This window comes from Pseudomonas sp. PS01297 (genome assembly GCF_029959305.1).
Taxonomy (GTDB): Bacteria; Pseudomonadota; Gammaproteobacteria; order Pseudomonadales; family Pseudomonadaceae; genus Aquipseudomonas; species Aquipseudomonas helleri.
On record NZ_JASCPQ010000032.1, the window covers coordinates 1 to 53,234 of the forward strand.

The 53,234-nt window shown below is 57.6% G+C and carries 46 protein-coding genes and 1 pseudogene; 22 read left to right on the top strand and 25 right to left on the bottom strand.

Going from position 1 to position 53,234, the window contains the following annotated elements; all coding sequences use genetic code 11:
- The 5 genes from QMX84_RS11755 to QMX84_RS11775 form a co-directional block, all read right to left on the bottom strand.
- The coding region (locus QMX84_RS11755; RefSeq protein ID WP_282363855.1) for a DUF6531 domain-containing protein at nt 1–4,102 on the bottom strand (4,102 nt) is incomplete at its 3' end.
- On the bottom strand, nt 4,099–6,855 hold the full coding sequence (gene tssI / locus QMX84_RS11760) for a type VI secretion system Vgr family protein (RefSeq protein ID WP_282363856.1): 2,757 nt from the start codon (nt 6,853–6,855) through the stop codon (nt 4,099–4,101). The genes QMX84_RS11755 and tssI, both read right to left, overlap by 4 nt.
- Nucleotides 6,856–7,060: 205 nt before the next feature.
- Nucleotides 7,061–8,821, bottom strand: coding sequence for a type VI secretion system baseplate subunit TssF (tssF, locus tag QMX84_RS11765; protein ID WP_273218399.1), 1,761 nt, complete (start codon nt 8,819–8,821; stop codon nt 7,061–7,063).
- A 312-nt stretch (nt 8,822–9,133) separates the two neighbouring features.
- A complete protein-coding gene (locus tag QMX84_RS11770) occupies nt 9,134–13,237 on the bottom strand; it encodes a membrane-targeted effector domain-containing toxin (protein WP_282363857.1) in 4,104 nt (1,367 codons plus the stop codon).
- 132 nt (nt 13,238–13,369) lie between these two features.
- Nucleotides 13,370–14,176 (bottom strand): helix-turn-helix domain-containing protein, encoded by an 807-nt coding sequence (locus tag QMX84_RS11775; RefSeq protein ID WP_282363858.1) that lies wholly within the window; start codon nt 14,174–14,176, stop codon nt 13,370–13,372.
- 120 nt (nt 14,177–14,296) lie between these two features.
- On the opposite strand from QMX84_RS11775, the gene QMX84_RS11780 reads away from it, so the two are divergent.
- From QMX84_RS11780 to QMX84_RS11810, 7 genes are all read left to right on the top strand, one after another.
- Nucleotides 14,297–14,611 (top strand): DUF2834 domain-containing protein, encoded by a 315-nt coding sequence (locus tag QMX84_RS11780; RefSeq protein ID WP_282363859.1) that lies wholly within the window; start codon nt 14,297–14,299, stop codon nt 14,609–14,611.
- Nucleotides 14,608–15,048: an MAPEG family protein gene (locus QMX84_RS11785; RefSeq protein WP_282363860.1), complete on the top strand. Its 441-nt coding sequence runs from the start codon at nt 14,608–14,610 to the stop codon at nt 15,046–15,048. Before QMX84_RS11780 ends, QMX84_RS11785 begins: the two co-directional genes overlap by 4 nt.
- Nucleotides 15,049–15,139: 91 nt before the next feature.
- A complete protein-coding gene (locus QMX84_RS11790) occupies nt 15,140–15,745 on the top strand; it encodes a DJ-1/PfpI family protein (RefSeq protein WP_262124600.1) in 606 nt (201 codons plus the stop codon).
- A 53-nt stretch (nt 15,746–15,798) separates the two neighbouring features.
- Nucleotides 15,799–16,251: a GNAT family N-acetyltransferase gene (locus QMX84_RS11795; RefSeq protein ID WP_262124601.1), complete on the top strand. Its 453-nt coding sequence runs from the start codon at nt 15,799–15,801 to the stop codon at nt 16,249–16,251.
- A 287-nt stretch (nt 16,252–16,538) separates the two neighbouring features.
- Entirely contained in the window at nt 16,539–17,273 is a 735-nt protein-coding gene (locus QMX84_RS11800; RefSeq protein ID WP_262124603.1) for an SDR family oxidoreductase, read from the top strand.
- A gap of 65 nt (nt 17,274–17,338) precedes the next feature.
- Nucleotides 17,339–17,749: a RidA family protein gene (locus QMX84_RS11805; RefSeq protein ID WP_262124604.1), complete on the top strand. Its 411-nt coding sequence runs from the start codon at nt 17,339–17,341 to the stop codon at nt 17,747–17,749.
- Nucleotides 17,750–17,812: 63 nt separating this feature from the next.
- Entirely contained in the window at nt 17,813–18,355 is a 543-nt protein-coding gene (locus tag QMX84_RS11810; RefSeq protein WP_153335434.1) for a dihydrofolate reductase family protein, read from the top strand.
- Here QMX84_RS11810 and QMX84_RS11815 read toward each other — a convergent pair.
- The gene (locus QMX84_RS11815; protein ID WP_262124605.1) at nt 18,343–19,569 is read right to left on the bottom strand and encodes an MFS transporter; all 1,227 of its coding nucleotides are present in this window, start codon (nt 19,567–19,569) and stop codon (nt 18,343–18,345) included. The genes QMX84_RS11810 and QMX84_RS11815 overlap by 13 nt on opposite strands.
- 121 nt (nt 19,570–19,690) lie before the next feature.
- Here QMX84_RS11815 and QMX84_RS11820 point away from each other — a divergent pair, with 121 nt between their 5' ends.
- Nucleotides 19,691–20,140 (top strand): helix-turn-helix domain-containing protein, encoded by a 450-nt coding sequence (locus QMX84_RS11820; RefSeq protein WP_262124607.1) that lies wholly within the window; start codon nt 19,691–19,693, stop codon nt 20,138–20,140.
- A 7-nt stretch (nt 20,141–20,147) separates the two neighbouring features.
- On the opposite strand, the gene QMX84_RS11825 is transcribed toward QMX84_RS11820, so the two are convergent.
- Nucleotides 20,148–21,638, bottom strand: a complete 1,491-nt coding sequence (locus QMX84_RS11825) for a PLP-dependent aminotransferase family protein (protein WP_262124609.1) — start codon at nt 21,636–21,638, stop codon at nt 20,148–20,150.
- A 77-nt stretch (nt 21,639–21,715) separates the two neighbouring features.
- Between QMX84_RS11825 and QMX84_RS11830 the strand changes: the two genes are divergently transcribed.
- Nucleotides 21,716–23,392 carry an NAD(P)H dependent flavin oxidoreductase family protein gene (locus tag QMX84_RS11830; RefSeq protein WP_282363861.1) on the top strand — a complete coding sequence of 559 codons (1,677 nt, stop codon included), beginning with the start codon at nt 21,716–21,718 and terminating at the stop codon, nt 23,390–23,392.
- Here the strand turns inward: QMX84_RS11830 and QMX84_RS11835 are convergent.
- The 4 genes from QMX84_RS11835 to QMX84_RS11850 form a co-directional block, all read right to left on the bottom strand.
- Nucleotides 23,374–23,961 (bottom strand): hypothetical protein, encoded by a 588-nt coding sequence (locus tag QMX84_RS11835; RefSeq protein ID WP_282363862.1) that lies wholly within the window; start codon nt 23,959–23,961, stop codon nt 23,374–23,376. The two genes, QMX84_RS11830 and QMX84_RS11835, sit on opposite strands and share 19 nt — an antisense overlap.
- The gene (locus QMX84_RS11840; RefSeq protein ID WP_282363863.1) at nt 23,934–24,719 is read right to left on the bottom strand and encodes a hypothetical protein; all 786 of its coding nucleotides are present in this window, start codon (nt 24,717–24,719) and stop codon (nt 23,934–23,936) included. The genes QMX84_RS11835 and QMX84_RS11840 overlap by 28 nt, the downstream gene beginning before the upstream one ends.
- Nucleotides 24,720–24,866: 147 nt before the next feature.
- Nucleotides 24,867–25,007, bottom strand: a complete 141-nt coding sequence (locus QMX84_RS11845) for a DUF2256 domain-containing protein (protein WP_282363864.1) — start codon at nt 25,005–25,007, stop codon at nt 24,867–24,869.
- Nucleotides 25,004–26,569: a cryptochrome/photolyase family protein gene (locus tag QMX84_RS11850; protein ID WP_282363865.1), complete on the bottom strand. Its 1,566-nt coding sequence runs from the start codon at nt 26,567–26,569 to the stop codon at nt 25,004–25,006. Before QMX84_RS11850 ends, QMX84_RS11845 begins: the two co-directional genes overlap by 4 nt.
- A 256-nt stretch (nt 26,570–26,825) precedes the next feature.
- Between QMX84_RS11850 and QMX84_RS11855 the strand changes: the two genes are divergently transcribed.
- Both QMX84_RS11855 and yghU read left to right on the top strand, forming a co-directional pair.
- Complete coding sequence (locus QMX84_RS11855; RefSeq protein WP_282363866.1) at nt 26,826–27,713, top strand: serine hydrolase domain-containing protein; 888 nt, start codon at nt 26,826–26,828, stop codon at nt 27,711–27,713.
- A 163-nt stretch (nt 27,714–27,876) separates the two neighbouring features.
- Nucleotides 27,877–28,716: a glutathione-dependent disulfide-bond oxidoreductase gene (gene yghU / locus QMX84_RS11860; protein ID WP_282363867.1), complete on the top strand. Its 840-nt coding sequence runs from the start codon at nt 27,877–27,879 to the stop codon at nt 28,714–28,716.
- 3 nt (nt 28,717–28,719) lie between these two features.
- On the opposite strand, the gene QMX84_RS11865 is transcribed toward yghU, so the two are convergent.
- The 6 genes from QMX84_RS11865 to QMX84_RS11890 all read right to left on the bottom strand — a co-directional run bounded on the left by QMX84_RS11865 (nt 28,720) and on the right by QMX84_RS11890 (nt 33,741).
- Nucleotides 28,720–29,415, bottom strand: coding sequence for a tRNA (adenine(22)-N(1))-methyltransferase TrmK (locus QMX84_RS11865; protein ID WP_282363868.1), 696 nt, complete (start codon nt 29,413–29,415; stop codon nt 28,720–28,722).
- Nucleotides 29,416–29,526: 111 nt separating this feature from the next.
- Nucleotides 29,527–30,219 carry an arsenical resistance protein ArsH gene (gene arsH / locus QMX84_RS11870; RefSeq protein WP_153330229.1) on the bottom strand — a complete coding sequence of 231 codons (693 nt, stop codon included), beginning with the start codon at nt 30,217–30,219 and terminating at the stop codon, nt 29,527–29,529.
- 11 nt (nt 30,220–30,230) lie between these two features.
- On the bottom strand, nt 30,231–30,701 hold the full coding sequence (locus tag QMX84_RS11875; RefSeq protein WP_153330228.1) for an arsenate reductase ArsC: 471 nt from the start codon (nt 30,699–30,701) through the stop codon (nt 30,231–30,233).
- Nucleotides 30,702–30,728: 27 nt separating this feature from the next.
- On the bottom strand, nt 30,729–32,012 hold the full coding sequence (locus tag QMX84_RS11880) for an arsenic transporter (protein WP_282363869.1): 1,284 nt from the start codon (nt 32,010–32,012) through the stop codon (nt 30,729–30,731).
- An 18-nt stretch (nt 32,013–32,030) separates the two neighbouring features.
- Nucleotides 32,031–32,378: a metalloregulator ArsR/SmtB family transcription factor gene (locus tag QMX84_RS11885; RefSeq protein ID WP_282363870.1), complete on the bottom strand. Its 348-nt coding sequence runs from the start codon at nt 32,376–32,378 to the stop codon at nt 32,031–32,033.
- Between the two features lie 208 nt (nt 32,379–32,586).
- Nucleotides 32,587–33,741, bottom strand: a complete 1,155-nt coding sequence (locus tag QMX84_RS11890) for a citrate synthase (protein WP_282363871.1) — start codon at nt 33,739–33,741, stop codon at nt 32,587–32,589.
- 93 nt (nt 33,742–33,834) lie between these two features.
- On the opposite strand from QMX84_RS11890, the gene QMX84_RS11895 reads away from it, so the two are divergent.
- From QMX84_RS11895 to QMX84_RS11915, 5 genes are all read left to right on the top strand, one after another.
- The gene (locus tag QMX84_RS11895; RefSeq protein WP_282363872.1) at nt 33,835–35,202 is read left to right on the top strand and encodes a CoA transferase; all 1,368 of its coding nucleotides are present in this window, start codon (nt 33,835–33,837) and stop codon (nt 35,200–35,202) included.
- A gap of 49 nt (nt 35,203–35,251) precedes the next feature.
- On the top strand, nt 35,252–35,608 hold the full coding sequence (locus QMX84_RS11900) for a VOC family protein (protein WP_153389723.1): 357 nt from the start codon (nt 35,252–35,254) through the stop codon (nt 35,606–35,608).
- A 108-nt stretch (nt 35,609–35,716) separates the two neighbouring features.
- On the top strand, nt 35,717–35,878 hold the full coding sequence (locus QMX84_RS11905; protein WP_082148799.1) for a DUF2986 domain-containing protein: 162 nt from the start codon (nt 35,717–35,719) through the stop codon (nt 35,876–35,878).
- 277 nt (nt 35,879–36,155) lie between these two features.
- Nucleotides 36,156–36,503, top strand: coding sequence for a hypothetical protein (locus QMX84_RS11910; RefSeq protein ID WP_153335446.1), 348 nt, complete (start codon nt 36,156–36,158; stop codon nt 36,501–36,503).
- 76 nt (nt 36,504–36,579) lie between these two features.
- Complete coding sequence (locus tag QMX84_RS11915; protein WP_262124629.1) at nt 36,580–37,257, top strand: DUF421 domain-containing protein; 678 nt, start codon at nt 36,580–36,582, stop codon at nt 37,255–37,257.
- Nucleotides 37,258–37,313: 56 nt separating this feature from the next.
- Here QMX84_RS11915 and QMX84_RS11920 read toward each other — a convergent pair whose 3' ends face one another.
- A complete protein-coding gene (locus QMX84_RS11920) occupies nt 37,314–38,171 on the bottom strand; it encodes a LysR family transcriptional regulator (protein ID WP_153335448.1) in 858 nt (285 codons plus the stop codon).
- Between the two features lie 110 nt (nt 38,172–38,281).
- Between QMX84_RS11920 and QMX84_RS11925 the strand changes: the two genes are divergently transcribed.
- The 3 genes from QMX84_RS11925 to QMX84_RS11935 are packed head-to-tail and all read left to right on the top strand — an operon-like array spanning nt 38,282 to nt 40,625.
- Nucleotides 38,282–38,941 (top strand): ankyrin repeat domain-containing protein, encoded by a 660-nt coding sequence (locus tag QMX84_RS11925; protein WP_262124630.1) that lies wholly within the window; start codon nt 38,282–38,284, stop codon nt 38,939–38,941.
- A 21-nt stretch (nt 38,942–38,962) separates the two neighbouring features.
- Nucleotides 38,963–39,424, top strand: a complete 462-nt coding sequence (locus QMX84_RS11930) for a nucleoside deaminase (protein WP_262124631.1) — start codon at nt 38,963–38,965, stop codon at nt 39,422–39,424.
- A complete protein-coding gene (locus tag QMX84_RS11935; protein WP_153335451.1) occupies nt 39,411–40,625 on the top strand; it encodes a CynX/NimT family MFS transporter in 1,215 nt (404 codons plus the stop codon). Before QMX84_RS11930 ends, QMX84_RS11935 begins: the two co-directional genes overlap by 14 nt.
- Here the strand turns inward: QMX84_RS11935 and QMX84_RS11940 are convergent.
- A complete protein-coding gene (locus QMX84_RS11940; protein ID WP_282363873.1) occupies nt 40,555–41,526 on the bottom strand; it encodes a LysR family transcriptional regulator in 972 nt (323 codons plus the stop codon). The two genes, QMX84_RS11935 and QMX84_RS11940, sit on opposite strands and share 71 nt — an antisense overlap.
- A 120-nt stretch (nt 41,527–41,646) precedes the next feature.
- On the opposite strand from QMX84_RS11940, the gene QMX84_RS11945 reads away from it, so the two are divergent.
- Nucleotides 41,647–42,492, top strand: coding sequence for an SDR family oxidoreductase (locus tag QMX84_RS11945; protein ID WP_262124635.1), 846 nt, complete (start codon nt 41,647–41,649; stop codon nt 42,490–42,492).
- Nucleotides 42,493–42,597: 105 nt separating this feature from the next.
- Here QMX84_RS11945 and QMX84_RS11950 read toward each other — a convergent pair whose 3' ends face one another.
- Nucleotides 42,598–44,835: a TonB-dependent siderophore receptor gene (locus QMX84_RS11950; protein ID WP_282363874.1), complete on the bottom strand. Its 2,238-nt coding sequence runs from the start codon at nt 44,833–44,835 to the stop codon at nt 42,598–42,600.
- 228 nt (nt 44,836–45,063) lie between these two features.
- Here QMX84_RS11950 and QMX84_RS11955 point away from each other — a divergent pair, with 228 nt between their 5' ends.
- Nucleotides 45,064–46,275, top strand: coding sequence for a YeeE/YedE family protein (locus tag QMX84_RS11955; RefSeq protein ID WP_282363875.1), 1,212 nt, complete (start codon nt 45,064–45,066; stop codon nt 46,273–46,275).
- A gap of 419 nt (nt 46,276–46,694) precedes the next feature.
- Here the strand turns inward: QMX84_RS11955 and QMX84_RS11960 are convergent, their stop codons facing one another.
- Together QMX84_RS11960 and QMX84_RS11965 are read right to left on the bottom strand one after the other, a co-directional pair.
- Entirely contained in the window at nt 46,695–47,777 is a 1,083-nt protein-coding gene (locus QMX84_RS11960; protein ID WP_348775194.1) for an FAD-binding oxidoreductase, read from the bottom strand.
- A 17-nt stretch (nt 47,778–47,794) separates the two neighbouring features.
- Nucleotides 47,795–48,196 (bottom strand): GFA family protein, encoded by a 402-nt coding sequence (locus QMX84_RS11965; RefSeq protein ID WP_282363877.1) that lies wholly within the window; start codon nt 48,194–48,196, stop codon nt 47,795–47,797.
- Between the two features lie 133 nt (nt 48,197–48,329).
- Between QMX84_RS11965 and QMX84_RS11970 the strand changes: the two are divergent.
- Nucleotides 48,330–48,503: pseudogene (locus QMX84_RS11970) on the top strand (GrpB family protein); the annotation flags it as partial.
- A 54-nt stretch (nt 48,504–48,557) separates the two neighbouring features.
- Here QMX84_RS11970 and QMX84_RS11975 read toward each other — a convergent pair.
- From QMX84_RS11975 to QMX84_RS11985, 3 genes are all read right to left on the bottom strand, one after another.
- Complete coding sequence (locus QMX84_RS11975; RefSeq protein ID WP_348775195.1) at nt 48,558–48,848, bottom strand: hypothetical protein; 291 nt, start codon at nt 48,846–48,848, stop codon at nt 48,558–48,560.
- A 105-nt stretch (nt 48,849–48,953) separates the two neighbouring features.
- Nucleotides 48,954–51,353: a membrane-bound PQQ-dependent dehydrogenase, glucose/quinate/shikimate family gene (locus tag QMX84_RS11980; RefSeq protein ID WP_282363879.1), complete on the bottom strand. Its 2,400-nt coding sequence runs from the start codon at nt 51,351–51,353 to the stop codon at nt 48,954–48,956.
- A 549-nt stretch (nt 51,354–51,902) separates the two neighbouring features.
- Entirely contained in the window at nt 51,903–53,066 is a 1,164-nt protein-coding gene (locus tag QMX84_RS11985; RefSeq protein WP_262124645.1) for a GGDEF domain-containing protein, read from the bottom strand.
- Nucleotides 53,067–53,234 lie beyond the last annotated feature (168 nt).

Here is a 53,234-nt window from a genome sequence, read left to right on the forward strand (position 1 = left end):
CCTGCGGATCATAGTACCGATAGCGGTTGTAGTGCAGCCCGGTTTCGGTGTCGAAGTACTGCCCTTGAAAGCGCAGCGGGTTGCGGATGTTTTCGCGTATTGCGCTGTCGGTACGCTTTTCCTTGGCCAACCCCCACGCTTGATACGTCGCACTCCAGGCAATCTCGCCGCGTTGGTCGGTGAGTTCCATCGGCGTGCCGAGGTGGTCGCATTGGTACCAGGCCATGGCGTTGAACGGTTTTGCTACGGGTTGGTGTTGCCACAGCGGGTCGCGGTCGATGTGGTAGCCGTTTTCATGGGTTGGTTCGCGCACGAGCGACAGACTGAGGTTTTCGACGGTTTGGGCGACGGGGATGAAGCTGCCCGGTTCGTAGAAGTAGTGGATCAGACGTCGTTCGCCGGGGTTGTCGCTGTAGCGCGTTTCATAGGCGAGGGTGTCGCCGTCCCAGCCGTAGATGTTTCGGCCGCAGTCGTATTGGGCGTTGAGCGTGCGCTGTTGCTGCTCGATCCACGCCGGGCCTGCGCCAGGGCTGGGCGGGCAGTGGGCTTTGGAGTATTTGGCTACGCGTCGCCCCAGTGCGTCGTAGGCGAAGTCGGCGGTCAGGCGTTCGTCTTCGTAGCGGGTCAGGCGGTCGTAGAGGTCCCAGGTGAAACGGGCTTTTTTACCGTTGTCGAGGCGTTCAAGCAGGTTGCCGCGGGCGTCGTAGGTGTAGTGCTGGCCGACGTAGTCGCGCAGCAGGTTGTCGAGGAGCTTGGGCGGCGGGTGGTGGATGGGCCGGCGCGGGGCCTTGGGGTCGAGCAGGTTGCTGGCCGGGTCGAAGGCGAAGGTTTCTTCTTTGTACTGGCTGCTGGCTCCGAGTAGGCGACCGAGCGGGTCGTAACGGTAGTTGATGTCGCCACGGCGGTTGTCGTGCAGGTCGGTCAATTGACCGGCATCGTCATAGCGGTAGTTGCGTACCAGCAGGCGCGTGCTTGAGCCGGTAAGGGCTACGGTCTGTTCCTGTAACTGGCCGTTGGGCGTCCAGCTCTGGCGCTGTTGTAGGCCGTTGCCTTGGTGACGGACGATTTCACGATGCAGGTCGTCGCGCTGGTAGCTCAGCAGTTCGATGTCGTCGACTTTCATGGCCAACAAATGGCCGCTGCCGTAGGTCAGCCAACTGACCCGGTGGCCGTCGGGGCGGGTGGTGGCAATGCGTTGGTTGAGGGCGTCGTACTCGTGCTGCCAGATGGCAACGTGGCAGGGTTTGTAGAGGTGCAGGTGCTGATGTTCGCGGGTGTTGTTGCCCGCTGCATCGTAAAACCACTGCAGTTTGCAGGTCGGGTTGGTGGCCAGCAGCAGGTTGCCGTTGCCATCGTAGGCAAAGGTTTCGGTCTGCCATTGCTTGCCACCCTGGTAGGCGGCGTGGCGGGCGCTCAGGCGGCCGAGCGGATCGTAGTCGTATCGCCAGACCCGGTCGCCGTCGGATCGATGGGTCGGCTGTTGGCTGCCGTTCTCGTACTGGTAGTGAATGGTTTGCCGGTCGAAGCCGGTTTCGCTCAGCAACTTGCCTGCCGGGTCGTAGGCGAAGGTGGCTGTGCTGTTGTTCTCGTTACGCAGTTCCAGTAATTGGCCGAGCTTGTCCCAGCGGTAGGCGAGGGTGCTGCCGTCGGCCTGCTGGCGCTGCTGGATCAAGCCTGCTTCGTTGTAGTGCCACACGGTGCGCTGGCGCAGGGCATCGGTGTGGCTGAGCAGGCGGCCTTCGGCGTCGCGCTCGAAATGCTCTTCGGTGTTGTCTGGCAGGGTCAGGCGCACCAGTTGCCCGGCGCTGTAATGGTAGGCGGTGATGTTGCCCGTAGCGTCTGTAAAACGGCTGAGCTGGCCGAGGGCGTTGTATTGCCATTGGCTGGCTTTGCCCGAGCAGTCGGTGTAGCGGGTCAGTTGGCCGTCGGCGTTGTAGGCCAGGTGTTTGCTGCCGCCGAGGGCGTCGGTGATGAGCACCGGCAGGTTGTCGCTGTTGTAGGCGTAGCAGGCTGTGTTCTCCAGCGGGTCGAGGGTTTCGATGATGTTGCCGCGCGGGTCGTAGTCATATTTCCACAGGCCGCCTTCGGCATCGCGGGTCTTGAAGCGCTGGTCCTGGTCGTCGTAGGCGTGGTGAATGCTGCTGCCGTCGGCACGGGTGTGTTGCAGCAGGTTGCCGCGATCATCGTAGGCATATGAATCGGTGCTGCCATCGGTGTGGATATGGCGGATGACGTTTTTGGCGGCGTCGCGAAACAGCCACTCTTCGTTGCCGTCGGGGTAAATGATGCGGTAGGTGTAGCCGAGGATGTCGTAGTAGTGCCAGGTCTCTTGACCCAGGGCGTCGGTGACGTAGGTCAGGCGGATGTTGGCGTCCCATTCCAGGCGGGTGTCGTAGCTGCCGTCGTCGGCCCACTCGCGCACGGCTTTGGCGTCCGGACCGTCGCCTTGCCATTGCAGATTCATGCCGCGCCCGGTGCGGTCGGTGTAGCGGGTGATCAGGTGATGTTGGTATTGATACGCCCACTGCGCGGCGTGTTCGTCGCGGGCAGCGCGCAGATCGCCGTGTTCGTCATAGTCGTAGTCCGCCAGCTGGCGCAAGGGCGCGCCTTCGTGCATCAGCCACAGGGCGTTGATGCGGCCGTTGTCGTCGAGCTGGGTGTGGATGTGTTGATGCGGGGTGTCGCTCTGGTAGGTGATCAGGTCCGATAGCACCGCTTGGCCTGCGTGCTGGTGGTCATAGTGCAGGGTGACGCGGGCGCCGCCGCGCAGGGTGATTTCACTGAGGGCGTAGTGATCGCCCAACTGCTGGTAGTGTTCCTGGCTGTCGTGGCCGCGGGCGATGACCAAGGTGGTGGCTGAGTTGCGAACCAGCAGTACGCCTTCAACGGCGTCGTAGTGATGTTTGCCGAGCTTGGGGTTGGGATAGCGGTGGTTGCGCCCGTCGGCACCGAGGTAGATCAGGCCTGTGTCGTTGACCGCAATGCGGGTCGTAAAGGGGGTGATCCAGCGTGCGCCGAGGCTGCCGTGATCCAGGGCGTCGAGACTTGAACGGTAGGTGCGCACCCATTCAACCGGGAAGGGTCCGGGCAGGGAAAAGTCAGCGTGTGCGACGGTTTCGCTACCCGTGGCGAAGCTGATGCTGCAACCGGTGCTGGAGGCGGTTTTGTTTTTGCAGCCGGGATCTCTGTCGGTGTGACGTTGAGTGTTTTGAGTCACCATCCCCGCTTGGCCTGTTTGGGCCTGGGCGTGGCTGACGTGTTGTGGTGCGACGCTTGCTGGCTGGGTGCCGCGGCGCTTGCGGCGGGCGAGGACGCTGACCAGTTCGGCAATCAAATTGCCGATGCTGCCGACTTTTCCCGCATCGCCCAGCGACGTGACCTTTTGCGCGGCCAGCTTGCCGATATCGTCGGCACTCTTGGCCACGCTGAGCAGCTCTTGGCAGGTGCTTTTGGAGAGCACTCTGTCGTCGATTAAAAAATGCGCCCCAATGGCAAACAGCGGGCCTGCGAACAGAGACGCAGTTTTAGTCTTGTTTGCCAGCGTCTTCTGTCCGTCATCGCTGGCGATGCTCCTGAGCATCTGGGCGAAAGCGGCACAGGCTTTGCTGATTTCGGCGGCGATTTTCGCCAACAGCTCGCTGAGGCGGGTTTGAATGGCGGCGGCAAAGTCTTCGAGTGCGCCTCGGGTTTTGTCGTTGAGATTCTCTTCGAGGGCGGTAAGCATGGCTGCTGAGATGGCCGCCAGACCGTTCTTGCGCACCGTGGACAGCGTGGTGCGCACCGCCAGCCGGGCAGGACCGCCCCCGGGGAACGAGACCAACCCGACCACATTGATACCCAGGCTCACCCAGGTGAGAAAATCCTCGCGATCACCTTCGATCAGCGTGAGCAGATCGCCAATGGCATCAATGCCCGCAAAGACTGTACCGACCCCGGGAATAACCGAGCCAGCGGCGTGCACCATGTTCCAGCTGACCGTATCGTTGGTGAGCTTGCGCAGCCATTGGTCGAGCTTTTCCTTGCTTGCCTCGATATCGTCTTTGGTGACTGTATTGATTGGGCTGTTGGCCGATTGCCGTGGGCGAGTGGCAGGAGAATTCATGATGATTTCTCCGGGTTGCCGGGCTGCTGCCCGGAAGCATCGATGCTGCCCGCGAGGGTTTTGACCGACGAGGGCATTTTGCTCAGGGCCGCTGCCTTCAGCGCGTTTTTAGACGGTGGGGTGTTGAGTACTGTCTCAAGCACCGCTCTGGCCTGAACCGCCAGGTGAGTGCGGGTGGTCTCAGCGGTGGTGGTTTCGATTTGTTCATGGGGCCCGGGGAAACCCGGATCGGTCCAGACATCAACCGGGTCCTTGTTGAACTGGACGTTGGCCGGGCCGGGTGCCAACCCTGCCACGACTGCAAATCCATTGGCATCCAGCACGCCTTTGAACACCTGTCCCAGAGCATCTTCTACCTGGTATTGGCCCCCCTTGAACGCCAACCCATTGGCATACTGCTGAAGCAACTCCAGATTCCCGGTACCGCTTTTGATGTCTTGGGGAAACGCTGCGGCCTGGCTTTGCGCGTTTTTATAGGCAAAGTTACTGGCATGGGCGATGTATTGGCCGCTAGTGGTGTGGGTGATGCCACCGGCGTTATAGGTGGTAGTGCTGCCTGCGGCCTTGATCACCAGTTCTTCCTTGGCGCTGAGGGTGATGCGTTCGGCAGTGGCGGTGATGTTGAGCTTGGCCAGCAGGTTGATGTTGTCTTTGAGGGCGCGAATGTCGATGTCGCCAGAGGCCGCGACCAGTCGCCAGCCCAAGCTCTGGACGAAGGTGCGCACGCCGCGGCTGGCGCTGATCAGCAGGCGTTTACCGATGGCCAGGCTGGTGTGGCCGCCACTGGTCAGGGCCAGGTGCTCGCCGCTGGTTAAGTGGGTGGATTGCGGCGTGCTGCTGGCGATTCCGGCAGGGCTGTGCAGCACCAGATAGGGTTCGCTCAGCTCGGGGAACTGGTTGGCACTCGGGTTGCCGCCTGTGCCGCCTGTGCCGCGAATGGCCGCATGCTGGTCACTGAGTACCTGCGCGACGTCATCTTGATCGCCGCTTTCCTGGGCCAGATGGTCGCGGGCCAGTTGGGAAAAGGTAGCGTGATGTTGCTGCGCAATGCTGAGTTGCTCGGCGCATTCGGGCAGGTCGGTGTGATGGGCGACGGCGCGGGCGCGAAGCTGGGTTGTCAGCAACAAGCCGCCGCCCGCCCGCACCACACCGTGGGCGTCGGTACGCAGTTCAAAACCTTCGCCACGAGGCGCTCCGCCATCCGGGCGCGGATGGGTCAAGAAGCCCGTGTTCAGCGCTGTGTGCTGATGGTCGGTCATCAGCGTGGCGCTGATCTGGCCATGGGTGTCATCAAGGCGCAGTTCGTTGTGGCGTTGGCCGTGCAGCTCCTTGCTGCGGATCGGGCTAATGGCCTTGAATTCCGGGAGCTTGTAAGGCGTGCGGTTGATGGCGTGGTAACTGCGGCCAATCACCATCGGCTGGTCGGGGTCCCCATTCAGAAACGCCACCAGCACCTCTTGACCGATGCGTGGCAACGCCACATGGCCCCAACCCGCCCCGGCCCAGCTCTGGCACACCCGCACCCAGCAAGAGCTGCGGTCGTCGTTGCGGTCTTCGCGGTCCCAAGGGAACTGCAGACGCACCCGGGCATGCTCATCGCAATAGACTTCTTCATTGGCCGGGCCGACCACGGTGGCGATTTGCGGGCCCTCGATACACGGCTTGGGCAGCAGCGGGGCCTGCCATTGCAGGGTGTCAGGGATCAGGGTGGCGGTCAGGCTGTAGCGAGTGCCGACACGACTGTCGGCGGACTCCTCTTCCAGGGCTGTGTGCTGCTGCCCGCTGTGGTGGATGTGCACGGCGCGCCAACCGATATTCATGCCTTCGCGCGGGTGGCCGACCAGATCAAAGGCCAAACCCGGCACCAGCCGTGCATCATCACCCGTCACTTCAACCGTGCGCGCATCGCTGCGCAAGGCCAGCAGGCGGGTGCGGGTAAAGGGTTTACCGGCGTTGTCATGTTTGTAACGACCGGGGTAGTCGTAGCGTTCATAGCCGCTGGATTGATGGTCCAGATGCATCGCCTGTTCTTGTTGTTCCAGGTTGTAACGCGGGTGAGTGAAGGTGTAATCGCGCTGGGTCTGCTCGCTGCTCCGTACCTGTTCGCGGTAGGTAAAACTGTGCAGTGCCGGTTGCGCGGGATCGCCGCCGGGGTTGGGCGCGTACACCAATGGCTCATCCTGCAAAATGCCGAAGGTGGCGATGTGGTCAGCCAGGATCAAAGAATGCCCGGCCTCACTGTGTTGAAAGATCGACAGCAGGCCTTCTTCGGCGGCCAGGCGCTGATAAAACGCCAGGTCCAGCTCGCCGGCCTGAACGCAGAATTCACGTGTTTGATGGGGCTCGGTCAGGCGCTGGGTACACGCGCCCCAGTGGCGATCCTTGAACAATTGCTGGAGTATCTGCGGCACGCTGCGCTGCTGGAAAATCCGCCAGTCCGATTGCAGGTTGGCGCGGGCCAGCTCGGGCTCGATGCGGGCGCGATACCAGGTGCGACGAAAGCCGGTCTTGCCTTGCTCGAACTGGCTGATCAACCCGTGCACGTACCGTACGGGCTGGTCGCCCTGAAAGAGGGTCAGTGTGGCGGGTTTGTCCAGCAGGGTGGCGAAATCGGCAGTGGCGGATTCGCTGATCAATTCAACGTTTAAACAGAAAAGTTCAGAGATGCCTTCGCTCAGTTCAAATGACACCACATCAAAGGCAATGTCGGCTGTTGAACTGAAGGTGAATCGCACATCCTGTGAAGAGGGCATGATGGCTCCCGCATATTAAGTGCATGGGCAGGTTTGAATAATGGGTATTCGGGCATGTAAGTGCCCACGCTTAAATAAACGTGAAAGTGTTTATAAGTGCGCTTGTTTGGCGCGAATCACCTGTTTCCTATATGTGATAGGCAGGATGTTTTTTGTTTGTTTATGCAGCAGGTCTGTTTTTATAAATACACACCCGTTAACACGTTTAAATGTTGGCTTGTTGGCCAGTTTGAACAGGCCAGGTGAATTCGCTATCGCGTGCAATATTGACCATGTGTAAAAGGTGAAAAGACTGGTTGCTGGCATATAACGCCATAAAGTGCGACAGGACACTGCCGAACACCTGTAAATCGCCCTCGCCACTGAAGGCTGCCGGATCGACACAGAGCGTGGTTTGGCTGCCCCGCATCGGGATGCCCTTGAACACGTAGTCTGTGGGCTGGTTGCTGACCTTTTTGATGCCCTCCAAGCGGTGCTGGGTGGCCCGCTGATGTTGCAGGTCATGGGGGGCGATAAAGTCGTAGACCTGCAACACTGCCTTCAGCGCGGCGGGTGAGGTCAGGGACAGTCGGTTCAGCGACAAGTTGGAGATCAGCGCCCAATGCGCTTCACCGTCAAACACGGGCGGGTATTGACGTGTCGGCCGCGTCAGGTTGCGGTACGTGGCAAAGGGCGGTGTGGTCTGAGTCACCAGGCAGATATCACCGATTTCCAGTTGTTGGGGTAAATCATTGTTGGTGCAGGTCAAGGCAATATTGAGTTCTTCACGCTGGCCCAGGTAAGGACGCTGATTGCCGTGTATCAGGCTAAGAGTATGCCTGGCCTGCTGCGTGAGCAGCTCGGGTTCAATCGCCAGGTTGTAATAGGCCGCTTCCTGTTCGCTAGCGGTTTCGACGCGATGGACCAGCGACTGATACGGCTCGAAATGCCGCTCGGGCTGTATTGACTCGGGGTCACGCTGACGGGCGCTCACCCGATCAACGCTGAAAATACTGTAAGCCTGCGGGCGCCGGGTGCGCGGGCGTACGATTTGATTCAGTTCTGCACCGTCCAGCAAAATAGGCTCGGCCGCGTGCTCAAACAGGTTGATGGCAGGGGTGCAGTACAGGCAGAACGTCTCGGGGCTGACCTCTACGAAGGTGGGCATCGGCCTGGAAAAATGCAGTTCCAGGCGCACGGTTTCGCTGGTTTGTTCGGGCCAATGGCGCTTTAGCCCTTTGAGCGTGAACCCATGGAAACGCTCGGGAAAGCAGAAATACTCCTGCAGCAGGCGATAGCCGTTCTGATGAGGAGCAAAGCCAGGCAGCAGCGCGTCATCGGGGTCGAAGCCGGCAAAACTCAAGATGTTTGGAGGCAAGCTGAGTTGATGATCACCGATGCCCAGGCTGATTCTCTTGAGGTGCTGTGAGAGCCATTGGTATACCACCAGCGCGTTGGCGTTATTGACGCCGAGGTGGAAATCCAGCCGGTCGCAGTTGATCTGGTTCCAGGGCTGTTGCGACAGGGCTTGCAGCTCAAGGCTGATAACGGACTTTTGCACGCTGTGGGAAACACTGGCGCTGCTCACCACCATCGGGTGCAGGTGCACGTCCGTACAGGTGCGGAAGGTACAGTTCACACCATTGACCGGCCTGGCATGCAACAGTGTCCCCTTGGGGATGATCTGCGAGCCGCTGAGCGCATGTTGCACCGGTTCAAAGCGCATCAGCGTGGTGCTGGGCAATGGCCGCAAAGCATTCGGGGCGACCATTTGCAGCAGCGGGTGGGTGAGTTCGGGCAGATCATCTTCGATTTTCATCGCCAGTTTGGCGGTCAAAAAAGCGAACCCCTCCATCAATCGCGCCACGTCCGGATCGCTGGCGCCCGGCCCTAAAAACGGTGCCAGTTGCGGATTGTCCTCAGCAAATTCGCGCCCCAACTCCTGGAGGTCGCGAAGTTCTTTCGCAAAGCGATCTTTCAAGGACATGGCGATACCGTTTAATAAGGGGTTGAGTTGGGCGGTCAGTTGCAGGGAGCCTGCGTAAGAAACTTCCTGCAACTAATAGTTAATAAGTATTGATGATGCATTCTCTGTTGTTTTTTTTGTTAATAGGTGGTGTCAGATTGAATGTCGTTGATGTGGGTACTTATCCCTACATAAAGCGAGTCTAGGCAGGCGGCTATGCAGTCACAACCATCAAGCAAAAATCAGGAGCAGGCTTACTTGTGATAATGTTTTTGTCTGACGGCTAATTCCTACATAGGAACTGTTTAGTGAAGTTTTGTATTTTAAATAACCTCAGGCCTCGGTCATGTGCAGTTCATCCGTCAGTGCATCCACCAGTTCTTCCAGGCTGTTAAAACGGCGATTGCTCACCGAACCAAACAGGGAGTGGTCAACGTAGGGTTGGTTGCCATCCATCAGCAGAGGGACATCGAAACGTTGGTGATGAGCGTTCAGGTAATGCACAAAAACGTTGCCGGGAGGCCCGTAGGTGAGGGTGAACATATTGGGGCTGTGGATCCGCGTAGTCACAGAAAAGCTGTTACCTACGGAAGGGACATGCACTAACAGTTCGCAACGGGCGTTTAATTGGTGAGTGCGCCAGGGCGACGGAATGATGAGGCCTGAGTCACGGGTGGTTCTCATGGGCAGCGTTGCCAGTCTACCTACCACGCGGATGCTGGTCGCGTTGCTCAGGTTGGCCAAGCCCGGTATGCCTTGAAACGTATTGCAGTGGGCGAGTCCCACCAGGGCCAGCCAGCGGTTCGAGCCATACTTTCGTTGATCGAATGCTATTTTTTTATGGGCGAAAAAATTGAACATCGTGACTCGATCAAGTTGATCGGACAATGTCTGCGCTGCCCCTGGCGGGGAAAGATTGCCTATTTCGAGTTGTGAACAGGCTGCGCTATCAAGCGCCATCACGCTTATCCCTTGGGCATGTGCCGCTTCAACCAGTTGCGTGAAGTTATGAGGCGTGTTGGACAAGTTGAAATGAGCGTCCAGCCATTGCAGACGCTCTTTGAGCAGAAGTGGCATTGGCATTGCTGGCGATGCGTTGAACGTATCCAGAAGCTCTTGATGAACTTCCGTAATCAGAAACTCTATGTAAATACGCTCCAGCGACTGCCTCTTGAGTGCTGACATGTTCTCGATCAACAGTTTGCGCGTCAGGGCGATGTGGTGAGTTTCACCGATGACGACACTCTTACGCTGACTGAACAGATGATCAAACAGAGGTTCAGGCAACACATTTCGCGGCGGTATCACCAGCGCCCCGGCTTTCTCCTTGAACGTTGAGTAGAACAGCCTTGCGTGTCTGCGCAGTCGAGACTGAATGGCAAAGAGGTGCAGCATGCTTGCTGACATGCTCTGCGGCAGGGTCAGGGTTTGTGCGCCAATACTGAAAGCCCCGGGCAAACCCCTATTAATTGCCGGGAGTAGCGCACGATCAGTCATGGGCAGTTCGTAGTCCTGGTAGGTGGTTTGCGATGGGCCTTTTTCAATCGGGTCCATACCCCCCCGTAGCCTGGGCAGGGGCTCTGCCTGCCAGGTGTCCAGGTGCGTGTCCTCAAACAGTGGATAGCGCAGGGTTTGCAGGGCAGTGCTGGGCGGATAAATAAAACGTTGACCCTGAGCCACATCGCTCAAGTAATACTTGCCGTCGATCAACGCATAATGCTGTGCACCGGTTTTGCTCTGGTACAAGTTGCCTTTGATGTGATTCAGTTCTGAAGAGCTGACTTGCACGTGCATGCCGGATAGATCGGGAGGGGGACTGAGTGCGGCCAAGGCACGGAGTTTGGGCGCGCTCGGGGGCAAGTATCGTGCACCTGTGATAGACCACAGCGCCCTGGCTGCGGATTTTGAGGCGCCTGCCTGCTTGAGCAGCAAAAATACTTTAGTGACGCTGTGCAGGGTCTTCGAAGCGGTCGCGATGGGCAGCATCACCACCAAGTCCAATGCCAGGTCTATCCCGAAAGTCAGCTTGTTCCACAGTGATTGCTCTTCGACCTCGGCGTTGCTGGTTGAGTCGTGGTCCGCGTTGTGGCGCAAGGTTGAGACTCTTTGTTCATACAGCGCATTGTGAAGCGGCTCATTGATTGCAAAGGTATGCACGGTCTGGAACGGGTTGCCGACCCGGCTGCGGGCACTGAGCAGCAGCTCGCCGAGTTGCCGGGGCTGCTCGGTCATTGCGGCCTGCCCGGCTTTGGACAGGTGCTGGAGGATGTAGCGCCGCCATTCGAGCGATTCAGCCCATTGCTGCATCAGAAACTGCTGCATGGCCTCCAGGCTGGCAAACTCCTTGAAGGTCTGCTCGTTCGGCGCGCCTGGTGTGTACAGGATGACATTGGGGATAGGCTGGCGTTGCTCAAGGCTGATGATCAACACGTCATTGAGCGGATGACCATTGCGGGTGCTGGGCGAGTTGGCAATCAGCATCGAGCTGGCGATGATGCTGTGCCCCCCCACTTTCTTACGGCTTGCCAGGGTGTCGGCTTCGACGATGGCTTGCAGCCACTGGTGACTGCGCAGGGGGTTGGTTTGCAGCAAACTGCGGGTGTCCAGTTGCGCTGCCTGGGTTGCGCACGCCAGGCTGGCGCGGTGCGCATCGGCCCAGGCTTTGCGCAGGGCGGAGCCACCCGTGATCAATCGCGCTTGCAGCAGTTTGTCGTAACTTTCGCTCACATCCAGTCCCTGGACCAGAGACTTCAGATAACGCTCATCAAATTCGATGAGCTGGCCGGAGGATTCTTTATAAGTAGCGAATATTGAGGTTTTCTGACCCGTGAAGATTTTGTAAAAGCTGGCATCCCACGGGTCAATGTTGCGCAATGCCAGCGCCGTCAAGGTCAAGGTCAAGGTGTAACTTGGCCGGGTTGCCGGGTCCTCGGTAGAGGACACGTGGTCGGGTCCAACGCCGCCGCCCAGGCTGGCGGGATTAAAGGAGTGAGTGATGCTGACCTGCACACTATCAGGGTCGATTGTCTTGCCGGGGTAGTCGATTGCCAACTGTCGAATCAGCGCCGTGCGGGCAAACATCGCCAGGGGTGGGATATTAGCCTCGTAGAACAGCTTGGCGAAAGTTTGGTTGGACGCCAACTCGGCCACAACCAGCTTATCCAGCGCTTGCTGATCTTTGGCGCTGGCGGCCAGGTACCACGACGGCAGATTGGCGTCGATGTAGCGCCTGCCACGATCCACCAAGCGGTTGCGGATATCCAGAAGCGGGCCGATGTGCGCCAGGCGATTGAAAAGTTCATACACCTGTTCGGCGTTGGATTCGTGTCGGGGCAAGCAGCTCCAGCCGTGGGCAATGTCTTGTTTTTGCAGGGTCAAGAGTGAGCGCACAGAGTGCTCGAAGATATTTTCCGATACCTGTGCGTAAGCAAACGTTACATCAGTGGTTTGATAACTCTGGGCTCGGACTTGGTCTTGCCAACAGACAGTGTCCAGCAACCCATCGACAGATTCAGGCTTGATGAACCGCGAGCGCAGCGCTTGATCCAGTGCCTGCAGCGAGCTGAACAGATCCAGGCCTTTGTCTGGGGTGAACAGCAGCATGGCGCCCAGATCGGTACTGGCGTCGATAACCGCAGTGGGCGTTTGGCTCGAGACCACGAACACCCCGGCCAAAGGAATGTCGGCCTGCTGATTCTTGCCTTTGATACTCACAGAGAACGTCGCTGGCCGTTGTGCCACGGGCAGTTGCTCGCGCAGCTGGCTGTAAGGCTTGCTGATAAGTGTATCGATCAGCGCTTTGCCGGACGCTTCCAGGGTGTGGTCCGCAACCCGCAGCGTGGCCTCGGCCGCGACCGCTTTGCCCAGTTGCTCTACGAGCCATTGTTGGCGTGTGAGGGGTTTACCGGGGGCAAAGGCTGCGCGCCAGAAGTCATCCAGTTGGCGCTGGTAATAACGATCTGGATACCGGAGTAAATCATCAACAAACTGCTCGAAGGCAGGTGTGCCGGCCGTGGTCAGGTGAACGGTGCGTTTACGTGTCGGGGAAGACGGGTTTACTTCGTCACGGATGGTCTTTGTGAAGAACCGATAGACCCGATTGGTGGTCTCGAAATGTTTACCGCCCCAAGGGGTGTTGTTGAAGAAGTCAACCATCCGCTGGGTTGTGGCTGGTCGCGGCCAGTCAACCAGGGTTGAACCCGAATGCAGGGTGAGCAAGATGCTTTCTTCATAGTGCACCGCGTCCAGGGCAATCGGCAGGGGATGCTTGAGGAATGACTGCTGGGCCCGCGCGTGAAGCATATCCATCAGCGACTTGCCCGTCTCGGGTAGCGCATCCAGTAGCGTTTTCAACGCCTGCTGGTACTCAAATAAATGATTCAGGCTTTGTGCCTGTAGAGCCTCAGTGGAGGAGGGTGTTGCAAGGGAGGTGGGCATGTGTGCTCCTGGGGGTAATTTGCCAGGAGAAGACGCTACACAGGTTGAGCGAGACGCTTGATATAGGTAAATGCCGCCACGCCTCGATCACGCTGTGACAGGCAGAGATTGATAGCCAGGCTTAATGTTCGGCTAAGCGCACGACTGCTCGTATGCCGCTGTCATGATTTGCCAGGTGGGAGCATCCGCGGGAATCAAATGTTCGATACGCAGTGACGTGACGGTGATGTCTAGCGGCATGCCGAAGGTGGTGAAAGTAGACATAAAGCTCAGCTCGCCCTGCGGGCATTTAATCCGCGTCAACACCAGCGGGGGCAGTTCGCCGGGGCCTGTTTCAGGGGTGTCTGGTGCGGGCAGGCCCTCCAGTATTCTGGCCAGAGCGGGGTTGCCCAATGCTTCGCGGATTGCGCGCTGCCAGGCAACATGGCGGATTTCGTCGGCGTTGATCAAGTGATCGCCCAGCCCGCCGGGCTGTAGCAGCGTGACTAACAGATTCAACCCATGTGCCGAATCACTTGGCAGGCCGACGAGGTTGAACAGCACTTGAGTGCTGGCATTGGCGGCCAGCACTTCCCAGTGGCTGCCCAGCACAATGGCCGGGGCCGGGTTGTTGGCATGCAGGACATGGGTGATGGCCTCACGGACCGACTCCATGGCGGGCGAGGACAGCGGGGTTGCTTCATAGCGGGGCGCATAACCTGCCGCCCGGAAAATACTGTTGCACTGCTCAAGGGGTGCTTCGAGGGCCATCAATAAATGATGCAGCGTGGCGGGGCTCGGCTTGGCACGCCCGGTTTCGATGCAACTTAGATGACGCTGGGAAACACCGGTGATCAGAGACAGCTCCAACTGGCTCAAGCGGGCGTGGCGGCGAAGCTGACGCAACAGTGGGCCTGCGGTGGTCGGGGGCGTAGTGCGCTGAATCGGTGGGCTGCTCATGGGCGAACTCTGGCAGTGCAAACGGGATTAGTCCATGACCTGTGAGGTCATTGCTGAGCAGGTAAAAGTATCACTAACGTGGACCTCCCATCAGCCGTTGCAGTTTTTCTGGACGAAGACATGAAAAGACCGTATCTCGCCCTTGTCGCTTTACTGGGTTTCTCTGTGTACACGGCCTATACCCTGTGGCTGGCAGAGCAGCCACTGATTGAGTTTGGCCTTACCCTGATGTCCAGCCCGGACACCGCTCAAGTGGTGATTGACCTCTATTTGATGGCGGCCCTGGCGTGCGTATGGATGTACCGCGATGCGCAACGGCAGGGCCGCTCTAAGGTCTCGTTGTTGCCTTATTTCATGCTGACGGCTGTATTCGTATCCATCGGCCCGCTGCTGTACATCGTGGTCAATGGCTTTAAAAACAGGGCGCAGCCATGAGCAGCGTGTTGAGCGTCTACGCGCTCTGCGTGGTAGTGCTATGCGTGAAAATGTTTGCGCTTTCCTGCTATCAAGGCTTCTATCGCATCAAGTCCCTGGCCTTTACCAATCGTGAAGACGCGGGTTACTTCAACCGCCCGGTCAGCCCACAGGAATTGCCGCAAGTTACTCGCGCTGCTAAAGCTTGGGCTAACGACCTGGAGAACATCCCTTTGTTCTTTGTATTAGGTGGTTTGTGTTGTGCATTGGAGACCTCGAGTGGTGCCTCGATTTGGCTATTCTGCATGTTCTGCGTTGTGCGGGTGTTGCACTCCGTGTGCTATCTGGCAGGGTGGCAGCCTTGGCGAACCGTGACGTATGCCGTCGGCATTGTTTGTCTGTCGGGGCTGGGCTGTATGGTTGGACTTAAGGCGGTGGTTGCGCTGAATATGGCGTGAGCAACTGCGACTCACAGGTGATTAATCTGCTCGATGAGCCTTTCGCAGGTAGTCGACGTCTTGGAACAGGCCCTTTGAAAGGACGCAAGTGATGACAACTCCAGCCTTGGCGCGTGAAGTGTCTGTGGTGCTCTATCCCGGCTGCATTTTTTTCGAAATTGCGTTGGCCCTTGAGCAACTGTCAGGCCATTACGTTGTGCGTTTTTATACCCCTGAGGGCGAGTCCCATAAAAGCTCTCAAGGCTTTGAGCTGCAAGTCGATGGCGATTATGCGGCGCTCGCAAAAGCTGAAACAGTCGCGGTGCTGGTGCCTGGCGGTGATTCGCGGGGGGTATTAACCTCCGGTTCGCTTATTGTTGAGGCGTTACACAAGCAAATGCAGCGCTCTGTGCTGATGGCCGGGATTTGTGCGGGTAATTTGGTGCTGGCCTACGCCGGTGTATTGAAGGGACGTCGTGCTACCCACAACTACACGCAAGAACATGCTCATACGGACAAGGTTGAGGCATCTGCTCGGTACTGGAAGGGTAGTTTTTTCGAAAGGGCCAATATTGTGATTGATGACAATGTGATTACTGCGCAGCCCTGGGCCTATCGAGATTATGCGGCGGCGATTGCGGTGTATTTGGAACTGATGCCAGCAACGGTCGGCGAAGCGCTGGCTACGTACACAGAGCGACGTCGATACCTTGAATAAATACCTTGGGTAACAAGTAGCTTTCAATAGCTGAATTAAACGGAGTGCGCGTTATGGAAAAAACAATAAGAGTTGCTGATCAGGGCGATATCGACACCATTTTTGATATTCGAACCCGTGTTCAGGAAAACCATTTGTCACGTGAGCAATTGGCAGACATCGGCGTGACGCCAGACGCGATCCGTGAAGCTATTGCCCTGGCGCCCTGCATTTGGGTTGCCGAGGTCGATGGCATCCCTGTCGGGTTTTCCATGGCTGATCTGCAAGACGCGTGTGTGTTTGCCGCCTTCGTTCTGCCGGACTACGAGGGGCTTGGTCTGGGTCGCCTGTTGATGGCGAAAGCGGAGACTTTTCTGTTTGAACAGCACTCCACGATATGGCTGGAAACCGCTGAAGCCAGCCGCGCCAATGGCTTTTATCGAGCACTTGGCTGGCAGCCTGTGAAGAGCCTGCCCGAGGGTGATATCCGCTTTGAAAAGAGCATCCCAGCTCTTCGTAGCAGTTGACGAGCACCGCGAGGCTACGTCGCAGGTTCAACTGACGCACCGCAGAGCATGGTTTTACGACTGCTGCGCAGCCGGACGTAGCCTCGCAAAGCTCGTCAACTGCTACGGGTATGTCTTCATCGGTTTTAAGGCCGTGTTGTCAATTTGCCAAGTGGTTCAAGCAATCGTCGATTGCTCTGCATTCAGAGCGCCGAAAACTTTTTTTTGTGATCTTGGCCCTCTAAAATGGCGACCTTGAATCGCTGATAGACATCGGTCTTTTGGATACCTGAGGGGCAGCACCTGCTATGACTACTACTTCAAAACCTCTGATCGTTATCACGGGTGCGAGCTCCGGGATCGGTCTGGCAACCGCACGTCTGCTCTCGAGCGAAGGCCATCCATTGCTGCTGCTGGCCCGCCGGCTGGAACCCATGCTGTCGCTGCAATTGCCCAATACGCTGGTCTTGTCGGTAGACGTGACCGACCGCGAGGCGGTGGTTAACGCGGTGAAACAGGCCGAAGAACAATTCGGCCCGGTGGATGCCATCGTCAACAATGCGGGCGTGATGCTGCTGGGCAGCATGAGCCAACAGAACCCGTCTCAGTGGGACACGATGCTCGACGTCAACGTACGCGGCCTGCTCAACGGCGTACTGGCCGTGGCAAGCGGCATGGTTGCGCGCAAGCACGGCACCATCATCAACATCGGTTCGGTGGCCGGGCATAAAACCTTTCCGAATCATGCCGTCTACGTGGGCACCAAATTTGCGGTCCACGGCTTGTCCGAAAACCTGCGTGAAGAACTCTCTCCAAGCAACGTGCGGGTCGTGACCATCGCGCCAGGCGCAGTAGAAACCGAGCTGCTGGGCCACACCACAGACGAAAGCATCAAGGACGGCTATCAAGAGTGGAAGCAAGGCATGGGCGGTGTTGTTCTGTCGCCGGAAGATGTCGCCAGAGCCATCAGCTACGCCTATTCGCAGCCTCAAGGCGTGTGTATTCGCGAAATCGTCATTGCGCCAACCCGTCAGGAACCTTGAGTCCCTGTTAACGTTTGCCAGCAAGCTGCGCCCATCGCCGAAGCGGTGGGTTGGGAGTGACCACCATGAGTGATCGCCAGATCATCGTTCCAGACACCATGAAATTGCTGGCTGAGCGCGCCGGTTACGCGCCTGCGGTCAAAGTCGGCACAACCCTGTATTGCGCAGGTCAGGTCGGGCGTACAGCGGATTTACGGGTGATAGAAGACCCTGAACAACAGTTTCTGGCCGCCTGGGAAAACCTTCGTCAGGTGCTCGCAGCCGGTGGCTGTGGTTTCGAGGATGTGGTCGAAATGACCACCTATCACATCGACATGAGCCAGCACATGCCGTTGTTCAGGCAGGTGAAAGACAGCCTGTTCCCCCGCAACACCTGCGCATGGACCTGTATTGGCGTCAGTGAATTGGCCAAGCCCGGTTTACTGGTGGAGATCAAGTGCATCGCCGTGCAGCGATCAGCGTCTGCGAGGGACTAAGCGCAGCTTTCACGGTGCCGTTCATGCTATAAACAGCGCCCTAAAAAAAAGGAGCTGCAGGTTATGGATATCAAATGCTCGGTGTTTATCGCCGCCAGCGTAGACGGTTTTATCGCTCGGGAAGATGGCGATATTGAGTGGCTGCACTCGCCTGAGTATGACTGCCCTGCGTTGAATGGCCTCAGCTACGAAGACTTTATGAACAGCATCGATGCGCTGGTCATGGGGCGTAAAACCTTGGACAAGGTGCTGTCATTTCCTGAATGGCCTTATGCGAATAAAGCGGTCATCGTGCTGTCCCGTCAAGGCGTGAGCCTGCCTGAACCCTTGCAAGGCAAGGTTGAAGTATTGGCTGGCGAGCCGGCCGATATCGTGGCGCAATTGGCGGCTCGTGGTATGAAGCATCTGTACATCGACGGTGGGCAGACCGTTCAGGCTTTTCTTGCGGCGGGCCTGATCAATGAGCTCGTCATCACCCGCATTCCTGTGCTGCTGGGCCGGGGTATCCCCTTGTTTGGCCCGCTGGGCGCCGAACAGAAACTACGCCTGATCGACTCGTCGATGTCCGATAACGGCTTTGTGCAAAGTCGCTATCAAGTGCTTTGAGTGCCTTTTATTGTCAGCCCCCAGAACACCAGCGCTGCCAGACTGACGCTGGCGCCCAGTGCGCAAACGCCCGTCCACCCATACAGCGTGTAGAGGGTGGTCGAGGCGAGTGCGCCGAGGCCACTGCCCACGGCATAAAACAGCATGTAGCAGCCAACGACCCGGCTGTGCGCGCCCGTACTGGTACTAAAAATCATGCTCTGATTGGTGACATGAATGGCCTGGGCGCCGAGGTCCAGCGCCACCACGCCAAGCACCAGCCACAGGATGGACCAAGGCGTGAGCGCAAGCATCAGCCAGGCCAGTATCAGCAGCGCCAGTGATAAACCGGTGGTCCATTGACCCAGCCCTTTGTCAGCCAATACGCCTGCACGTGCCGCCGCTAAAGCACCGGCCACACCGACCAGACCAAAAGTGCCGATGGTGGTATGCGAAAAGGAGTAGAGAGGGCTCGTCAGCAGAAATACCAGCGCGCTCCAGAAGATGCTCAGCACCGCAAATATAAACAGCGCAAGCATGCCGCGGATTTGCAGGACGCGATCGTTTTTCAATAGCGTGAACATTGAAAACACTAGCTTCGGGTAGGGCATGGGGGGCGTAGAAGGACGCTGCGAAACCAGTGATCTGCAAAGCGTAACCGCCAGCGCCAGCATCACCAGCGCCGCGCCCAGATACACCCAGCGCCAACCGGCTATGTCAGCGACCAATCCGGCGGCCAGCCGTGACAGCAAAAGACCAATAACGACCCCGCCCTGAACTGTCCCTACCACGCGCCCGCGCTCCTGCGGCAAACAGGCCGTCGCGGCATAGGCAATCAGGCCTTGGGTCATGGCCGTGCCCATAAGACCGATGGCCAGCATGCTGACTAACATCACCATCGGGGAGTGCGTCATGCCTACACAGAACAGTGCGCCGATCAGGGCGACAATCTGCATCAACATCAAGGAACGGCGGTCCATTTGGTCGCCCAGCGGTACAATCAGCAGCAACGCGAGTACGCTGCCGACCTGAGTAGCAGTGATAACTCCGCCAACCGCAGCCTGGCTAATGGCAAAATCGGTGGCCACTTGATCCAGTAACGGTTGGGCATAATAGACGTTAGCGACGCTCAACCCGCTCGCGCAGGCAAATAGCCCCACCAGGCTGCGCGGCATGGGCGTATTCGCGGGTTCAGGCGTCAGGGGGCGGGTGGACAGGCATTGATCAATGGGCATAGTCGAACCTTTGGTTAATCAAGTCTCAAAAAAAGACTGATTTGATTCTAGGTCTGTCAGTCTTAAAATGAAACTGCTTTTTTGATTCGATCTGATGTCCGACACACACCAAGGAACCGGCATGAGCAAAACCCACAACCTTTCAGCGCAAACCTGCCCCGTGGCACGAACGGTCGACTTGATTGGAGATCGCTGGTCATTGTTGATCGTGCGGGACGCCTTCGATGGCGTGCGCCGATTTGGCGATTTTCAAAGTGGCCTGGGGGTGGCCCGCAGTGTTCTGACCCAGCGCCTCAAGGCGCTGGTTGAAGCGGATATTTTGCAGGTGCGTCCGGCGTCCGATGGCACGTCGTATCAGGAGTACGTGCTGACAGCCAAAGGCGAGAGCCTGTTCACCTTGGTGGTGGCGCTGCGCCAATGGGGGGAGCAGCACCTGTTCGAGCCGCACGAAGCCCATTCACGACTGCTGGATACCGTGACACAGCAACCGCTGCCGCTCATGCAGCCAGTGGCGGCAGATGGTCGGGTGATTGCTGCGGAGCACACCCGGGTCGATAAAGAGGTGTTGTAAATGCGTTTTACCGCTTGATCGCCTGCGCCGCCTGGGCCAGGCGCTGTGTAGCGCTGCGGATTTCCTCCTGGTTGAGCGAGGCGAAGCCCAGGCGCAGGGCGTTTTCAGGGTGACCAGCGGGTGAAAACTGGCGAGCGTTGCGTATGACCAGATCCAGCTCCAGGGCTTTTTCAACCAATAGGTTAACGTCGACTGAGTCAACGAACCTGACCCACAACGCCAGTCCTCCTTCCGGTTCCTGCACAGATATCTGCTCGGCAAAAGCCTCCTGTAGACAACTGAGTAGCGTGTCCCGGCGCTGGCGGTATTCTCTGGAGACCCGCCGCAGATGCTTCTTCAGTTCGCCGTCATTGATCAAGTCCGCCAGCATCCGCTGCATGACGGCATCGCCCTGGCCCAAGGTCACCGCAGCGGTGCGCTCAAGGGCCTGGATGAGGTTCGGCGGAGCAACGATGTAGCTGCAACGAAACGTGCTGCCCAGCGATTTGGACAGCGAGCCGATGTAGATCACATGACGCTGCGCGCTGTCGCTGGCCAGAGGTAAATAGGGGCGCCCGGCAAAGTGGTACTCATGGTCATAGTCTTCTTCGATGATGCAGAAATCATGCAGTCGGGCCAGTTCCAGGAGTTGCTGACGACGCCCGGCACGCAGGCTGACGGTGGTAGGGAACTGGTGGTGAGGGGTGAGATAGACCATCCGCACGCTGTGCAGCCGGCACAAGTCTGCGAGCTGATCGACTCGGCAACCTTCGTCATCCAGGTCCACGGTGACCAATCGCACGCCCAACTGGCGGAAAATTTCCCAGGCCGGTGGATAGCTCAGGCGTTCGACCACCACCACATCGCCGGGTTTTAGCATCACGCTGGCGGTCAGATACAGCGACATCTGTACGCCTTGGGTCAAGCAAATCTGCTGCGCGTCCACCGCCAGGCCGCGATTATGGCGCAGCATTTCGGCCAGGGCCTTGCGCAGGTACTGGCTGCTGCTCTGGCTGCCATGGCGCACGGTGTTGGTGATGAAGCTGTTGCGCAAAGCGTTGCGGTAGTAACGGTGCAGCACTGCTTGGGGCAGCAAGCGATGGTCAGAGGCGCCATTATCGAAAAACAGTGCCCCGGCCTGATGTTGCAGCGCGATGACTTGCTCGCCCGGGTCGAAATAGATCGCGGCCGGGGTTGGCTTGAGCGCCAGGGCAAATGACGCGGGGGCACTGGGGGCCGCAACTTTTCCTGGCGCCAGTTGCGTGCTGACGAACGTGCCGCGACGTTGAAGGCTGACCAACCAGCCTTTGGTCACTGCCTCTTCGTAGGCAAGGATCACTGTCTTGCGATTAACGTCCAGCAGGCGTGCCATTTCCCGCGTACCGGGCAGCAGCGTTCCGGGGCGCAGACGGCCTTCGACAATCGCGCTCACTAACCCTTCGATGATCTTTCTGTATGACGCTTGCGGCTGCGCGCCATCGAGTTTAAGCAGCGGGCGCCATTTGCGAAGCTGGACCATATGAATTATCCAAAACTGGAGGTTCTTGGGGGCCTAGTCTAACGCAACAATCGAACCTCAATTGCCCTGAGGTGTTTATGCAGAACCGCCATGTCGTAGAGCTGTTGCCCTCGGGCAAATCCTTTCAAGCCGCCGATCAAGTACTCCTCGACTGCATGCTCGCCAGCGGTCTCGCGGTGCCGTTTTCTTGCAGGCGCGGTGCATGCGGGTCGTGCAAGGTCAAGGTGGTTTCAGGTCACTACCGCGCAAAGCAGCTCGCGCCAGACGCGCCAGCCCCTTGCTACCCGCTGGCGGCGGACGAGATGTTGCTGTGCCAGAGCCATGCCTGTAGCGACATGCGCCTGGAAATACCCGGTTGGTCGTTGGACACGCCGGCGCGGGACGTCAGCGCACGGGTGATCAGCAAGCGGGCACTGAGTGTGGATATCGTCGAACTGGTTGTGCTGCCCGCTCAACCCCTTGAGGTACGCGCCGGCCAGTACCTCAGATTTCGCCTCGATGATGGCGATAGCCGCTGTTTTTCCGTGGCCAATCTGCCTGCACAGGACCAGGGTCAGTGTGTGTTTCATATTCGTCAGGTCAGGGGCGGCGTGTTTTCCGAGGGTATTCTGGCAGCCCTGCAAGTGGGCGATGTGCTCACCCTGGAAGGCCCTGTCGGCGCGTGCACCTGGCAGCATGAGGATGAGCGCCCGATTGTGTTGTTCGCCACCGGGACCGGGTATGCCGGCATCAAGCCGATGCTGCTAATGGCGTTGGACCGTGATGCCGAAGTTACCTTGTATTGGGGTAGTTCAGCGCCACAAGACTTCTACGATGCTGAGTTTCTGGATGAGGCCAGCCGCGCCCATCCACGTTTTAAGTGGCATCGGGTGCTGTCGGCAGATGCCCGCGTACAGAAGGTCGCGCAGGCGCAGCCGCACAACTGGGCCGATAGCCAGATCTATGCCTGTGGCAATAACGCGATGATCAATCAGGTGCGTGAAACCTGCCTGGCTTCGGGTGTGCAGGCCCATCGGTTTGTCGCTGAAGCCTTCGTTCCCAGCGGTGCATTACCGCCAGCTTCATCACCGAAGGCATTGGACCCGGTGCTGGAAAAAGTCGGCCCACGCTACTCACTGGATGGCATGCTCGCTGCCCGTGAGCAAACGGTACGGGCATTGGCTGCCATCGCCGAGCAATTGCAAGTCGGCATGACCACGGCACAAGCCCTCGACATGGCCAGCCAAACCCTGCAGAGCATGGGGGCGTCGCACACCTGGCACCCTACTTATATTCGCTTTGGCGATGACACCATCCGCACTCCGCGCCAAGGCATTGACCCACAGCGCACGCTGCGCGCCACCGACATCGCGGTCGTCGACCTTGGCCCGGTGTGGGACGGCTATGAAGGGGATTATGGCGACACGTTCGTCTTCGGTGAGCACCGGCTGTATGAGGACTGCGTCAAGGCGTTGCACCAAGTGTTCGACGAAACCCGCGACGCCTGGCACCGCGGGCTAACCGGGCGCGAACTCTATGACTTTGCAGAGCAAAGCGCCCACACCAAAGGCTGGCGCCTTGAACGCAACCTGGCCGGGCACCGCATTGCCGACTTCCCACATGCCTTGTTCGGGCAGGACAAGCTGGCAGAGATCGAGATCGTCCCGAGCGAAATGGTCTGGGTACTGGAAATACAGTTGTGTCACCCCACAGAACCGGTCGGGGCGTTTTTTGAAGACATCCTGATTGGATGTGATCATTTAAGCTGTAGATGACTTCTTATGGTCGTCTCTATTGCCCCGGCATTTTGGACGAACTCTGACAATGGAAATTCCAATCTGACAGCTTTGAGCTTTGGCGATACAACCTCCATTTGGCCTGCAGTGCCGACTGGATAAATGGCTGCCTCCCATTCAGTCTTGAGATCCTCTTTTGCTTCTTCTGTGGGCCAGTAAAGATAGACCAGCAGCAGGGGCTCCGAATTAACCATGACGACTGGATCAGGTTGGCCTTTCTTGCTGGCCTGGGTCAAGGCAGGATCGAGTTGTAATTGGAACTCCAATACCAAATCAGAGATTTGCATATGAGGTCCGTCTTGGCGCAAGAACACGAACAATGGCGCACTCATCGGAAGAAGGTCCCAGCTCCACTGTTTCCCCGGGTAAGTGTAGCGCCCAGCCGGGCGAGAGAAGAGGTTGCTCTGCCAGTACCAAAAACTCGTGTCTAACGACTGCGCTAGGCTCTCAAACGCTGGAAGCATGCGTTGATAAAAGCCCGCGGCCAAGCGGTGGGCCTTCTGTACTTGTGTGACCAACATTAACGATTCTTCGTGAGAAATATCCATGGCGTATCATCCTTTTCAAATTCAATGGCTAGCGAGATCAAGGGACTCCACTGTGTGCTCTTTGGTGGCTTCCTGAGCAGGTCAAGGGCAGCATCTGCTCCGCTATCCCTGCATAGAGGTAGTAGAGTTGCAAAAGGTTCGGGACGGTCTTTCAGGCCATACAGGCGGAATGCTTCCATCCAGTCAGCGACTATACGATTGTCACGTGCATCCCGGGACTGCGATACCTCGCTCAATCCATCTTTGAGCGCCTGCCACTCTTGAGTCACCACACGCAAATCAATGTTTGAAAGTGCGGACTCAAGCTCAGCAGCATCGGATTTCCAAGTGGGTACGTTACGCCCAAGGGCTAGAAATATGATTGCTTTACGCTCTTCGTTCTGGAGTTCTAGAGCCTGGATTTCTGCTCGCCACTGGCCTTTGTGCTGATCATTGCCAAAAGGCGGTTTTACCTCAACTAGCACAAGGTGTTTATCAAAATGCAGGACAACATCAGGTTCTACATAATGGCGGTCTTCTAAGCCTTTTAATCGGGGCCAGAACTGAATGTCCTGAAGCGCTCCCAAAGAGTCACTCAGTGGCCTGCCAACTAGCAGGGCCATGGCACAGGCTTGTGCAGGTTCACTGAGATAGTGAAGCCGACCAAAAAAAGCTGAAGTCAACAAGTCCTCACGCGCACGGAACAATTCCCGCCAACTGAGTACTTGCGCATCTATATCTACCCGACCGGCTTTCCCATGCAGAACTGCAGTTAGCATGCAATGCCTCCCAGATAAAGCGAACCGGACCTTCTATACGAAATCATCAGCATCACTCCTTGTGGTCCTCTTATGCATCATCGATTAACGTATGTGTGTTGCGTAACCACATCTACCGCGAAATTGCAGTCAGGTCTGTTTTATCCGTTAGCGTTGAATGTATTTACTCCGTCGACAACGCTCCGAGCAGTAGCGCACATCCTCCCAGCAGCGAGCCCATTTCTTGCGCCAGGTAAACAGAAGCCCGCAGGTGGCGCAGGTTTTGACGGGCAGCTCACTTTTTTTCACAACGAGTCACCGTTGTCCAGGGCAGTGAGCAACAACTGGCCGCGTTCCCACAGTGCCTGTTGTTTGGACTCAGGCATGCGGTCGAGGTTTTTGTAGATCATGCCCATACGCTGGTTGCTGCGCAGGCGGTCGCCGTGACGCATCAAGAAGTGCCAATACAGCGCGTTGAACGGGCAGGCGTCGTCTGTGGTGCTTTCGCTCACTTTGTAGGCGCAGCCACGGCAGTAGTCAGACATGCGCTTGATGTATTGGCCGCTCGCGCAATAGGGTTTGGAACCCAGATAGCCGCCATCGGCGTGCATGACCATACCCAGGGTGTTGGGCAGTTCCACCCAGTCGAAGGCGTCCATGTAGATGGCCAGATACCACTCGCAGATTGCGCTCGGGGCAATCCCGGCGAGCAGGGCGAAATTGCCGGTCACCATCAGCCGTTGGATGTGGTGAGCGTAGGCGTGCTCAAGGCTCTGGTTGATGGCCTGGCGCATGCAGTTCATCTGCGTGTTGCCTGTCCAGTAGAACTCTGGCAGCGGCCTCGTATTACCGAAAGCATTGCCGTGGGCATAGTCAGGCATCTTCAGCCAGTACACGCCCCGCACATACTCACGCCAGCCGATCAATTGCCGAATAAAACCTTCGGCAGCGTTGAGCGCAATATTGCCGGCCCAGTACGCCGACTCCACATCGCTGCACAGTTGGCGAAGATCCAGCAAGCCAATATTCAGCGCCGCGCTGATACGGGCGTGGAACAGAAAAGGCTCATCGCTGGCCATGGCGTCTTGATAGTCGCCAAAGGCTGCCAAACCCCAATCGAGGAAGTAATCCCAAAGCGCCTGAGCTTCTGCGTGAGTCACCGGATAGTCGAACGTGTCGAGAGCGCCATAGTGACCGGGGAAGTGCTTTGCGACTAACGCCAGCACCTCCTGGGTGATTGCATCCGGGGTAAAACGGACGGGCGAGGGAGGCCTGACTCCCTTGGGCAATGCCTTGCGGTTTTCGGCATCAAAGTTCCAGGCGCCGCCAACCGGGCTGCCGTCACCATTGAGCAACAACCGGCTCTTGCGGCGCATCTCGCGGTAAAAGAACTCCATGCGCAGCTGCTTTTTACCCTGAGCCCAGCGAGAGAACTCGGCACGTGAGCACAGAAAGCGATCATCGCCATGCCAATGTACAGCCAAGCCGCAGTCCTTGATGGATTGCTCCAGACGCCAGTCGCCGCACTCTGTCAGGTGGATTTCATGCGGTTGAAGCAGTGCCTGCCAACGGTGCAGTTCACTGGGTACTGAACCGGTATTGTCCGGATCATCCAGCTTTACGTACTGCACCTTGATGCCCCTCTGCTGCAAGGCTTCGGCAAAGTGGCGCATAGCGCTGAAAATCAGGGTGATTTTTTGCGGGTGATGGGGAACATGGCTGGCTTCCTCCATCACCTCGACCAGCAGCACTGTATCGCTTTCTTTATCCAGCCCCTGCAGAGAGGCCAGGTCGAAGGATAATTGGTCGCCCAGGACCAGGCATAACCGGCCAGGCTTGGCGTTACGGTCCGATGGCGGTGTGGCTCTCATCTGCAGAATGCACTCAAGGATAGTGAGTGCGAATTCTTGTACAAAACAAATAGTTTGTACAACTTTACTGTGAAAGCATCCCTCACTCAGCCGACCGTGGCGTGACGGCGTTGCCTTTAAGATCAAAAGATCGCGAGGCAAGCTCGCTCCTACGGATTGTATTGATCGTCGTAGCAGTTGCCGAGCTTGGCGAGGCTACGTCCAGGAAGAGTGAATGGGATATCGTGTCGATTCGCTCAACTCGCCAAGGACGCCCATGCTCAGTTCACTCATATCAAACGGTCAGCCTCAATCGCCAGACCAGTCAGATCTGATGGTCCCTTGGTGGAGCTTTACTAAAACAGTCCTGGCTGCGACGGCTCTGACGTTAGTACGTGACAGGCTGGTCAGCCTGGATGAGCCAATACTTGATCAGCCGTTCACATTACGCCAGCTACTGCGGCATGAGGCGGGCCTGGCTGATTATGGTGAACTTGTTGACTATCACACAGCCGTTAGCAACGGCGAACCAGCCTGGTCTGCTGATGAAATGATGCAACGCCTCGACGGTGCCCGACTTCGATACAGTCCCGGAACCGGTTGGCGGTATTCGAATGTGGGTTACTGGCTTATTGGCAGGCTAATTGAGCGCCTAACTGATCAGACACTTGAAGAAGCGGTGCTTCAACGGGTGCTTGCCCCTACGGATCTGTCAATCGTTCGCTTTGCCAAGACACACGCAGACCTGCAAGCATCCATTCTCGGAAGCGCCTCAACTTATGATCCCGCCTGGGTGTATCACGGTTTGTTAATCGGCCCTGTCTCGCATGCGGCGCTATTTCTGGACCGACTCTTCTGCACAGACTTGCTACCTACAGCCTTGCTTCAGGACATGCAGACAGCACGAATAGTCGGTGGCCCGATTCCAGGGCGACCCTGGATCACACCGGGCTATGGCCTGGGGGTGATGCAGGGAGCAATTGCGGGTGGATATACCCTCTGTGGGCACACAGGCAGCGGGCCTGGCAGTGTCATTGCTGTCTACCGTATAACCGATGGCGACACAGCGGCTTGTTGCGCTGCTTTTGAGCAAGGCGGGAGTGAGGGTGCTGTGGAAGCTGTTGTGGTTGAGCAACTGATGCAAGTTTTGCGGCAGGGGAGTTGAAGGCACGTGTTTCAGCAATCGCTGGACTCCGTAACCTGCACCCTCGATCCAGACACGCCGCTGTAGCATTCGCGCACCGACTATGGTGTGCTGTGCCCATTGAGCCCGGACATGATTTTTCGGGCTCATGCCTTCTCAGCACACAACCGATGAGGTCCGTCTCTTGAGCAATACACCGTACGTTCCGCCTAAAGTCTGGACAAACAACGCTCCGTCTGGCGGCCATTTTGCGAGTATCAATCGCCCGGTTGCCGGGCCCACGCATGATAAGGAACTGCCGGTCGGCAAGCATCCTTTGCAGTTGTATTCGCTGGCCACGCCAAATGGGGTGAAGGTAACGATTCTGCTGGAGGAGTTGCTGGCGGCGGGGTACTCCGGGGCTGAGTACGATGCCTGGTTGATCCGTATCGGCGAGGGTGATCAGTTCTCCAGCGGGTTTGTCGCGGTCAACCCGAACTCCAAGATTCCAGCTTTGTTGGACCGTAGCGTAGAGCCTGCTATTCGGGTGTTTGAGTCGGGTTCCATTTTGCTGTACCTGGCTGAAAAATTCGGCGCGTTTATCCCGACCGATCTTGCCGGGCGCACGGAAACCCTCAACTGGCTGTTTTGGCAGATGGGGGCGGCGCCTTATCTGGGCGGCGGCTTCGGGCATTTCTATGCCTATGCGCCAGAAAAGCTTGAGTACCCGATCAATCGCTTCACCATGGAGGTCAAGCGGCAACTGGATGTGCTGGACCGTCGTCTGGCTGAAAGCCCGTATCTGGCGGGCGACACCTATACCATCGCCGATATCGCGGTCTGGTCCTGGTACGGTCAACTGGTGCGCAACACGGTGTACTCGGCGGCTGAGTTCCTGTCGGCCCATGAATACACCCAGGTACAGCGCTGGGCTGAAGAAATTGCCAAGCGCCCGGCGGTGATTCGCGGCCTGCGGGTGAACCGGACGTGGGGCGATGAGGCCAGCCAGGTGCCTGAGCGGCATGAGGCGGCCGACCTGGATTAATCATCAGGCCAGCAGTTCAGTGATCCAGCGTATCTGTTGGGCGAGGTCTTGACGTTTTTGCTCGGGGATGGCGTGCCGTGCACGGGTGAGCTGGCTCAAGGTTTTTTGCCGCTCGCCCAGGATGCGCTGCCACTTGGCCAGGAACACCGGGCTACGGGCCTCTAAGTGCAATGGCCCGAAAAACAGTGCTTCGGCGCTGTAGGTCACGGGCCCGCTGCGTTCAGCGACGATGATTTCGTAGTAAAAGCGGTTTTCCTGCAGCACCTCTTCAGCGACGATGCGGTAGTGGTTGTCCATCAGCCATTGGCGCAGTGGTTGTTCGCCGCCATTGGGTTGCAGAATCAGGCGTTCCTCACCGCGCAGGTGCGCCTTGCCACTGTCGAGAATGTCGCGAATGGTCTCGCCACCCATGCCGCACAGGCTGACGGCGGTGATGCCGTCGGACGGTTCAATGGCTGCCAGGCCGTTGGCCAGGCGCACCGTAATCTGCTGTTCAAGCTGGTTCTCGCGCACGGTACGTTGTGCGGCATGGAAGGGTGTTAAGGCCACTTCACCTGCGACTGCCGCGCAGAGGGTGCCACGGTGTACGAGTGCCACCGGCAGATAACCATGATCCGAGCCAATATCTGCCAATCGCGCCCCTGTGGGCACGTGCGCCGCCACGCGCTCCAGGCGCATGGACAATGTGTGTTCGTTCAACTGCGGTTCCTTGTCAGCCCGAATGCGCGGCACTCATTTGAGTCCATCAAACGCTCGTTCTGGGCAAAAGGGCGATTTTGGCATATCGGGTCTGCGGTGTGGCGCTGACGACTAAATGGAACGTTGATTAACCCGTTGAGTGAGTGCTTCGGCTGATTCCTTGCGCTCCGAGTAGCGGTCCACCAGGTCAGGGCGTTCTCTGAGCAGAAGCGTGAACCTGACCAGTTCTTCCATCACGTCCACCACCCGGTCATACAGGGCAGAGGGTTGCATACGGTTGTGCTGATCAAACTCAAGGTAGGCCTTGGGGACTGACGACTGGTTCGGGATAGTGAACATCCGCATCCAGCGCCCCAGCACTCGCAGTTGGTTAACCACGTTGAATGATTGCGAGCCGCCACAGACCTGCATCACCGCCAGGGTTTTACCCTGGGTGGGGCGCACGGCTCCCAAGGCCAGAGGCACCCAGTCAATTTGCGCCTTGAACACCGCAGACATGGCGCCATGGCGTTCCGGTGAACACCAGACCTGGCCTTCAGACCACTGCATCAGTTCTAGCAGTTCCTGCACTTTTGGGTGATCGACGGGGGCGTCGTCCGGCAAAGGCAACCCGCTGGGGTTGAAAATCCGGGTTTCGGCGCCGAAGTGCTCCAGCAATCTGGCGGCTTCTTCAACCAGTAAGCGGCTGAACGAACGTTCGCGTGTTGAGCCGTATAACAGCAGGATTCGGGGTTTATGCACGTCGGCATCTACCAGCGTGCCGGTGGCCAATGAGGTGTCGAGATTAGGCAGTTGATCGGTCATGGGAGCTCCGGTTAGAGGGTGCTGATGCGGTCCAGGTGCTGCTTCAGGCTTGCACTGTCCAGCTGGGCAAAAGGCAGGGCCAGCAGGGCGCGGCAACGTTTTTCAATAAGCGCCAGGGTCGCGTCGAAAGCCGCTGAAATTGCTGCTTCATCGCCAACCACTTCTGATGGATCCTCAAGCCCCCAGTGGGCTTTGATCGCCGGGCCAAAGTACACAGGGCAGGCTTCGCCCGCTGCTTTGTCGCAGACGGTAATCACGATGTCGGGCGGGTTGCTTTCGAAGGCTTCATTGCCCTTGCTGCTCAAGCCCGCGATGCTGATACCGGCTTGTTGCAGTGTGCTCAAACTGCGCGGCAGAACCTGACCCTTGGGAAAGCTCCCGGCACTGAAGGCTTGAACGCCTCCAGGGGCGAGGTGGTTAAACATGGCCTCGGACAAAATGCTCCGACAGCTGTTGGCCGTGCACATAAACAGGATCCGCATAAAGTTGCTCACTGGTTGGGCAGAGGGTTAAAGGCTCAGGCGCAAGGCCAGGGCCGACAAGGTGATGAACAGAATCGGCAGGGTCAGAATCACGCCTGTCTTGAAGTAGTAACCCCAAGTGATGCGAATGCCTTTGCGCTGCAAAACGTGCAGCCACAACAGGGTTGCCAGGCTGCCGATAGGGGTTATTTTCGGGCCCAGATCGGCGCCGATGACGTTGGCATAGATCATGGCTTCACGCATGACACCGCTGGCCTCACTGGCGTGGATCGACAGGGCGCCAATCAATACGGCAGGCAAGTTGTTCATGACCGATGACAGAAACGCCGAGAGAAACCCCGTGCCCAGCGTGACCAGCCACAGATTGGAGTCGAGCAGATAATTAAGGGCCAGGGTCAGGTCGTGTGTCAGGCCAGCGTTTTTCAACCCGTAGACCACCAGGTACATACCCAGTGAGAAAAGAACGATTTGCCAAGGCGCTTCGCGGATCACGCGGCGGGTCGAAATGATATGACCGCGGGCAGCAACAGCCAGCAAAATAATGGCGCACACCGCAGCGATGGCGCTGATGGGAATGCCCATGGGTTCCAGCACAAACAGCCCCGCCAGCAACAGAGTCAGCACCCCCCAGCCTGCGCGAAAGGTCATGACGTCGCGCACGGCCAGCCGTGGTGCTTGCAAGTCGTCCTGTGAATAGCTGTGCGGGATGTCGCGGCGGTAAAACCCATAGAGCACCGCGAGGGTGGCGGCGACTGCCACCAGGTTGACCGGCACCATGATCGAGGCGTACGCGCTATAACTCAGCCCGAAGTAGTCCGCCGAAACGATATTCACCAGGTTTGAGACCACCAGAGGCAAGCTGGCGGTATCGGCAATAAACCCGGCGGCCATGACAAACGCCAGGGTAGAGGCGGGTGAAAAGCGTAAAGCGAGCAGTATCGATATCACGATGGGCGTGAGGATAAGGGCCGCACCGTCATTGGCAAACAGGGCCGACACGGCGGCACCCAACAGCACGGTAAAAGCAAAAAGGCGGCGGCCCTTGCCTTTGGCCAGGCGCGCTACATGCAGAGCCGCCCACTGAAAAAAGCCGGCTTCATCCAGTAGCAGGCTGATGATAATGACCGCGATAAAGGTGGCCGTGGCATTCCAGATAATGCCCCAGACCAGAGGGATATCATCCAGCTTCACAACCCCAGTGATCAGGGCCAGTGCTGCGCCCAACGTGGCACTCCAGCCGATGCCCAGACCTCTGGGTTGCCAGATGACCAAGACCAGCGTGAACAAAAAAATGGCGGAGGCGGTGAGCATAAGCGTCTCGTCCTTTGATCAGCAGCACGCTGTTGTGTTGAGCGGGCGGCCATCCATGGTGCTGAGGCGGCGAGTGTTTGACGCAAGCCACTCGGAATTGGCAGTCAGGGTGGTTTCCAGTACTTCACGCACCCAGGCGGGGAGTTGCGGGTTCAAGCGGTAATACACCCATTGACCCTGGCGACGATCAAGCAGCAAGCCGCAACTGCGCAATTGAGCGAGGTGCCGGGATATTTTCGGCTGGCTGTCGTCCAGAGCACAGACCAGCTCGCACACGCATAGCTCGCCTTCACGGGTGATCAGCAAGGTGGCTCTGGCCCGGGTTTCGTCGGCCAGGCATTTGAAAATGGCGGCTGGATTAAGCATGGGTTTGCCTCTGTATATATGTTTATCCGAATATACGTTTATCCATATGTATCGAGCAACCCTAAATTTAATAGACACCTGTAGTCGCTGTCGAGGTACGAGGCTGCGATGGGTTGCGAAGCGACTCCGGATGGCGGTCCTGTGGCCCTGCAGCCCGCAACGCAGCCTCGTACCTCGGCAGCGACTACAAGAAAACGGGTGTGAGGTCTCAGGCCTGCACCGCTTCACCGACATAGTTCGCGCGCGGCCGGATCAGTTGGCCTGTGGCTTTTTGTTCCAGCGCATGCGCTATCCAACCGACGGAGCGCGCCAGGGCAAAGAGGATGACGGGCGCATCAGGTGGCAAGGCATAGGTGTCGGCCAATGCCGATAACACAAAGTCGATATTGGGTTTTTCTCCCGAGATGTCTTCGCCGGCTTCGCTGATAGCCTGATACACCGGCGTCAACGTGAACTGCTGCATCAGGGCTGCTGCACGCGCATCGCCATGGGGGTAAAGCGGGTGGCCAAAGGCGGGCAGTGTGTCACCGCGCTGTAAATGATCGCGCACGCTTTCAACCACACCGTGTTGTTCGGCGCGGGTCTTTAATGCGCGCACGCCTTTGACGGCAGAGCCATGCAGCGGCCCGGTCAGTGCGCTTAAGCCCGCCACCAGGCTGGCGGGTATGGATGCACCGGTCGATATCGCAACGCGCACTGCAAATGCCGAAGCGTTGAGTTCATGGTCGGCAAGCAGTACCAAGGTGCGGCGCAGGATGTCTTCTGCGTCAGGCACGTCCCAAGCCAGAGCCAGGCGACGATGCAGCGGCATGTCTGCTGTGGCTGAGTCTTCCAGCATGGCAGCGGTGATGATGTTGATCAGGCCCATGGCTTCCTCCACCAGCACGGGTGCAGCACGTCCGCGCGAGGGCAGTGCGCTATCGATGCAGGGAACCAGCACTTGCATGGCGCGGGCCAAAGGGGAAGTCAGACGCGGGTAAGCGTCGGCCTGGTGTGCCGGTGCCGTAAAGCTCACCGCTGGCACTTGCCACAACAGGCACGCGATGTGTTCCAGCGACTGCGTGTGTGACAGGGCTACCGCCTCTTGGCCGCGATACCACAAGCGGTTGTTGTCCACGGTTGAAATCGACGATGACAACACCGGCTCGCCCCAGGCAATCGCCTGCGCGGCCACCGCCGCCACACTGCGCCGTCCGGTCTGCCGGGAAGCCATGCGTTTGACGTCTTCGGCCAGGTACAGGCTGCGCCGCGAATCAGTTGGATCAGGCTTGGCGCGGATCCGCCCGCGACTGACATTGGCGTACAGCGTTTGTGGCTGCACCTGCAATAAAGCCAGCGCTTGTTGTGCGGTCAACCATGCCATTGAGCACCTCATATTGATCATTTGCATCAAGATTGACGTCAATCTTAGCGCGCCTATAGTCGCTTGCATCAACGTCACGTGAGACCACAGTCCATGACCAAACCCGACATGTTGCATGCTGTATGGACCGCATTGGGCGGCGATCTCGATGATTGCAGCTGTGTCACGCTAACTACCGCAGGCGCTTTGCCCTCGGCTTACCCGGTGACCGAGCTGGCCAGTGCATCCATGGCCGCCGTGGCCTTGTCGATTGCCAGGCTGCGTGCGTTGGGCACTGGCAAGCCAGTTGAGCCGGTGCAGGTCGACCGGCGGCTGGCCTCGATCTGGTTTGGGACATCATTGCGTCCGTTGGGTTGGCAAACCCCAGCCATGTGGGACCCCGTTGCAGGTGACTACAAGGCCAAAGATGGCTGGATTCGTTTGCACACCAATGCCCCGCATCACAGTTTGGCTGCAGAGCGGGTGTTGGGTGCGCAAGTCGATAAAGCCTCCATGGGCAAGGCCGTAGCGCAATGGACCACCCAAGCGCTTGAAACGGCAATCGTGCAGGCTGGAGGCTGCGCGGCGCACATGAACGCGTCCGGACAATGGGCATTGCATCCGCAAGGTCGTGCGGTCGCGCAAGAGCCGTTGGTTCACCTGCAGCGCCGAGCCGCGCCAAGTACCCCGGTGCAACCCATTGATCCTTCACGCCCGCTTGCAGGTATCAAAGTGCTGGATTTGACCCGGGTTCTGGCTGGACCTATCGCCACACGGTGCCTGGCGGCTTATGGCGCACAAGTGTTGCGTATCGACTCGCCGGACTGGAATGAGCCCGGCATCGTGCCGGAGGTGACGCCGGGCAAACGCCTGGTACGGCTCGACTTGCGTGATACGGCTGCTTTGGCAACCGTCAAAACGTTGCTGGCGTCGGCCGATGTGATCGTTCACGGTTACCGCGCCGATGCCCTGGAAAACCTCGGGCTGGGCAGCGCGGTCAGGCAGCAGATCAACCCACGGCTGATCGACATCAGCCTCAATGCCTATGGCTGGACTGGGCCGTGGCGCAATCGGCGCGGTTTTGACAGTCTGGTACAAATGAGCAGCGGCATCGCCGATACCGGGATGCAACACGCGCAAGCCGATAAACCGGTGCCATTACCTGTTCAGGCACTGGATCATGCCACGGGCTACCTGATGGCTGCTGCCGCCATTATCGGGATTACCGAGCGGCTGCAATCGGGCACGGTACTACAAGCTCGGTTGTCCTTGGCGCGGACCGCGCAGTTGTTGCAAGAGCATCGTTCGCACATCACTGAGCCAGCCTTCGCAGAGGAAACCGATGCCGATAAAGACTCGGCCATCGAGCACACCGCCTGGGGCGAGGCGCAACGCATCCAATGGCCTGTTCAGATCGCAGGCTGCCCGGCCTGGTGGGCATTACCGGCCCATGAACTCGGCTCTGACACTGCGCAGTGGTAGCCAAATAACACTATGATGAACCTCTTTTCACGACAGGCGGGAGGTTCTCATGAGTGCTAACGGCAACGATCGGCAGATCGACAATATCGAATTCAATGTGGGTGATATCAGCCGCAGCAAAGCCTTCTATGGCAGTGCATTCGGCTGGACATTCGTCGATTACGGTCCTGCGTACACAGAGTTCACTGATGGCCGCTTGACGGGTGGTTTCACCACGGGTGAACCGGTGCGGCCTGGCGGCCCATTAGTGATTGTGTACGCTGACGATCTTGAGGCCACTCAGGCACGCATCAAAAGCTTGGGCGCCGTGATCAGCCGTGAGACCTTTTCTTTCCCTGGTGGGCGCCGCTTTCATTTTGTCGATCCTGACGGTTATGAACTGGCGGTTTGGACACGCCAGGAGTAAATTTCACTCTCGCGGTCTACTCGGCTAACTGGACAGTACGTGTTCGGGCGACCGGCCTGCTTCTTTTAACTGATATGATTCAAGCGCTTACAAACCGAGTGACCCAAGATGAATCGTCGTAAAAAGATCCAGCAGCTTTTAAAGGCACATGCCAAGAAGGCCAGTGCCAAATTGGCACCGAAGAAAAAGTCCACTTACGTTAGCAAGGCTGATCGATTGAAGTTGGCGACTGAATCGGCAGAGGCCTCAACCGTTGTATCTGAAAGCTGATTGATAGCGCTCAGTCACACCCCCGCTGTAGAGGGGCGGTTGTGTGGCACAGCCTTTGCTTTTTGATTGCATGGCCCGGCGCTAAATGCCGGGTCTTGCGACAAATACCTGCATACCAAGGTTCTGAATGAGCGTGGTTAAGGTCGGATGAAGGCAATAGTGTCATCTAAGTGCTCTAAATTGAGGCAGTAAGCGCAAGTTTTGGGGGTGTTTATACCCGGCGTGGCGGTTCAAACGGTACAAAAATGAAGATCAGTTCCCTTAAGGAATTCAGGGTATGACGGTGATCAAGCATTGTGCAGTGGGTGTTTTGTCAGTTTTAGTATTGGCCGGGTGTGAGGCTGATAAAGATAAAGTTGCACGGGAAAAAGTTGAGGCAATTAAACAAGTGATTGCCACGCGCACTCTGGAATACGCTGATATTTCAAGTTCGCAGCCTCTACGCTCTGATAATGTCAATCGCTGTATCGTGCAGATGTCTGAAAACAAAGCCAAGCTGGATGCCATACAAGTGGATTATGCCGAGACACAAACGGTGCAGTCCTCGGATACCCATACGTTGTACAGCCTGATCAATTACCAGCTCACGGCCTGTAAGGATGCCCGGCAGGCGCAAGGCTATTGATTTTGTCTCCTGGATTTCAAACCTGCTACGCTGGTGCGCATTGGACATTACGCAACGGGATTAATAAGGGAGTGGTATGGAGTATTACGCATGGGTACTGGCGAAATTCGTGGCGGGGTTTGCGATTATTGCAACTCACATGTATATGTCAGGCCGGACCCAACTGTCGCAAATGACCGCGATAGATCTGATTGGCAACTTTATTCTGGGCGGTATTATCGGGGGTGTTATTTATAGCGACACCATTCCTTTTAAACAGTATTTGCTGGTGCTGTTATTAGGTGTGTTGTTGATCTACATACTTAATGCCGCCACTAAACATATTCAGGTGCTGCGTGGTTTTGCGATTGGTAGCCCTATACCGATCATCAAGAATGGAAAGTTCATTATTGAGAATCTGGTCGATAATAAACACAAGATAGACATCTTGCGCGTGGCCTCGCAGTTACATGCCCAGGGGGCGTGTGCTTTCCAGCAGGTCTACTACGCGCAGATTGAGCCGGGTGGCGAGTTGACGGTCATTTGTGATGAGCGCGACATGCCGTCGGTGATCGTCATGTTTAACGGCGAGGCGCGACTCGATCAGTTGACCTCCATCGGCCATGATCCGCAATGGCTGGACAGCAAAATCAAAGCACTGGGGCTTGAAACCGAAGAAGTATTTCTCGCTGAGTTTTGGCGCGGGGAACTGTGCGTCACCGCTCGCGATGGCAGCGTGATAAGCCCCGTCCCCCAGCCCGCCTGTAGTCGCTGACGAGGCACGAGGCTGCGAGGCGAGCCGAAGGATTGCTTTACAGCCCGAGCGTGCTGTCACCCTGTCTGCCCCAAACCTGCGCACAGATTAAGCAACTGCTCCTGCAACACTTTGCCTGCGTAGCTCAGCCCGCCTTGGGCATAGAGCGCCAAATACACGCCCTGGATATCCGGCAGGCCGCTGCTGGCGTCGAGCACTTGATGGCCTGCGGTGATGACCCTGCGCGGGAGCAAGCTGACGCCCAAGCCAGCGGCCACTGCCGAGCAAACACTGGCCAGGCTGGCGCTTGAATAACTGATTCGCCAGTGCCAGCCGCCCGTTTCCAGGTGGTTCAGCATTTCATTGCGGTACAAGCCGCCAGCGGGGAACGTCACCAGCGGCAACGGATCGCGCCCCAGCGCAGGCTGGGAGCGGCTGTCGACCCAGCACAAAGGTTCTGGCCAACTCGCCAGGCAGTCATCGTTCTGGCCCATGTGCTTGACCAGCAATACCTCAAACTCACCCCGGCGAAACAGCCGCTGCAAGTCAGGGCCCAAGCCGCTGGTGACCTCCAGACGCACACCCGGATGCTCCAAACCGAAGCTCGACAGCAACGGCATCAGGCGGTCTGCGGCGAAATCCTCCGGCACCCCCAAACGCAATACGCCTTCGCTTTGTTGGTTAAACATGGCCTCTCGGGCTTCTTCATGGAGCGTCAGGATGCGCCGTGCATACGCCAGCAAGCGCTCGCCCTCAGTCGTGGCAATAACGTGGCGTTGATCGCGATCAAGCAGCGTGCAGCCAAGGTTGTCTTCAAGGCGACGAATCTGCTGGCTGACCGTGGACTGAGTCAAATGCAGCCGCTGCGCTGCCCGAGTGAAATTGGCGCACTCCACCACGGCAACAAAACTGCGCAACAACACGGGATCGAACATACACGTCACCATTCGAATTGCCACTGAAAGGCATGGTTATATTTAATTTCAGAATACCTGCCTGGCTGACCATACTCGTTCTTCATTGAATCTGCAGAGAGAAAGTGACCATGAGTCGCCTGACGTTTAAATCCGGCCTTCTAGCGGTCGGGCTATTAATGATGGGAGGAGTAATGGCTAACGACAAAAGTCTGTTGGATGCGGTGCGCGGTGGCGAGTTGGCCCACGTGCAGCAATTAATCACCGGCGGTGCGGATCTGAAGGCACAGACACCGGACGGCAGTAGCGCACTGTTGCTGGCGACTCAGCAAAACAACGTTGAGATCGCTCGTGCATTAATAGCGGCGGGTGCCGACGTCAATCAGAAAAACCTGATGCACGACAGCGCCTATTTGCTGGCGGGTGCCAGTGGTTACAACGACATCCTCAAGTTGACGCTGGCCCATGGCGCGGACCTGAAAAGCACCAACCGTTATGGCGGCACCGCGTTGATTCCCGCGTGTGAGCGCGGCCATGTTGAAACCGTGCGCTTGTTGATTGCCGCGGGGGTCGACGTCAACCATGTCAATCGACTGGGCTGGACCTGTTTGATGGAGGCCATTGTGCTGTCCGATGGTGGCCCGGCGCATCAGCAGATTGTTGCCCAACTGATCCAGGCGGGCGCAGACCTGAACCTGCCGGACAACGAAGGCCACAGCCCGTTGTATCAGGCAGAGCAGCGCGGTCAGAGCGCAACGGCCACGTTGCTGCGTGCCGCTGGCGCCCAGTGAATGACCTGCACGGGAGTGCCCATGAATAACGATCAAGATTATCTGCAACGCGCGGTGGAACTGGCGCGCATCAACGTTGCCGAGGGTGGCCGGCCTTTTGGCGCAGTACTGGTCAAGGACGGCCAAGTGATTGTCGAGGCGGTTAACGAAATTCATCTCAACCAAGACCCGACCGCCCATGCGGAACTGCTGACCATCCGCCGTGCCAGCCAGCATTTGGGCTCGCGTCTGGACGGGTGCGTGATTTACGCCAGTGGTCAGCCGTGCCCGATGTGCCTGGCAGCCATGTACCTGTGCGGCGTCAGCCGTGCCGTGTATGGCGCAGCAAACGAACTGGGTGAAGCGTTTGGTTTGTCTACGGCGGCGATCTACCAGCAACTGGCGTTGCCATTGAGCGAGCAGCAACTGGGTGTGCAACATCTGCCGCAGTCCGCAATGGTCGCGGTCTATCAAGACTGGCAGGCGCGCCATGCCGCTCACTAAAACCCGACTGCGCAGTCTGGCAAGTTGGGCCCTGATCATCGCATTGGGGCTTAACTTGCGACCGATTTTGAGTTCCATCAGCCCATTGTTGATGCAGATTCGTGGCGACACCGGCATGAGCTTTCAAAGCAGCGCCTGGCTGACCAGCCTGCCGGTGATTTGCATGGGCCTGGTGGCCTTGCTCGGGGTGCGCATAGAAGCCCGTTTGGGCGAGCGTCGGGGCGTGGCGTTGGGCCTGCTGATGATTCTGGGCGCGTGCTTGTGGCGCCTGCTGGGGCATCAGGCTGAAGTGTTGCTCATCACGGCCTTGCTGGGAGGCGCCGGTGTAGCGCTGATTCAGGCGCTGGTGCCGGCGCTGATCAAGCGCCAATTCCAGGGGCAGGTGGCGCTGGCTTTGGGGGTGTATTCGGCCTCGTTGATGGGTGGTGGCGGCTTGGCGGCACTGCTCAGCCCGGTGGTGGCCGGACATTTCAGCCAGTGGCAGGCCGGGCTCGGCGTGTGGTTGTTGCCCGCGTTGGCGGCGCTATTGATGTGGTGGCTGTTGCCCTTTGCCGGGTTGACTGCGCGCACTCACGGCGCGTCTGCTCAGCCGTGGCGCAGCCGCAGGGCCTGGCTGTTGGCGCTGTACTTCGGGCTGGTTAATTGCGGTTACATGAGCATGGTTGCCTGGCTGCCGGCGTATTACCTGCAAATGGACTGGAGCGCGACCCAAAGCGGTTCGCTGCTGGCATTCATGACCGTGTTTCAGGTGCTGGCCGCGTTGGTGATGCCTGCTTTGGCGCAGCGCAGTCGCGACAGGCGCCCGTTTTTGGCCCTCAGCCTTGCTGCTCAGGCATTTGGATTTTTCGGTCTGGTGATGTGGCCACTTGAGTCGCCGCACATTTGGGTGGCATTGATCGGTTTTGGTCTGGGCGCTTGTTTTGCCCTCAGCTTGATCCTGACCCTCGACCATTGCCGGGAACCTCGCGCAGCCGGTCAATTGGCGGCGTTTGTGCAAGGGGTGGGGTTTTTAATCAACGCCGTCTCGCCCTGGTTGACCGGCTGGTTGCGTGAACTCACGGGCAGCTTTGTCAGCGCCTGGTGGGTGTTGATTGTCGGGGTTGTGGCGATGCTGCTGTTAACCCGCATTTTCAGCCCGGCGAGTTATCGGGACTCGTTTGCTGAACCGCATGGCTCCCCGGCGATGTCGACACATCCTTGAGCGCTACATTCAAATCCAGTATCGACATAAAGCGCTCAACCAGCGGTGAAACGTTGTGGGCATGCCAGCCCACATAGAGGCCAATTGCAGGGTTGCCAGTTTCCGCCACCGGCAAAATGCGCCGAAACACCACGCTGTCTTGTGTAAACGACCGAGCAATGGAGGCCGGCACCAACGCCATACCAAAGCCACAGGCAACCAGGCCGATCACGGTGTGGAGTTGTGCCGCTTCCTGTACCACCTTCGGGTAAAAACCCGCGGCTTCGCATAGGGCAATCAGTTGTCGGTGATAACCGCTGCCCAGCACTTCGGGGGTGAAGACAAACCCTTCATCTGCGAAGTCACGCAGGTCGATGTCGGCGGCATAGGCTTTGCTGTGATCGGCGGGCAAGGCCATAACAATTGCTTCTTCAAACAGCAGGCGCGATTGCAGGTTGGGTGTGTCGAAGGGCAGTTTGCGCATAAAGGCGATGTCCGCTTCTGCGTGCGAGATCGCTTGGGCCTGGCTGGCTGAAGGCATCTCTATGAGGGTTAATTGAACCTGGGGGAAGGTGTCGCGGAACGCTCGCAGTGCGTTGAGCAGCGGTGTGTAGTGGGCGATGGAGACGCTGGTGACTGTGAGTTTGCCAGCGATGCCTTGCGCCACTTGGCGCGCATGTTCCACACCGGACTCCAGTGTGTTGAGGGTGCTGTAGGCTGTGTCCAAAAACGCGCTGCCCGCAGGCGTCAGTCGCACTTCGCGTTTGCTGCGCGTCAGCAGGCTGATTCCCAGTTTGTCTTCCAGTCGGTTAATCGCCTGACTGAGTGCAGGCTGGGCCATGTGCAGGCGCTTGGCTGCTTTATGGAAGTGCAGTTCTTCGGCAACGGCAATGAACTGCTTGAGCAGTCGGGTCTCGATCATGGTGTCCGTTCCCTCCTTTGAACTGTGATAAGCGCAGCGTATCAACTTCGCGCTTGAACAGTATTAAACAAGCCTGAAACACAGGGTTAAGGTGAGGGCAGTCATCAAGAGGAGTCAACTGTGGACTTTGCAGGCAAAACCGCAATTGTAACGGGCGCAGGCCAAGGCCTGGGTCTGAGCTACGCCCGCGAGCTGGCAAGGTTGGGCGCCAATGTGGTGATCAGCGATATTGGCGCGGATACGCTGGGCGTAGGTGCCGATGCCTCGATTGCCCACGAGGCGGCACGTGCGCTTGCGTCCGAAGGCTACAGCGTGCTGGGTCACCACGCCGACCTTGCCAGCGAGCGTGGGTGCGGGCAATTGGTCGCGGCGGCTGTCGACGCGTTTGGGCAGTTGGATATCGTGATTCACAATGCGGGTTGGGTCGGTTATCAGCGGATAGAAGAGGTCGAGCCGGCTTTTATCGAGCGGGCACTGGATGTCAACGTCTACGCCCCTGTCTGGTTGTGCAAGCATGCCTGGCATTACCTGCGGCAATCGCCAGCCGCGCGGGTGGTCTTGACCACGTCGGACCGGGCCATGTATCAGCCCTATGCACAGCCGGGGCTGGTGGCTTACGCGGCAGGCAAAATGGCGCAACTGGGCATCATGAATGCATTGAGCATGGAGGGCATGGCCGACAGGATTTTGGTTAACGCCGTTTCGCCGGTGGCAAAGACCAGAATGTGGGGCGTGACCGAAGTACCGGTCAACCTCAAGCCGGAATGGGTCACACCCGGCGTGGTGTTTCTGGCTTCGGAGCAGTGTCGCGACACCGGCTACATCGTACGGGCAAGCAATGGTCAGTTCACCGCCACCCGTTTCGTTGAAAACCCTGGCGTCGACTATCCCGTCGACCTGGCACGGATCAAGGCCAGCAGTCCCGGGCAGGTGGCGCAGTTGTGGGATCAGATCAAAGAATGTTGATTAGTGTAGGAGCGAGCTTGTCTCGCGATCTTTTGATCTTATGTTTTGTTCAACAGATCAAAAGATCGCGAGGCAAGCTCGCTCCTACAGGCTGGATGGTTGCCGTTACAGCTTCCACTCCAGGCCCAGACTGACGGTTCTTGGCTCGCCCCAGAACACGCCGTTAAAGAAGCCGACGTTGTCGTAGTACTTCTGGTCCAGCACGTTTTTGACGTTCAACGTTGCCGAGACGTGGGTATCAAACTCGTAGCGTGCCATCAGGTCGAGGAGGGTGTAGGACTTCTGGGTAATGTTTTCCTTGAAGGTGTTCGGATTGCCTTTTGCATCTGTAGTCCCGTCGGGGCGACGGGCGGCACGGTAGATGTCGCTCTGCCAGTTAACGGCAGCCCCCACGGTCATGGCGCTCCATTCACCCGGGAGTTTGTAGGTAGTCGATACCTTGACCAGGTTCAACGGTGAGGCCGTATTGATGCGCTTGCCGTCGGCGTTGAGCGAGTGGGTGTAGGTGTAGCCCGCCATCATGTTCCAGTCGCGCATCACTTCACCGGCCAGCTCAACTTCAAAACCTTTGATTTTGTTGCCCTTGCCACCGGCTTTGTAATATTCCTCACCATTCGGGCCGCGCGGCACGGAGTCGTCGATTTCTGGCACATTGTCCTGCTTGCTCCAGAACACCGCGCTCGTCAGGTTCAAACGTTCCTCCAGGAAGCTACCTTTGAGCCCCACCTCATAGACGCTGCCGACCACCGGCTTGAGGTACGAGCCGCTGACATCTTTATCGGTAGAAGGCTTGAAAATGTCGGTGTAGCTGACATAGGCCGTTAACTCTTCAGTGAAGTCGTACAGCAAGCCGGCATAGGGGGTGATCATGTCGTTGTGGGTCTGCACGGCTTTTTGGTAGCTGACACCGCCAGGTGCTTTTTCGTCAAATTCGCGGTCAACGTTTGAGCTTTTCCAGCTGCCGTAACGTGTGCCGAGCACGGCGTGCCACTGATCGGTGAGGTTAAAGCGCGTGGCCAAGTAGCCGGATTTCTGTTTGACGGTGCTGTGGTTGCTGTCGATACCGCTGTCAAGGTCGCGGTATTTCGGGATAGCGCCCATATCACCCCAGTCAGGCACCCTATCGTAGCCCTCAGGGTTTAAATCAATAAAGAGCGGCGAGGTGTTGTCGTACTTGGCTTCGCCGTAACCGAACATCAATTCATGATCACGCCCAAGCAGGGCGTAAGTGCCCGATAAGTTAACGTCGATCGCCGTCATGGTTTCGTCACCGGCAAAGTGGCTGCTATAAGCCGACATGCCGGTGCCATCTGCGTTCGGAAAGCCACCACCGGCGTAATACACCTTGCCTTCGGAGTCGCTGGAGCGGTGGGTATAAGCGGCTTTCAGGCGCCAGTTATCGAATAACTGCTGGTCGAGGGTGGCGAAGGCGGTTTTGTCCTTCTTCGGCCAGGAGCTCCAGGGCGCCGCATAATTGGTCGAACGCCCCAGGTTGGCCTTTTCGCCAGTACCGGTCCAATAGGGCGTTGTACCCCAGGACGAACCGCGAACCTGCTTGTCCTGATAGTCGTAACCGACGGCCACGGTGGTGTCGTCGGTGAGGTCGGCCTCGAGAATGCCGTAAGCCACTTCGCGCTTTAGCGCGTAATTATCGAGATACGACTTACTGTCACGGTAGGCCAGTACGGTACGGCCGCGCAAACGGCCGTCGAACCCCAGCGGTCCCCCCACATCGACGTAACTGTAATAGTTGTCATAACTGCCGCCGCTGACCCCGGCCGTGGCGGCCAGTTCATGGGTCGGGCGTTTGCGGATCATGTTGATGGTGCCCGAGGGGTCACCCGCGCCGGTGGTCAGGCCGGTAGCACCGCGGACCACTTCAATACGGTCGTAGATGATGGTGTCGGCGTCAGTCTTCATGTAGCTGAACGTGTTGAGCATCCCGTCAATCTGGAAATTATTGATGGTATAGCCCCGTGACGAATAGCTGACCCGGTCCGAGTCGTTGTGTTGCACCACCACGCCGGTGGTATGGCGCATGGCCTCAGTGAGGGTATTGAGGTTGAAGTCATTCATTTCCTGGCGGGTGACCACAGAGATTGACTGCGGCGTTTCGCGAATGCTCAAGTTGAGTTTGGTCGCGGTGTTGGTCGAGCCGGTGGTATAGGAACCTGTGTCTTCAGTCGTGGAGCCCAGTCCCTGGGCGCTGATGCGGGTGCTTGCGAGTTCCATGCCGGAAGGTTTTGTCTCAGCTTCATCCAGGGCCTCAGTGTCGGCCAGCAAGTGCGAGCTGCTGATAAAACCGAGGGCTAACGTGACGGAACGGGTGAGGGGAGCACGCATTGCAACTGATTCCTTGTCAGATTTTTGAAGTTGTCAGTGCTTCAAACGAATGACAAAGGCGATAGTTAGGGCATTTTCAGTGTGTTGGCTAAATAGAGACTTTTCGCACAAGCACCGTGTAGGAAGAAGGGCGTGTGCAACCCGTCAATCAACCAGAGTGCCTACACTTTCAAGTGTTTATACTGGCCGCCTTCGCACACTTTCATATCAAACAAACCGAGATTCTTAATGAGCCGTTCTCTGTCTATTGCACCGGAGCGCAAGTCGTTTGCGCCGCTGGTGGCTTTTATCTTGCTGTTGCTGGGCGCAGCGTTTTTGCAAAACACGGTGGGTTCGCGCCAAGTGTTGTTGCTGGTGGTGGGCGCTGCGTTGGGTTTAACGCTGTACCACGCGGCCTTTGGTTTTACCTCAGCCTGGCGGGTGTTTATCAATGACCGGCGCGGTGCCGGCTTGCGCGCGCAAATGATCATGTTGTCGGTGGCGGTACTGCTGTTTTTCCCGGCGCTGGGCTCCGGCACGCTGTTTGGACAGCCCGTGGTCGGGCTGGTCGCACCAGTAGGTATTTCTGTAGTGTTCGGTGCATTTATTTTCGGCATCGGCATGCAGTTGGGGGGCGGCTGCGCTTCCGGCACCTTGTTCACGGTCGGCGGTGGTAATGCGCGGATGCTGGTGACGCTGTTCTTCTTCATCTGTGGCTCGGTCATCGCCACCCATCACGCCGACTGGTGGTTTGCCCTGCCTTCGCTGCCGGCCACCTCCATCGTCAAGAGTTTGGGTGTGGTGCCTGCGCTGCTGCTGAGCCTGGCCATTTTCGGGGTGATTGCGGCGGTTACCGTGCGTCTCGAAAAAGCCCGCCATGGGCAGCTTGAAGAGGGCGTGATCAGCGAACACCAAGGTCTGCGCCGTTTTCTGCGCGGGCCCTGGCCATTGGTCTGGGGCGCGATTGGTCTAGCCTTGCTCAACTACGCCACGCTGGCTTTGGCCGGGCGCCCGTGGGGCATCACCTCGGCGTTTGCTCTGTGGGGCGCCAAGGCGGTGAGCGGGCTGGGCGTGGACGTCAGCAGTTGGGGCTTCTGGCAAGTGCCTAGCAATGCCAAGGCGCTGGCGGCACCGGTGTGGGAAGACATCACCAGTGTCATGGACATTGGCATCATCCTCGGCGCGTTGCTGGCAGCTGGGCTGGCCGGTCGTTTTGCACCGAGCCTGAAAATTCCCGCCCGTTCGCTGGTGGCGGCGGTGATCGGTGGTCTGCTGCTCGGCTACGGCTCGCGTCTGGCATATGGCTGCAACATCGGTGCGTACTTCAGCGGCATTGCCTCAGGCAGTCTGCATGGCTGGGTGTGGCTGGTAGCGGCATTTCTGGGCAACAGTGTCGGCGTGCGCCTACGGCCGTTTTTCTTCGTCGGCGAGCGTCCGCAGGTGGCGTTGAGCGGTTGCTGAGTTTGACTCGCATCTATGTAGTCAATTCGACCCTCTTATCAAACACAAAATAAGTCATTGATTGTTAAGGCCCTGTAGGAGCGAGCTGTTGATTTTGATCTGGCTTTTGATCTGAGAGGCCCCGTTAAACCACGCTGGCCGATCGAGGCGGGCCCACGGAGCAGGGCCCTGTGGTGAGGGCATGCCGAACCACAGCGAGGCACCGAGGGGGGGGCAAAAAGCGTTTGGTTACTTTGCGCTTTCAAAGTGACGCCCCGTAAGGGTGGAACCCTAAGTGGCCGTTACCGCAGCAATGGATATGTACTCAAATCAAGAGCAACCCTCACCCTAGCCCTCTCCCGTAGGAGAGGGAACCGATTGGGGGATGCTGAAGATATTCGGTGGCCTGTTTGCTGCGCGCGACGGCGCCGCGTCGAAGATCACGGTCGCTCGTGCCGGGGAGGCGTGTCCAGACAGAACCGGTCAGGCCGACACGCTGTGAGCGCATCGCTCAACTTGGCATCTAGAATTTCTTCACTCACCAGACGGCCGACTATGGCCGCCAGTGCGACACCGGGGTGCAGGGTGCACACGTACACACCGCTGACATCAGGCAAATACCCGATGATGGGCAGGCGATCGGATGATAGAGGCCTGAGCCCCACACATGCCAACTCCGGCTCTGATAAAACCACGCCTTCAAGCTCGCTTTCGATGGCCCTGGCCGTTCGCTGCGCCACGGCGGACGGCTGATTCTCGGCGCTGTCGTCCAGATAATCTTCAGCCGCCAGCAATGTTCCATCCGCGGCTTGTCTGACTTCCATCGCTGAGTTTGAAATGATTGTCTGCACCAGACCAGGCTGCGCCGGGTAGCGGATAAAAATGCAAGGTGAAGCTTGCACAGGGAGGGGACGGTTGAGCATCCGAGTCAGCTCGGCAATGCCGGTCCCGGCTGCCAACACCACGGTATCAGCCACTAACGTGCCGTTTGATGTCTCAATCGCTGTCACTGTGCCGTGCAGGGTTTTAAAGCCCAGCACTCGGGTTTGCGTGAGCACTTTTGCCCCGTTCGCCTGAGCGCCTGAGATCATTGCGTGGGTGGCTGCGACAGCGTCCAGCGCGCCTTCTTGTGCCACATACATAGCTTGTTGTGGCGGGTGCTTGAGGTTCGGTTCAAGGGCGAGAATTTGTGAACGATCCAGCAACTGAGCTGGAGCAGGCGACACTTCACTCAGCCCCTCGCCATACGACAAAGCGCCCGTCCAGCGTATGTTCAGCGCTGGCAGTTGCGCTTCAAGGCGGTGGTATTCCTTGATGGCTTCGCGGCGCAGTTGCGCTATCGGGTCCGGTTCGTCGTGCGTGGTGTTGATCCAGGCGAACGAGGTTGCGGTCACCCCTGACGCAATCTCTGCTGACTCGACAACAGTGACCTTCGCCCCTTTTTCAGCCAGGTGATAGGCCATCGAGGCGCCGACGATCCCGGCACCGATAACCACAATATGCTTGTCAGGCGTTAATGCCATAAGGTCTTCCTTGTCTGTTACGGGTGTTGCGGCCAATGATCGGTAATGTCATGCCACGTGGCCTTTGACGCCACACAGATATGCTTTTGTTTAGCGCCGGTGACGGGTGTGTCGAGAGTGCCCATGGCGATAGAGATCCAGTCGGCGTAGGGCCCTTTTGACGTTGACCAAAACAATGATGAACCGCACTCGCCGCAGAACTGACGCAACACCGACTCTGAAGACTCAAACGACTTGAGACTTTCAGCACCGCGGGTTAACTCAAGATCGCTACGCAGCACATTAAAAAAACTGGCAAAGGCGGCCCCGTGGGCTTTGCGGCATTGGCTGCAATGACAATGTGAAACCACCTTGGGCGGCGTAGACGTTTGATAGTTGACAGCACCGCACAGGCAACTGCCGAGCAAGAGGTTATCCATTGGCGCACACTTCCAGACGAGGAGAGTGCCACTCTAAACGCGGGCGGGCGCGCATCTCAATGTTTACTGCACCGCACGCCGTCATAATTCAGCCACTTCAGCGCCATAAAATGGTTGGCCTCTTCATTCGCAGATAGACCGCATGCTGCGCTTTCGCGACCTGTTGCGAGTAAACGACAACATCCGCCAGCAATATCAGGATGTAAAGCTACAGTTGGAGGCCAACAATCGGGGAGGGATTGGCGAATACCTCTCGCATAAAGCGCCTCATATAGATGCCTGGCTTGAGCCGCATCTGTATGAATAAGGCTAGCTTCAGGCGTGTATGGGGGACGGTTAGTCGTAACGCCCTGAGTGGCGTTTAGGGTGCGAGCAAGCTTAGCAACTCAGTTGTCAGGGCCGCAGCCTCTTGTCTAAATCCGGCAGCCCAGCTGTTTGACCAATCATCAGGCCGTCCCTGATCATCCCATTGCGCCAGTGCAAGCCCGTTCAAGATTTCCAGTTCAAACCAGACGCGTTGCCAGGCATCACCGTCCTCGACCAATGCTGTGTTTTGCCATAAAAATTCGGTTTGCGCGACAAAAGACGACCATGCGAACAGGTCGTCCGATGCACGCTCGGCCACGGCCCGCCAGCTCTTAGTGATTGTCATCAATGACGCCCTTAGAAAGTGGATATACACGGTATACCGCTGGTGACAAAAAAGCCCGCCAGACAAGAGCTGGCGGGCCATGTTCAGGTGACAATAATCCAGGTGCTATTTCTGGGTGATGCTGTCCGGCAAGGCATAAGCAATGATGTAGTCACCGACATCCGGTGAGTGGCTCATGCCACCGGCTGAGATGACCACGTATTGCTTCCCGTTTGTCGGCGACTTGTAGATCAGGGGCGCAGCGACAGCGCCAACCGGTAGACGGGCTTTCCAGACCTCCTTGCCCGTGGCCGAATCAAGTGCCCGCAGGTAGTAGTCCTGAGTCCCGGCGAAAAACACCAGGCCTGATGCCGTTGAGGTTGGACCACCGAGTGTTGGCATGCCCAATGGAATTTGCATATGCGTTTTGATCCCTAGCGGGCCGGTGTCCTGCACAGTGCCTAGAGGCACCTGCCAGAGTAATTTCTGATTATTCAGGTTAATGGCGCTCATGCTGCCGAACGGTGGGGTATTGCACGGTACGCCCAGCGGCGATTGCAGAATATCGATTTTCACACCGCCATAAATACCGGCAACTTGCGGGCGAATGGTCCCCATGAAACCAGGCACTTCATCGGTCGAGACTTTGAATTTTTTGGTGTTTTCCTTGGTGACCAGTGACATGCGCAGCGGCATGCGCATGTCATTGACGTACATGATGCCGGTGTTTTCGTCGATCGAAATACCGCCCCAGTTCATGCCACCCAGCAGGCCTGGCCATTCGATATAAGGTTTTTCACCGGGAGGCGTAAAGGGGCCCAGGTACACGGAGTCCTTGAACATGATCCGGCAGTACAGCTGGTCGAAGGTAGACACGCCCCACATGGACTTCTCGGTTAGCGGTTGGGCACCAATGGTCGGCATCCCTACCGAGAACGGTTGCGTGGGCGACAGATGCTCGCCTTCTGCCGCTGGAGTGGTAGGCACTGCGCGCTCTACAACGTCTGTCACCGGTTTGCCAGTACGGCGATCGAGTACAAAGATATTTCCGGTCTTGGTGGTCTGTATCAAGACGGGGGTCTTCTCACCCTGAGCATTCTTGATGTCATAGAGAACAGGCTGAGACGGCAAATCATAATCCCAGACATCGTGGTGAACGGTCTGGTACACCCATTTAGCTTTACCCGTGGATGCATCGACTGCCACAACGGCTGAACCAAACTTTTCTTTAACCTGATTGCGATCGCCACCCCAGTAGTCGGGTGGGCCGTTGCCGGTCGGCAAGTAAACCAGGTTCAGTTCTTTGTCGTAGGTCGGAACGGTCCAGACGTTAGGTGTTTCCAGGGTGAATTGATGATCGTTTGCCGCGATATCTTTGCTGTCGGGTGCGCCGACATCCCAAGCCCACACTAGAGCCCCTGTCAGCACGTCGAATGCGCGAACGGCACCGGAAGGTTCACCCTCGACAATGTCGCGTACCCAGCCTCCGACTACGGTCAGGTGCCCCATTACCACTGGCAGCGAAGTCGGGTGATAGCGCTTGCTGTGTTCGGTCGGGCCCATGCCTTTCTTGAGATCGACATAACCGTTATCGCCAAAACTTGGGCAGAGAGTGCCGGTATGAGCATCCAGCGCAAACAAACGTGCATCCACCGACGAGACCAGAATTCGCTGACGGCACTGTTGGTCATTGCTGTACGACGCCTTGATCTCGGTACTCAGGCTGTCGTCTTTGTCAATATCGTAATAGCCCACACCCCGGCACGTTACGTGCTCTTCGCTGTTGGCATGCGGGTCAAACTTCCAGATCGGGGTCCCGGTATCACCGTTCAGGGCGGTGATCAGGTTCTCCGGGGTGCACGAGTACAAAACGTTACCAATTTGCAAAGGGGTATTTTCGTCTACCCCGGCACCGGCGCCCGTAGTACGACGGCCAGTTCTGTAGGTCCAGGCGACCTGCAGGTCCTTGACGTTGTCCGGGGTGATTTGGGTGTATGGGGCAAAACGTGTTCCCGAAGCATTGCGTCCGAAAAACTCCCAATTGTCAGGGCCACTGGAGGGCTCTTCGGCCATTGGGTTGTCGGTGGCCGCGTCTGGGTTGGAAATAACGTCATGGGGATAAAACGCGGCAATGAATGTTGCGATCAGTCCCAGGAATACAGCAAAACCAAAGCGGTTAGCCAGGCGTCGGGTACTCAGCGAGGTGTTCGGCAAGGCTGCTCCTACCCACAAACTGAGGGTCAGGATTATCGCTGGAACGACCAGACGTGGCAGCAGTTCCCAGTAGCTGAACTGTCCGACTTCATAAAAGGCCCAGACACAAGTAGCCAGAAATATCGCAACTGAGAGGCTGACGCCGATGCGTTTTCGCAGTACGAAGAGGGCCGCGAGCAGCAAATAAGCCAACCCGGCAATCAAGTAATAACTTGACCCGCCCAATGAAACTAGTTTGATCCCGCCATAAATCAACGCTAACGCCACGACAAATACAAAAAGGGAAAACAATACCCTCGCTATATTGCTCATTGAGCGTCCTGCTGTGTGAGGTGATTTGTCATTCGTCATTGATTGAATGCTCGATTGGGTAAGAGAACACTGACCTGTTGTATACGAACAGCAGGGCCGAAAATTTATTGCCCCTTTTAAAGGGCCAGGCGTGAGCAGAGGGCTCTGGAGCGTGCATGAGAGGTTTTTCAGGCATTGTCGTGTCAGTGTATACACGAGCTGTTTTGGATAAATCCAAAGGCAGGAAAAACATTGTTGATAAAACAGTAATAATCTTCAGCGGCTAGGGACGATCGCTGCCCACAACTGCGCGGACTCGAGGGGCTGTGAGTAGTCAGTGGCATTTGAATAAAAGTGATTAGCGCTGTTATATGAAAGCGCCGGAAGAACAGTGTTGGATATTTACCATTTGGTGAATGATTTTAAGGGTCAGGGCTTTTCGCAATTCATTGCCAAGCACTTGGCTTCAGACTTCCTCGCCAGTGATATCTTCTACTCGGAAAATCTGAAGTCAGCGTCAATTCGAAACGTAAAGTCTCGAGAGCACAGGCCAGTATTCAGGTTGTTTATTCACAATTGATTAGCCAAGGTCCTGTCCACCAAACGCAAACTGTTACGACCCCCGCGTTTGGAGGCGTAGAGCGCGGCGTCGCCCAGTTCGATCAACTGGGTGAGACTGGCAGGAGGGCGGTCGAAGAGTTCGGCGCCGATACTCAGGGTGACCGCTTGTGGGGTGGCGAAGGTTTGTGAAGTGGCGAGGTAAAACGGCTCGCGCAGGGCGCTGGCCAGCGCTTCAATGCGCTCGCTTGAGGCGTTGCTCAACAGGATCAAAAATTCATCGCCGCCCAACCGGGCTGCCAGTGCGTCTTTGGGCAGTACCGCACGAATCATTTCGCTCAGGGAGATCAACAGCCGGTCGCCTGCCGTATGGCCATACAGGTCGTTGATCAGTTTGAAGTTGTCGATGTCGATCAGCAGCAAGGCCCCAGGTCGTGCGGCTGATACCCCGTTCAGTAAGGGCGGCGCGCGCATTTCGAGGGCGCGGCGGTTGTACAGGGCGGTCAGTGGATCACGGGCGGCGAGGCGGGCGATCTGTTTTTCGCGCCGGTAGCGTTCGGTTCCGGTCATCGACAAGGCGATCAGCATGATTGCCATTGCGCCTTCCACCAGCGAGATCTGAATGATCTCGCCGCGAAACGCTGCCAAGTCAATAAACTCGCCCGGAAGCACTGCAATCAGCGCTTTGATGAGATAAAACACCCCGTGGATCAACAGGACATACCTCAACTGCACGGCGCCCACGCTCAACGACTTGCCGTGGGGGCGCAACAACCAGCTGGCCTTGAGTGCCAGGAGAGCGACCAACAGCGAATTGACCAGCAACATGACCCTGGACCATGACGGCTCATTCGGGATGAGCAGCAGTACGGGCCAGATCGCAAAAATAAGGTACCAACTGCGCGACAAACGCACTTGTGTGAAGCGCGCAACACCCAGCAGAAACAGCCAGTGCGCCACCACCAGCAAGCCGTTGGCAAACCAGATACCGATCAGCAGCAGTCCGATACTGCGTAACAGCGCAAGGGATGAGCCTATGGCGATGGTGGCAAAACCTGCACTCCACAACAGCAGCGAGGACTCGCGAACGCTGCGCCATTCAATGGCCAGATAGAGTGCGGCGGCAGCGGCCAGCGCGATGGTCAGGGTCAATAACGTGAGAGGGTCGAGCGCCATGAATTGACCGGCTTGCCTTAAGTGCGGAGGTGCTGGCAATTGTATGCGTATTTAGTGACTTTTCGCAGACTGCAAGACGCACTTCATCCCCTGTGGGAGCGGGCTTGCTCGCGATGCAGGCAATTCGGTGTATCAGTTACACCTTGTCGGCCACATCGCGAGCAAGCC

Excerpts from the sequence above, each read along its gene's own strand:
- QMX84_RS11820 (WP_262124607.1), top strand. The coding sequence starts at position 19,691 with ATGAGCAAAACCCACAACCTTTCAGCGCAAACCTGCCCCGTGGCACGA.
- QMX84_RS11955 (WP_282363875.1), top strand. The coding sequence starts at position 45,064 with ATGAGCCGTTCTCTGTCTATTGCACCGGAGCGCAAGTCGTTTGCGCCG.
- QMX84_RS11880 (WP_282363869.1), bottom strand. The coding sequence starts at position 32,012 with ATGCTCACCGCCTCCGCCATTTTTTTGTTCACGCTGGTCTTGGTCATC.
- QMX84_RS11985 (WP_262124645.1), bottom strand. The coding sequence starts at position 53,066 with ATGGCGCTCGACCCTCTCACGTTATTGACCCTGACCATCGCGCTGGCC.
- QMX84_RS11850 (WP_282363865.1), bottom strand. The coding sequence starts at position 26,569 with ATGAGAGCCACACCGCCATCGGACCGTAACGCCAAGCCTGGCCGGTTA.
- QMX84_RS11785 (WP_282363860.1), top strand. The coding sequence starts at position 14,608 with ATGAGCAGCGTGTTGAGCGTCTACGCGCTCTGCGTGGTAGTGCTATGC.
- QMX84_RS11960 (WP_348775194.1), bottom strand. The coding sequence starts at position 47,777 with ATGGCATTAACGCCTGACAAGCATATTGTGGTTATCGGTGCCGGGATC.
- QMX84_RS11840 (WP_282363863.1), bottom strand. The coding sequence starts at position 24,719 with ATGCTAACTGCAGTTCTGCATGGGAAAGCCGGTCGGGTAGATATAGAT.
- QMX84_RS11805 (WP_262124604.1), top strand. The coding sequence starts at position 17,339 with ATGAGTGATCGCCAGATCATCGTTCCAGACACCATGAAATTGCTGGCT.
- QMX84_RS11875 (WP_153330228.1), bottom strand. The coding sequence starts at position 30,701 with ATGCGGATCCTGTTTATGTGCACGGCCAACAGCTGTCGGAGCATTTTG.
- QMX84_RS11790 (WP_262124600.1), top strand. The coding sequence starts at position 15,140 with ATGACAACTCCAGCCTTGGCGCGTGAAGTGTCTGTGGTGCTCTATCCC.
- QMX84_RS11830 (WP_282363861.1), top strand. The coding sequence starts at position 21,716 with ATGCAGAACCGCCATGTCGTAGAGCTGTTGCCCTCGGGCAAATCCTTT.
- arsH (WP_153330229.1), bottom strand. The coding sequence starts at position 30,219 with ATGACCGATCAACTGCCTAATCTCGACACCTCATTGGCCACCGGCACG.
- QMX84_RS11775 (WP_282363858.1), bottom strand. The coding sequence starts at position 14,176 with ATGAGCAGCCCACCGATTCAGCGCACTACGCCCCCGACCACCGCAGGC.
- QMX84_RS11885 (WP_282363870.1), bottom strand. The coding sequence starts at position 32,378 with ATGCTTAATCCAGCCGCCATTTTCAAATGCCTGGCCGACGAAACCCGG.
- QMX84_RS11940 (WP_282363873.1), bottom strand. The coding sequence starts at position 41,526 with ATGATCGAGACCCGACTGCTCAAGCAGTTCATTGCCGTTGCCGAAGAA.
- QMX84_RS11910 (WP_153335446.1), top strand. The coding sequence starts at position 36,156 with ATGACGGTGATCAAGCATTGTGCAGTGGGTGTTTTGTCAGTTTTAGTA.
- QMX84_RS11965 (WP_282363877.1), bottom strand. The coding sequence starts at position 48,196 with ATGGATAACCTCTTGCTCGGCAGTTGCCTGTGCGGTGCTGTCAACTAT.
- QMX84_RS11855 (WP_282363866.1), top strand. The coding sequence starts at position 26,826 with ATGCTCAGTTCACTCATATCAAACGGTCAGCCTCAATCGCCAGACCAG.
- QMX84_RS11980 (WP_282363879.1), bottom strand. The coding sequence starts at position 51,353 with ATGAGCAATATAGCGAGGGTATTGTTTTCCCTTTTTGTATTTGTCGTG.
- QMX84_RS11810 (WP_153335434.1), top strand. The coding sequence starts at position 17,813 with ATGGATATCAAATGCTCGGTGTTTATCGCCGCCAGCGTAGACGGTTTT.
- QMX84_RS11930 (WP_262124631.1), top strand. The coding sequence starts at position 38,963 with ATGAATAACGATCAAGATTATCTGCAACGCGCGGTGGAACTGGCGCGC.
- tssI (WP_282363856.1), bottom strand. The coding sequence starts at position 6,855 with ATGCCCTCTTCACAGGATGTGCGATTCACCTTCAGTTCAACAGCCGAC.
- QMX84_RS11815 (WP_262124605.1), bottom strand. The coding sequence starts at position 19,569 with ATGCCCATTGATCAATGCCTGTCCACCCGCCCCCTGACGCCTGAACCC.
- QMX84_RS11975 (WP_348775195.1), bottom strand. The coding sequence starts at position 48,848 with ATGACAATCACTAAGAGCTGGCGGGCCGTGGCCGAGCGTGCATCGGAC.
- QMX84_RS11905 (WP_082148799.1), top strand. The coding sequence starts at position 35,717 with ATGAATCGTCGTAAAAAGATCCAGCAGCTTTTAAAGGCACATGCCAAG.
- QMX84_RS11780 (WP_282363859.1), top strand. The coding sequence starts at position 14,297 with ATGAAAAGACCGTATCTCGCCCTTGTCGCTTTACTGGGTTTCTCTGTG.
- QMX84_RS11950 (WP_282363874.1), bottom strand. The coding sequence starts at position 44,835 with ATGCGTGCTCCCCTCACCCGTTCCGTCACGTTAGCCCTCGGTTTTATC.
- QMX84_RS11915 (WP_262124629.1), top strand. The coding sequence starts at position 36,580 with ATGGAGTATTACGCATGGGTACTGGCGAAATTCGTGGCGGGGTTTGCG.
- QMX84_RS11920 (WP_153335448.1), bottom strand. The coding sequence starts at position 38,171 with ATGTTCGATCCCGTGTTGTTGCGCAGTTTTGTTGCCGTGGTGGAGTGC.
- QMX84_RS11895 (WP_282363872.1), top strand. The coding sequence starts at position 33,835 with ATGACCAAACCCGACATGTTGCATGCTGTATGGACCGCATTGGGCGGC.
- QMX84_RS11935 (WP_153335451.1), top strand. The coding sequence starts at position 39,411 with ATGCCGCTCACTAAAACCCGACTGCGCAGTCTGGCAAGTTGGGCCCTG.
- QMX84_RS11795 (WP_262124601.1), top strand. The coding sequence starts at position 15,799 with ATGGAAAAAACAATAAGAGTTGCTGATCAGGGCGATATCGACACCATT.
- QMX84_RS11770 (WP_282363857.1), bottom strand. The coding sequence starts at position 13,237 with ATGCCCACCTCCCTTGCAACACCCTCCTCCACTGAGGCTCTACAGGCA.
- QMX84_RS11890 (WP_282363871.1), bottom strand. The coding sequence starts at position 33,741 with ATGGCATGGTTGACCGCACAACAAGCGCTGGCTTTATTGCAGGTGCAG.
- QMX84_RS11835 (WP_282363862.1), bottom strand. The coding sequence starts at position 23,961 with ATGGATATTTCTCACGAAGAATCGTTAATGTTGGTCACACAAGTACAG.
- QMX84_RS11825 (WP_262124609.1), bottom strand. The coding sequence starts at position 21,638 with ATGGTCCAGCTTCGCAAATGGCGCCCGCTGCTTAAACTCGATGGCGCG.
- QMX84_RS11925 (WP_262124630.1), top strand. The coding sequence starts at position 38,282 with ATGAGTCGCCTGACGTTTAAATCCGGCCTTCTAGCGGTCGGGCTATTA.
- QMX84_RS11900 (WP_153389723.1), top strand. The coding sequence starts at position 35,252 with ATGAGTGCTAACGGCAACGATCGGCAGATCGACAATATCGAATTCAAT.
- tssF (WP_273218399.1), bottom strand. The coding sequence starts at position 8,821 with ATGTCCTTGAAAGATCGCTTTGCGAAAGAACTTCGCGACCTCCAGGAG.
- QMX84_RS11800 (WP_262124603.1), top strand. The coding sequence starts at position 16,539 with ATGACTACTACTTCAAAACCTCTGATCGTTATCACGGGTGCGAGCTCC.